This window comes from Acinetobacter sp. Brlt_5 (assembly GCF_051949055.1).
In the GTDB taxonomy this organism is placed as follows: domain Bacteria; phylum Pseudomonadota; class Gammaproteobacteria; order Pseudomonadales; family Moraxellaceae; genus Acinetobacter; species Acinetobacter indicus.
The window spans coordinates 1-57,671 of sequence record NZ_JAYJLP010000006.1 but is presented as its reverse complement, the minus strand read 5'-3'; the positions used below and the strand labels follow the sequence as shown (position 1 = coordinate 57,671).

The 57,671-nt window shown below is 48.6% G+C and carries 52 protein-coding genes (1 of these 52 running past the window's edge); 21 read left to right on the top strand and 31 right to left on the bottom strand.

Annotation, left to right across the window (positions count from 1 at the left end):
• From ftsW to VF685_RS05690, 5 genes are all read right to left on the bottom strand, one after another.
• On the bottom strand, window positions 1–327 hold the 5' portion of the coding sequence (gene ftsW, locus VF685_RS05710) for a putative lipid II flippase FtsW (protein WP_440203586.1). The gene continues 870 nt to the left of window position 1, outside the view; the window shows 327 of its 1,197 coding nt (coding positions 1–327); its start codon is at window positions 325–327; its stop codon lies beyond the left edge, outside the window.
• Between the two features lie 14 nt (window positions 328–341).
• Entirely contained in the window at window positions 342–1,694 is a 1,353-nt protein-coding gene (gene murD / locus VF685_RS05705) for a UDP-N-acetylmuramoyl-L-alanine--D-glutamate ligase (RefSeq protein ID WP_127801563.1), read from the bottom strand.
• A gap of 154 nt (window positions 1,695–1,848) precedes the next feature.
• Window positions 1,849–2,097 (bottom strand): DUF6587 family protein, encoded by a 249-nt coding sequence (locus tag VF685_RS05700; RefSeq protein WP_016659699.1) that lies wholly within the window; start codon window positions 2,095–2,097, stop codon window positions 1,849–1,851.
• A 25-nt stretch (window positions 2,098–2,122) separates the two neighbouring features.
• A complete protein-coding gene (gene feoB, locus VF685_RS05695) occupies window positions 2,123–3,976 on the bottom strand; it encodes a ferrous iron transporter B (protein WP_104487721.1) in 1,854 nt (617 codons plus the stop codon).
• Complete coding sequence (locus VF685_RS05690) at window positions 3,973–4,233, bottom strand: FeoA family protein (protein ID WP_005181588.1); 261 nt, start codon at window positions 4,231–4,233, stop codon at window positions 3,973–3,975. Before VF685_RS05690 ends, feoB begins: the two co-directional genes overlap by 4 nt.
• Before the next feature lie 168 nt (window positions 4,234–4,401).
• Between VF685_RS05690 and xerD the strand changes: the two genes are divergently transcribed.
• The 4 genes from xerD (at window position 4,402) to thrC (ending at window position 8,859) form a co-directional block, all read left to right on the top strand.
• Window positions 4,402–5,319, top strand: coding sequence for a site-specific tyrosine recombinase XerD (xerD, locus tag VF685_RS05685; protein WP_005181586.1), 918 nt, complete (start codon window positions 4,402–4,404; stop codon window positions 5,317–5,319).
• A 97-nt stretch (window positions 5,320–5,416) separates the two neighbouring features.
• A complete protein-coding gene (locus VF685_RS05680) occupies window positions 5,417–6,229 on the top strand; it encodes a DsbC family protein (RefSeq protein WP_127801562.1) in 813 nt (270 codons plus the stop codon).
• A gap of 122 nt (window positions 6,230–6,351) precedes the next feature.
• Entirely contained in the window at window positions 6,352–7,656 is a 1,305-nt protein-coding gene (locus tag VF685_RS05675) for a homoserine dehydrogenase (RefSeq protein ID WP_016659702.1), read from the top strand.
• Between the two features lie 57 nt (window positions 7,657–7,713).
• Window positions 7,714–8,859 (top strand): threonine synthase, encoded by a 1,146-nt coding sequence (gene thrC / locus VF685_RS05670; protein WP_005181581.1) that lies wholly within the window; start codon window positions 7,714–7,716, stop codon window positions 8,857–8,859.
• 92 nt (window positions 8,860–8,951) lie between these two features.
• Here thrC and VF685_RS05665 read toward each other — a convergent pair whose 3' ends face one another.
• Complete coding sequence (locus VF685_RS05665; RefSeq protein ID WP_127799456.1) at window positions 8,952–10,034, bottom strand: serine hydrolase; 1,083 nt, start codon at window positions 10,032–10,034, stop codon at window positions 8,952–8,954.
• 217 nt (window positions 10,035–10,251) lie between these two features.
• On the opposite strand from VF685_RS05665, the gene gacA reads away from it, so the two are divergent.
• From gacA to VF685_RS05650, 3 genes are all read left to right on the top strand, one after another.
• The gene (gene gacA / locus VF685_RS05660; RefSeq protein ID WP_005181577.1) at window positions 10,252–10,887 is read left to right on the top strand and encodes a response regulator transcription factor GacA; all 636 of its coding nucleotides are present in this window, start codon (window positions 10,252–10,254) and stop codon (window positions 10,885–10,887) included.
• 14 nt (window positions 10,888–10,901) lie between these two features.
• Window positions 10,902–12,470, top strand: coding sequence for a sensor histidine kinase (locus VF685_RS05655; RefSeq protein ID WP_286385190.1), 1,569 nt, complete (start codon window positions 10,902–10,904; stop codon window positions 12,468–12,470).
• Between the two features lie 71 nt (window positions 12,471–12,541).
• Window positions 12,542–13,897 (top strand): sigma-54-dependent transcriptional regulator, encoded by a 1,356-nt coding sequence (locus tag VF685_RS05650; RefSeq protein WP_042119426.1) that lies wholly within the window; start codon window positions 12,542–12,544, stop codon window positions 13,895–13,897.
• An 18-nt stretch (window positions 13,898–13,915) separates the two neighbouring features.
• On the opposite strand, the gene VF685_RS05645 is transcribed toward VF685_RS05650, so the two are convergent.
• The 4 genes from VF685_RS05645 to lptF form a co-directional block, all read right to left on the bottom strand.
• Window positions 13,916–15,085, bottom strand: a complete 1,170-nt coding sequence (locus VF685_RS05645; RefSeq protein ID WP_104489941.1) for a S41 family peptidase — start codon at window positions 15,083–15,085, stop codon at window positions 13,916–13,918.
• A gap of 23 nt (window positions 15,086–15,108) precedes the next feature.
• Window positions 15,109–16,656 carry a 2,3-bisphosphoglycerate-independent phosphoglycerate mutase gene (gene gpmI, locus VF685_RS05640; RefSeq protein ID WP_005181570.1) on the bottom strand — a complete coding sequence of 516 codons (1,548 nt, stop codon included), beginning with the start codon at window positions 16,654–16,656 and terminating at the stop codon, window positions 15,109–15,111.
• Between the two features lie 118 nt (window positions 16,657–16,774).
• Window positions 16,775–17,845, bottom strand: coding sequence for an LPS export ABC transporter permease LptG (lptG, locus tag VF685_RS05635; protein WP_005181568.1), 1,071 nt, complete (start codon window positions 17,843–17,845; stop codon window positions 16,775–16,777).
• A gap of 1 nt (window position 17,846) precedes the next feature.
• Complete coding sequence (gene lptF, locus VF685_RS05630; protein ID WP_005181567.1) at window positions 17,847–18,947, bottom strand: LPS export ABC transporter permease LptF; 1,101 nt, start codon at window positions 18,945–18,947, stop codon at window positions 17,847–17,849.
• A gap of 158 nt (window positions 18,948–19,105) precedes the next feature.
• Here lptF and VF685_RS05625 point away from each other — a divergent pair, with 158 nt between their 5' ends.
• The 4 genes from VF685_RS05625 (at window position 19,106) to VF685_RS05610 (ending at window position 22,025) form a co-directional block, all read left to right on the top strand.
• Window positions 19,106–20,554, top strand: coding sequence for a leucyl aminopeptidase (locus tag VF685_RS05625; RefSeq protein ID WP_152342161.1), 1,449 nt, complete (start codon window positions 19,106–19,108; stop codon window positions 20,552–20,554).
• On the top strand, window positions 20,547–20,954 hold the full coding sequence (locus tag VF685_RS05620; protein ID WP_005181563.1) for a DNA polymerase III subunit chi: 408 nt from the start codon (window positions 20,547–20,549) through the stop codon (window positions 20,952–20,954). The genes VF685_RS05625 and VF685_RS05620 overlap by 8 nt, the downstream gene beginning before the upstream one ends.
• A gap of 23 nt (window positions 20,955–20,977) precedes the next feature.
• A complete protein-coding gene (blhA, locus tag VF685_RS05615; protein WP_127801555.1) occupies window positions 20,978–21,598 on the top strand; it encodes a cell division protein BlhA in 621 nt (206 codons plus the stop codon).
• Window positions 21,599–21,806: 208 nt separating this feature from the next.
• Window positions 21,807–22,025 (top strand): hypothetical protein, encoded by a 219-nt coding sequence (locus VF685_RS05610; protein ID WP_005181560.1) that lies wholly within the window; start codon window positions 21,807–21,809, stop codon window positions 22,023–22,025.
• Between the two features lie 81 nt (window positions 22,026–22,106).
• Here the strand turns inward: VF685_RS05610 and VF685_RS05605 are convergent, their stop codons facing one another.
• The 7 genes from VF685_RS05605 to glnK all read right to left on the bottom strand — a co-directional run bounded on the left by VF685_RS05605 (window position 22,107) and on the right by glnK (window position 28,252).
• Window positions 22,107–22,652, bottom strand: coding sequence for a VTT domain-containing protein (locus tag VF685_RS05605; RefSeq protein WP_127801554.1), 546 nt, complete (start codon window positions 22,650–22,652; stop codon window positions 22,107–22,109).
• 112 nt (window positions 22,653–22,764) lie between these two features.
• On the bottom strand, window positions 22,765–23,424 hold the full coding sequence (locus VF685_RS05600; protein WP_005181557.1) for a riboflavin synthase: 660 nt from the start codon (window positions 23,422–23,424) through the stop codon (window positions 22,765–22,767).
• 27 nt (window positions 23,425–23,451) lie between these two features.
• The gene (locus VF685_RS05595) at window positions 23,452–24,741 is read right to left on the bottom strand and encodes a DNA adenine methylase (protein WP_005181555.1); all 1,290 of its coding nucleotides are present in this window, start codon (window positions 24,739–24,741) and stop codon (window positions 23,452–23,454) included.
• Window positions 24,738–25,826: a bifunctional diaminohydroxyphosphoribosylaminopyrimidine deaminase/5-amino-6-(5-phosphoribosylamino)uracil reductase RibD gene (gene ribD / locus VF685_RS05590; RefSeq protein ID WP_075167832.1), complete on the bottom strand. Its 1,089-nt coding sequence runs from the start codon at window positions 25,824–25,826 to the stop codon at window positions 24,738–24,740. The genes VF685_RS05595 and ribD overlap by 4 nt, the downstream gene beginning before the upstream one ends.
• A 23-nt stretch (window positions 25,827–25,849) precedes the next feature.
• A complete protein-coding gene (gene nrdR, locus VF685_RS05585) occupies window positions 25,850–26,308 on the bottom strand; it encodes a transcriptional regulator NrdR (RefSeq protein ID WP_005181550.1) in 459 nt (152 codons plus the stop codon).
• A gap of 139 nt (window positions 26,309–26,447) precedes the next feature.
• Window positions 26,448–27,851 (bottom strand): ammonium transporter, encoded by a 1,404-nt coding sequence (locus tag VF685_RS05580; RefSeq protein WP_005181548.1) that lies wholly within the window; start codon window positions 27,849–27,851, stop codon window positions 26,448–26,450.
• Window positions 27,852–27,913: 62 nt separating this feature from the next.
• Window positions 27,914–28,252 (bottom strand): P-II family nitrogen regulator, encoded by a 339-nt coding sequence (glnK, locus tag VF685_RS05575; protein ID WP_004650081.1) that lies wholly within the window; start codon window positions 28,250–28,252, stop codon window positions 27,914–27,916.
• Window positions 28,253–28,528: 276 nt separating this feature from the next.
• Between glnK and VF685_RS05570 the strand changes: the two genes are divergently transcribed.
• On the top strand, window positions 28,529–28,753 hold the full coding sequence (locus VF685_RS05570) for an accessory factor UbiK family protein (RefSeq protein ID WP_440203585.1): 225 nt from the start codon (window positions 28,529–28,531) through the stop codon (window positions 28,751–28,753).
• Between the two features lie 72 nt (window positions 28,754–28,825).
• Complete coding sequence (locus VF685_RS05565) at window positions 28,826–30,316, top strand: YifB family Mg chelatase-like AAA ATPase (protein ID WP_440203584.1); 1,491 nt, start codon at window positions 28,826–28,828, stop codon at window positions 30,314–30,316.
• 73 nt (window positions 30,317–30,389) lie between these two features.
• Here VF685_RS05565 and VF685_RS05560 read toward each other — a convergent pair whose 3' ends face one another.
• Window positions 30,390–31,151: a TorF family putative porin gene (locus tag VF685_RS05560; protein ID WP_045795372.1), complete on the bottom strand. Its 762-nt coding sequence runs from the start codon at window positions 31,149–31,151 to the stop codon at window positions 30,390–30,392.
• 759 nt (window positions 31,152–31,910) lie between these two features.
• On the opposite strand from VF685_RS05560, the gene VF685_RS05555 reads away from it, so the two are divergent.
• Window positions 31,911–33,272, top strand: a complete 1,362-nt coding sequence (locus VF685_RS05555) for an OprD family outer membrane porin (protein ID WP_440203583.1) — start codon at window positions 31,911–31,913, stop codon at window positions 33,270–33,272.
• Window positions 33,273–33,376: 104 nt separating this feature from the next.
• Here VF685_RS05555 and ppa read toward each other — a convergent pair whose 3' ends face one another.
• Both ppa and VF685_RS05545 read right to left on the bottom strand, forming a co-directional pair.
• Window positions 33,377–33,901: an inorganic diphosphatase gene (ppa, locus tag VF685_RS05550; RefSeq protein WP_016659718.1), complete on the bottom strand. Its 525-nt coding sequence runs from the start codon at window positions 33,899–33,901 to the stop codon at window positions 33,377–33,379.
• A gap of 117 nt (window positions 33,902–34,018) precedes the next feature.
• On the bottom strand, window positions 34,019–34,420 hold the full coding sequence (locus VF685_RS05545; protein ID WP_005181530.1) for an MAPEG family protein: 402 nt from the start codon (window positions 34,418–34,420) through the stop codon (window positions 34,019–34,021).
• Between the two features lie 103 nt (window positions 34,421–34,523).
• On the opposite strand from VF685_RS05545, the gene VF685_RS05540 reads away from it, so the two are divergent.
• The gene (locus VF685_RS05540; RefSeq protein WP_016659719.1) at window positions 34,524–34,910 is read left to right on the top strand and encodes a hypothetical protein; all 387 of its coding nucleotides are present in this window, start codon (window positions 34,524–34,526) and stop codon (window positions 34,908–34,910) included.
• A gap of 36 nt (window positions 34,911–34,946) precedes the next feature.
• Here VF685_RS05540 and VF685_RS05535 read toward each other — a convergent pair whose 3' ends face one another.
• The 6 genes from VF685_RS05535 to VF685_RS05510 form a co-directional block, all read right to left on the bottom strand.
• The gene (locus VF685_RS05535; RefSeq protein WP_104473383.1) at window positions 34,947–36,623 is read right to left on the bottom strand and encodes an AMP-binding protein; all 1,677 of its coding nucleotides are present in this window, start codon (window positions 36,621–36,623) and stop codon (window positions 34,947–34,949) included.
• 149 nt (window positions 36,624–36,772) lie between these two features.
• Window positions 36,773–38,992: a DNA topoisomerase IV subunit A gene (parC, locus tag VF685_RS05530; protein WP_075174924.1), complete on the bottom strand. Its 2,220-nt coding sequence runs from the start codon at window positions 38,990–38,992 to the stop codon at window positions 36,773–36,775.
• A 257-nt stretch (window positions 38,993–39,249) separates the two neighbouring features.
• On the bottom strand, window positions 39,250–40,569 hold the full coding sequence (gene niaP, locus VF685_RS05525) for a niacin transporter NiaP (protein ID WP_005181520.1): 1,320 nt from the start codon (window positions 40,567–40,569) through the stop codon (window positions 39,250–39,252).
• A 144-nt stretch (window positions 40,570–40,713) separates the two neighbouring features.
• Window positions 40,714–41,358 carry a trimeric intracellular cation channel family protein gene (locus tag VF685_RS05520; RefSeq protein WP_005181518.1) on the bottom strand — a complete coding sequence of 215 codons (645 nt, stop codon included), beginning with the start codon at window positions 41,356–41,358 and terminating at the stop codon, window positions 40,714–40,716.
• A gap of 63 nt (window positions 41,359–41,421) precedes the next feature.
• Window positions 41,422–41,889 (bottom strand): YchJ family protein, encoded by a 468-nt coding sequence (locus VF685_RS05515; RefSeq protein ID WP_005181516.1) that lies wholly within the window; start codon window positions 41,887–41,889, stop codon window positions 41,422–41,424.
• A 79-nt stretch (window positions 41,890–41,968) separates the two neighbouring features.
• Window positions 41,969–43,546: a TerC family protein gene (locus tag VF685_RS05510; RefSeq protein WP_075167841.1), complete on the bottom strand. Its 1,578-nt coding sequence runs from the start codon at window positions 43,544–43,546 to the stop codon at window positions 41,969–41,971.
• A 336-nt stretch (window positions 43,547–43,882) separates the two neighbouring features.
• On the opposite strand from VF685_RS05510, the gene VF685_RS05505 reads away from it, so the two are divergent.
• Complete coding sequence (locus VF685_RS05505) at window positions 43,883–44,503, top strand: TIGR00730 family Rossman fold protein (RefSeq protein ID WP_005181508.1); 621 nt, start codon at window positions 43,883–43,885, stop codon at window positions 44,501–44,503.
• A gap of 78 nt (window positions 44,504–44,581) precedes the next feature.
• Here VF685_RS05505 and VF685_RS05500 read toward each other — a convergent pair whose 3' ends face one another.
• Window positions 44,582–45,547, bottom strand: a complete 966-nt coding sequence (locus VF685_RS05500; protein WP_127800452.1) for a hypothetical protein — start codon at window positions 45,545–45,547, stop codon at window positions 44,582–44,584.
• A 160-nt stretch (window positions 45,548–45,707) separates the two neighbouring features.
• Window positions 45,708–47,522: a choice-of-anchor I family protein gene (locus VF685_RS05495; protein WP_374855266.1), complete on the bottom strand. Its 1,815-nt coding sequence runs from the start codon at window positions 47,520–47,522 to the stop codon at window positions 45,708–45,710.
• A gap of 176 nt (window positions 47,523–47,698) precedes the next feature.
• On the opposite strand from VF685_RS05495, the gene mdtD reads away from it, so the two are divergent.
• From mdtD to VF685_RS05470, 5 genes are all read left to right on the top strand, one after another.
• Complete coding sequence (gene mdtD / locus VF685_RS05490) at window positions 47,699–49,090, top strand: multidrug transporter subunit MdtD (protein WP_005181486.1); 1,392 nt, start codon at window positions 47,699–47,701, stop codon at window positions 49,088–49,090.
• Window positions 49,091–49,165: 75 nt separating this feature from the next.
• On the top strand, window positions 49,166–49,951 hold the full coding sequence (locus tag VF685_RS05485) for a glycoside hydrolase family 25 protein (protein WP_168400138.1): 786 nt from the start codon (window positions 49,166–49,168) through the stop codon (window positions 49,949–49,951).
• A gap of 49 nt (window positions 49,952–50,000) precedes the next feature.
• Window positions 50,001–51,014: an MBL fold metallo-hydrolase gene (locus tag VF685_RS05480; protein WP_286385467.1), complete on the top strand. Its 1,014-nt coding sequence runs from the start codon at window positions 50,001–50,003 to the stop codon at window positions 51,012–51,014.
• A gap of 9 nt (window positions 51,015–51,023) precedes the next feature.
• The gene (gene dinB / locus VF685_RS05475; RefSeq protein WP_016659727.1) at window positions 51,024–52,079 is read left to right on the top strand and encodes a DNA polymerase IV; all 1,056 of its coding nucleotides are present in this window, start codon (window positions 51,024–51,026) and stop codon (window positions 52,077–52,079) included.
• Window positions 52,080–52,547: 468 nt separating this feature from the next.
• The gene (locus tag VF685_RS05470) at window positions 52,548–52,901 is read left to right on the top strand and encodes a RidA family protein (protein ID WP_005181474.1); all 354 of its coding nucleotides are present in this window, start codon (window positions 52,548–52,550) and stop codon (window positions 52,899–52,901) included.
• A 38-nt stretch (window positions 52,902–52,939) separates the two neighbouring features.
• Here the strand turns inward: VF685_RS05470 and VF685_RS05465 are convergent, their stop codons facing one another.
• The 3 genes from VF685_RS05465 to VF685_RS05455 form a co-directional block, all read right to left on the bottom strand.
• Window positions 52,940–53,473: a DUF2726 domain-containing protein gene (locus VF685_RS05465; RefSeq protein ID WP_242911892.1), complete on the bottom strand. Its 534-nt coding sequence runs from the start codon at window positions 53,471–53,473 to the stop codon at window positions 52,940–52,942.
• Window positions 53,474–53,786: 313 nt separating this feature from the next.
• Window positions 53,787–56,186, bottom strand: a complete 2,400-nt coding sequence (locus VF685_RS05460) for a YgiQ family radical SAM protein (RefSeq protein ID WP_286385468.1) — start codon at window positions 56,184–56,186, stop codon at window positions 53,787–53,789.
• A 118-nt stretch (window positions 56,187–56,304) separates the two neighbouring features.
• Complete coding sequence (locus VF685_RS05455) at window positions 56,305–57,534, bottom strand: MFS transporter (protein WP_180088870.1); 1,230 nt, start codon at window positions 57,532–57,534, stop codon at window positions 56,305–56,307.
• Window positions 57,535–57,671: the final 137 nt, after the last annotated feature.

Sequence of the window (57,671 nt, the reverse complement as noted above, 5' to 3'; positions counted from 1 at the left end):
CGCAATCAGCAAGGCAATGGTAATAATCCATAAAAAGAAGGTGTTATTGAACCAGAGGTTTAAGGGAACTTTATACACGGTATAGGCGGCAATTAGCGCTACCGCAATTGAAATACCATGCCGCAGTACATAATGGAAGGCATTTTCATGCATACGCTCGGCATAGGGCATTGAGGCAGACGCCACCATAATCGAGCCGATACAGAGCAAGGCCAATACGCTAAAAATGAGCACATTGCGTACATTCACTTCGGCCGGTAACCGCGGTAACCAGCGCTCATAGACCTGAGTGATTTTATTGATCGTTGTCTGAGCAAAGCCAGCCATATCCCAAATCCTTATTATTCTTGACCAAGTTCGTTGACATAAGTCACGAACTGACGACCACGTTCCGGATAGCCCGAGAACATATCAAAACTTGCACATGCAGGTGACAATAACACGACATCCTGCGGCTGGGTATGCTGCTGGCACAGTGTGACCGCCTGTTGCAGACTGTCGGCATGGAGCAGCGTGGTAGTGCCCTGTACCGCCGCTTCAATCAGCGCGGCATCTTCACCAATCAACACTGCCAGTTTGGCATATTGACTGAGCGCCTGACGCAGTGCCTTAAAGTCCTGGCCTTTGCCCTGCCCACCTAAAATAATGGCCACCTGACCGCCATGCGGCTGAATTGCTGCACCCAAACCTTCTAGTGCCGCGAGGGTAGCGCCAATATTGGTGCCTTTGGAGTCATTATAATAACGCACGCCTGCGACCTCTTTGACGAATTCACAGCGATGCTCCAGACCTTTAAAGCTTTTTAAAGTGTTCAGCATACTGTCCATCGGCAGGCCAATCGCTTCACCCAGCGCCAGACAGGCCAAGGCATTGGCAATATTATGCGTACCCTGAATATACATGTCGCTGCTTTTCAGCAGACGTTCACGGCCACGCGCCAGCCAAATGGTGCCATCTGTTTCTTTTAAAATACCGAACTGGTTGATATCTGGTGCGTTCAGGCCAAAGCTCTGCATAGGGGTGGTATCTGGCACCAGCGGACGGGTCAGTGCATCATCACGGTTATATACCACCTGTTTCACGCCCTGAAAAATACGATGTTTGGCGGTGTGATAACCGAGCATGTCACCATGACGGTCCAGATGGTCTTCACTCATGTTCAGCACCACCGCCACTTCAGCATTCAGGTTTGAGGTGGTTTCTAACTGAAAGCTGGAAAGTTCCAGAATATACAGCTCCGGATCATCTTTGGTTAAATCCAGCGCCGGACGGCCCAGATTACCCCCAACCGCGACCTTCTTGCCAGCATCGGCAGCCATCAGGCCAATTAGTGTGGTTACAGTACTTTTGGCATTGGAACCGGTAATGGCCACAATTGGCTTGTCAGTGGCACGGCGCAAAATCTGGATTTCACTGACCACCGGAATGCCCTGCGCTATTGCCGTCTGAATTTCTGGCAGTTTTGGATCAAGCCCCGGACTGATGATAATTTCTTCAGCAGACAACAGCAGTTCCTGGTCAAACTGGCCAAAACTGGTCTGAACCTCGGCCGGAATCTGGTCATAACCGGGGGGTGTCGCTCGAGAGTCTGTTACGGCAACGCGGTAGCCCTGATCATGCAAGAAGTTGACTGCTGCAACACCTGAAATGCCAAGACCTGCCACAACTTTTAATCCACCGCGTTGTATTAACATTTGAGCTCCATCAATGATTTGGATTTTAAACTGCGGAAATGTTAGCACTTTGGGGTTTTGAATGCTTTTTCTGTTTGCAGTTTCTGGAAAAAATTTTGTGTCAGTGCGTAAAAAAGCCGTCATAGAGATGACGGCTTTTTTGATACTCAAGGGCTTACTTCCACTTGACCCCTTGTACTTCAGTTTTCTTGCTGGCCTGCTCCGACACCGGACAATCACAGCCACCACCACAACCGGCAGCCATTTTCGGTCTGAACCATTTGCCCAGCGTGTGCCAGCCTTTTGCCGTACAGGCATCCGACAACTTCAGAAAGACTGAATTTGAAGTCTTCGGGAATACCTTTTTGAAGACCACCAGCGTGCTCCACATCACCAATACCGCCACAATCAATACTTCAATCATTTCAGTCTCCTTTTTTTGTTTCGGCTTAAGCCAATAGGTTGGATGCAATCTGATAGGTCAGGAATGACATCAAATAGGCCAGACCAAACAGATACACGGTCATAAAGCCCACTGTTTTCCACGATGCCGTTTCACGGCGTACCGTGGCCAGCGTCGCCAGACAGTGCGGCGCATAAATAAACCAGACCAGTAGCGATAAACCGGTCGCCAATGACCAGCCCAAGTCACCACCGCTGCTGATGATGCTGGCCAGACCATCGGCCATGGCATCTTCATCCCCTGACAGGGCGTAAATGGTACCCAGTGCTGCCACCACCACTTCACGGGCTGCCATTGCTGGAATCAAGGCAATACAGATCTGCCAGTTAAAGCCCAGTGGGGCAAAAATTGGCTGCATGATATGGCCCAGCATCCCGGCAAAGGTATAATCAATCGCCGGCATGGTCGCGCCTTCTGGCGGCTGCGGGAAGGTACACAGGAACCAGAGCAGAATCGACAGGGCAAAGATGATGCCACCAACCCGTTTCAGGAAGATTCGGGCGCGGTCCAGTAAACCAATCCAGACGTTTTTGATATCCGGGAAACGGTAACTTGGCAGTTCCATCAACAGCATGTGATCGGACTTGTCTTTCTGGAAAAACTTCAATACAAAAGACACGCCCAGCGCACTTAAAATACCAGCCATATACAGCGCAAACAGCACCAGACCCTGCAGGTTAAACAGGCCCCATACCGTTTGTTCCGGAATAAAGGCAGCAATTAATAGCGCATACACCGGTAAACGCGCGGAACAGGTCATCAGCGGTGCCACAAAAATAGTGGTTAAACGGTCACGCGGGTCGCTGATACTGCGCGTTGCCATAATCCCCGGAATCGCGCAGGCAAAGCTGGACAGTAACGGAATAAAGGCACGGCCACTTAAACCGGCTTTAAACATCAGTTTATCCAGCAAGAATGCAGCGCGCGGTAAATAACCGGATTCTTCCAGCACCAAAATAAAGAAGAACAGAATCAGAATTTGCGGCAGGAACACCACCACACCACCGGCGCCGGCAATAATCCCGTCCACCACCAGACTGTTCAGTAAAGGATGGGCAATACTGCCACCAATTACTTCACCCAGCCAGCCAAAGAAGGTTTCAATCCCGTCCATAAATGGGGCTGCCCAGGCAAAGACCGCCTGGAAAATGATAAACATCATGACCGCCAGACTGACCAGACCCAGCACCGGATGCAGGAACACCTTATCGAGGAAATCGGAACGTTTATCTTCCTGATCGACGTATTGCACCACATCATTCAGCAGGGTTTCGACCTTCTGATGGGCATCGCCTTTCAGACCGGTCAATTCGGTATGTGGCAGCGCATATTTACCCTGATCCAGCGCATTCATCAGGTTTTCAATCCCGGAACGGCGTACGGCCACGGTTTCTACCACCGGCACACCCAAACGCTCAGACAGTTTCTGGGTGTTGATCTGCATGCCACGACGACGCGCTTCGTCCATCATGTTCAGCACCAGCAACATTGGACGCCCCAGTTCAATCATTTCCAGTACCAGACCCAGATGCAGCTTCAGATTGGTGGCATCAACCACACACAGGAAAGCATCCTGCTGGCCTTCTTCTGCCAGTTTGCCCTGTACCACATCACGGGTAATGGCTTCGTCCGGGCTGGCAGCATTCAAGCTATAAGTGCCAGGTAAATCCAGCACCCGTACCGGCTTGCCTGAAGGTAAATTAAAATGACCGACTTTACGTTCGACCGTTACGCCGGCATAGTTGGCAACTTTCTGGCGTGTACCGGTTAAATGGTTGAATAATGAGGTTTTACCGCAGTTAGGATTCCCTACAAGGGCAATACGTAAAGCATCACTCATGTAGTGACTCCATCTTCAATTTCAATTTTCTCTGCTTCATTTTTGCGTAAGGCAAAACGGGTAAAACCGACCTGAATCAGAATCGGGTCCCCGCCAAAAACACCTTTGGTAATGACCTGAACGCGCGTGCCCGGCACAAACCCCAATGTTTCCAGACGGCTGGCCACCAAGTCATTGTGTGACTCGCCCCCCTCATCCTGCCGGATAATCTGGCGGATAATGGCCGTCTGCTTTACCTTTAACTCTGATAAACGCACTGTGAAATTCCTAAGCTCTTTTAAATAGTATACAAACAAATGAGAATAATTAACAAATAAGGATTGATTACGTTTCCGTTCTTATATCACATCGACAGCCCGGAAAAATTACTCTACATTGGAGAATTCCAATGATCTTGATCGAATTCTTAAATTAAAGTGATCCACATGCTCAATAAAAAGCCCCGCATTCCTGCACCTGTCACCATTCCGGAACATTTAAGCTATTTGCAGGGCTTTCGCGATCATCTAGTAGCACAAACCGTCAGTCCACATACCCGCAATGCCTATCTGTCCGACTTAATGTTATGCAGTGCCTGCGTGCCCAGTTCGATGCTGGACTGGAGTCATGATGATATTTCCGATGTCCTGATTGAATTGACCAAACAGCAAAAAAGCCCACGTTCGATTGCCCGCTGCCTATCGGCCTTAAGGGCTTTTTATAAATTTCTGCGTGAACAGAAACTGCGCGCCGACAATCCGGTCGCCGCACATAAAACCCCAAAACTGGGCCGGGCCTTGCCCAAAGATCTGTCCGAAGCCGATGTTGAAGCGCTAATTCAGGCACCGGATGTCAATACAGCGCTGGGCCTGCGTGACCGGGCCATGTTTGAAGTGCTGTATGCCTGTGGGTTACGGGTGTCTGAATTGCTGAATTTACGTCTGGAGCTGATTAACCTGAAACAGGGTTATTTGCGCATTGTCGGCAAAGGCAATAAAGAACGTCTGGTGCCTTTAGGCCAGGTCGCCTGTGAATGGGTAGAACACTATCTGCAAGAGGCACGGCCGCAGCTATATAAAACCAGCACCGATTATTTATTTCTGACCCAGCATGGCGGCATCATGAGCCGGCAGAACTTCTGGTATGCGATTAAACGCTATGCACTACAGGCCGGGATTCAGGCCGAATTATCGCCGCATACCTTACGCCATGCCTTTGCCACGCATCTGCTCAATCATGGCGCGGACCTGCGCGTGGTGCAAATGCTGCTGGGGCATAGCGACCTGTCGACCACACAAATTTATACCCATGTCGCGCAGATTCGCATGCAGCAGCTGCACGCGACCCATCATCCTCGCGCTTAACCGCACTGCCGAAATACGACCAAGAAGTTTTCGATCGGTCATTTTTTTTTGTTATGCTAGCCTCCTTGTTTTTATATCGATAAGAAAAGGGTTAGCAATGACATTTACCCGCGCGAAAATTGTAATGGCCATGACACTTGCTGCAGGCCTGGGCCTGACGGCATGCTCGAGCAATAATGATGAGAAAAAACAAACCACGCTTACGGCCAGTGCACCGGCAACCGGGGAAGCCTCTACCCTTTCTGAACGTAATGCCCAGCAGCGTCTGGTCAAAACCCTGGAACAGCATTTTAAAACTGCTGGCATTCAGGCCAAAATCACGGAAGTTAAAACCACGGAAGTCCCGAATCTATACTGGGTCAGCCTGGAAGGCATGTCTGCGGTCTATGCCACCAGCGATGGCAAATACATTTTCCAGGGTGATGTGATCCGTTTAGGCGACAAACAGCTACATAACGTCGGTGAGAGCCTGCAAGCCGGCACCAATAAACAGATTTTTGCCAGCCTGAAAGAGCAGGACCTGCTGATCTATAAAGCCAAGGGTGAAACCAAACACATCATTTATGTGTTTACCGATGTCAGCTGTCCATACTGCCACAAGCTGCATGAACATATGGATGAGCTGAACAGCAAAGGCATTGAAGTACGCTATATTGCCTGGCCACGTGGCGAACAGTTTATTCCGGCCATGGAAAGCGTCTGGTGTAGCCAAGACCGCCATGCGGCCTTTGATCAGGCCATTGCCGGTGCTGAACTGCCTGCCGCCAGCTGCAAAACGCCAGTACGTGAACACTATCAGCTGGGTCTGAATATTGGGGTGAACGGTACCCCGGCAATCTATAGTGCAGACGGGGTTTACCTTGGTGGTTATCTGTCGCCAAGCGAATTGCTGAAGCGTTTAAATAACTAATTTTAATGGGTTAAATTACTGTTTTTTATAGATCAAGAGAAAGTGATTTCTACGCTAGAGTCTTCAGCTTTTTTTAGCTATGATCTAAGCTCGCTTAAAATTGATTAAATATGGAGTGTGACGTGAAACCAGTTCGTCTGGCAATCCTCGGTCTTGGTACTGTGGGTGGTGGTGCCCTTAAACTATTAAAAGAAAATGCTGCTGAGATTAAACGTCGCACCGGTCGTGAAATTGAAATTACCTATGTCGGCACCCGTCGTCCGCGTCCAGACCTGAACCTGCCAGAAACGGTCAAACAAAGCTCGGACCTGCTGGATATCGTGCGTCAACCGGATGTAGATGTCGTGGTTGAAGTCATGGGTGGGATTCATCCTGCATATGAAGTCATTATGGAAGCGATGAAACACGGCAAACATATTGTCACCGCGAACAAAGCCTTGCTGGCTGAACACGGCAACGAACTGTTTAAAGCCGCGGATGATCATGCCGTTCAGATCGCTTATGAAGCTGCGGTGGCCGGTGGTATTCCAATCATCAAGGTGATTCGTGAAGGTCTGGCCGCGAACAAGATTGAATGGCTGGCGGGTATCATTAACGGTACCGGTAACTTCATCTTAAGCGAAATGCGTGAAAAAGGCCGTGCCTTTGCCGATGTGCTGAAAGAAGCGCAAGAACTGGGTTATGCCGAAGCCGATCCAACCTTCGACGTTGAAGGTATTGATGCAGCACACAAGCTGACTATCTTAGCCTCATGTGCATTTGGTATTCCGCTGCAATTTGACAAGGTGTATACCGAAGGCATTAGCAAAATTACCGCGCAAGATGTCAAATATGCCGAAGATTTAGGTTTCCGCATCAAGCATTTAGGGATTGCACGCCGTACCGATGCCGGTATTGAATTGCGTGTGCATCCAACCTTAATTCCTGAAGAAGAACTGATTGCCAATGTAAATGGCGTGAAAAATGCGGTGCTGGTGCAGGCCAATGCAGTCGGTCCAACCCTGTATTATGGCGCCGGTGCCGGTGCAGGCCCAACCGCTTCAGCAGTGGTTGCTGACGTGGTCGATATTGTCCGTGACATCTCCTATACCGAAGACGGTGCAGGAACAATTCCGCAACTGGCCTTCGAAGCCTTAACCGACTTGCCAATTTTAAGCCGTGAACAGATGACCACGGGTTACTATATTCGCATTAATGCCGAAGACCAGACCGGTGTACTGGCCGATGTCACCACTATTTTAAGCCGTGCCGGTATCAGTATTGATGCCATCATGCAGCAATCTCGCTTAAAAGACCTTATTCCTATCGTGATTCTAACTGACCCAGTTCAGGAATCAAAAATGGATGAAGCGTTACAACAAATTCAAGCTTTGCCTGTGATTCATGGCGAAATTGTACGAATTCGTTTAGAATCGCTTGATAATTAATCGGGTCAAGGGGAATATTTCCCCTTGCCAAGCTCTACACACAATTGGAACATCATCATGTCGAATGCCAATCGTTATACTGGTTTAGTTGACCGTTATCGTGACCGTTTACCAGTGTCTGCAACTACACGTGCAATCTCTCTCGGTGAAGGGAATACCCCGCTAATCAAGCTTGAGAACATTCCACGTATTATTGGCAAGAACGTTGAAATTTATGTGAAGTATGAAGGCTTAAACCCGACAGGTTCATTTAAAGACCGTGGTATGACCATGGCCGTAACCAAAGCGGTTGAAGAAGGTTCAAAAGCCATTATCTGTGCCTCCACCGGTAACACTTCTGCAGCGGCAGCAGCCTATGCAGCGCGTGCTGGTATCAAAGCGTTTGTCTTGATTCCTGAAGGCAAAATTGCCATGGGTAAAATGGCACAGGCCATGATGTACGGTGCCATCACCATGCAGATTCGCGGTAACTTTGACGATGGTATGCGTCTGGTGAAAGAAGTGGCCGATCAGGCTCCGGTAACCATCGTAAACTCGATCAACCCGTACCGTCTGCAAGGTCAAAAGACCATTGCCTACGAAATCGTGGATGAACTCGGCCGTGCCCCAGACTACCACTGCCTGCCAGTTGGTAACGCGGGCAATATTACTGCACACTGGATGGGTTATACCGAAGCTGTGGCTAACCAGCCTGCAGACCAGTTTGAACAAGTGGTGTATGATGCGGCAACGGATGCCTTTACTGGTCCAAAACCGGAAGGTTTACCAGTTATGGTCGGTTATCAAGCCTCTGGCGCTGCGCCATTCTTACGTGGTGCGCCAGTTGAAAACCCGGAAACTGTAGCCACTGCAATCCGTATTGGTAACCCGCAAAGCTGGAACCATGCTAAAGCTGTAGTTCGTGATTCACAAGGCTGGTTCGATGAACTGACCGATGCGGAAATTCTGGAAGCTCAGCGCATGCTGTCCATGTACGAAGGCGTATTTGTTGAGCCTGCATCTGCAGCATCCATTGGCGGCGCGATGCGTGACATTAAAGCCGGTAAAATTGCAGAAGGTTCAGTAATTGTATGTACTGTTACTGGTAACGGTCTGAAAGACCCAGACACTGCAATGAAACAGTGCCAGGATGCGGTGATGCTGTCGATTGACGCTACCATGGATCAGGTTCGTGATTCTATCCTTTCAAACATGGATCAATAATTCCGGTTTGAAACAAAAATCCCTGCTCATGCAGGGATTTTTTTATGGCTGAGGTTTTAAGTTCTGCACGATTTCGTACAGAACAATTCAGCTTAAATCCGTTTTGGTAACTGGCTGGTCCAGGACATTAAACGAGTGGCATCGTTATTACGCGCCTGGGTATTGCTGGCCCCTAAAATAATCACCACCGCCGGACGTGAATTTAAAGTGGTGTGCATCACCAGACAACGCCCTGCTTCATTAATAAAGCCGGTTTTGGACAGGTTGATATTCCAGCCGCCATTACGCACCAGCGAATTGGTATTGTTCGATTTCAGCACCCGATAGCCCAGGTTAAAGTCATAGCTTGGTGTGGTCGAAAACTGGCGGATCAGACCATACTGAGAGGCGGTACTGACCAGAATGCCTAAATCACGTGCCGATGATACATTGCGCGGGTCCAAACCGGTCGATTCGGTAAAGCGGGTCGAATGCATACCCAGTTCACGCGCTTTGTTGTTCATTGCGGCTACAAATGCACTGCGTCCACCTGGATAGGTACGCGCCAGTGCTGCTGCGGCCGGGTTTTCTGATTTCATTAAGGCAAATAATAAGGCTTCAGCACGGTTCATCTTGTCGCCCACGCGCAGGGTCGAACTCGAGTTCTTGCCTGCGGCACCGGCAAAATCAATCTGCTGCAAGGTAATTTGCTCGGACATATTTAAACGCGCATCTGCCGTCACTACCGCAGTCATGACTTTGGTAATTGAAGCAATCGGCAACGCGGTATTGGTATTTTTACTGTACAGCACTTCACCAGTATTGGCATCCATCACCAGTGCGGCACGTGCATTCACAGTGGGCTGGTTGCTATAGGATGCGGTATCCAGAATCGGGCTGGTTCTGCTAACCGTGCTGGCGGGCGCCGGTGTACTGGAACTGCGGACCGTGGTGGTAATTTTGGTTGAGCCTTGTGGTGATGGTTCCACCACCTGCTCGGTCACAGAAGTCGTGGCGGTGGTCATCACATCGCCATTCAGCAGCTGATTGGCCTCTTCAGATGACCAGCTTAGCGTTGCCTGGGCGTTACTCCCCGAGGAAGGGTTCATGACGATTTCAGCAGTACTGACTGAACTCATGCCGAGCAGAACCGATGCTCCCAGCACATGCATTAATAACTTCTTAGAATTTTTCACTATTGCTTACTCAACTCAGGGAGGTAAGATACATTTGCGTATTACCTCAAATATGCCTTACATTTACAACACAGCACGGAACCAATTTTAGCCTCCGACATTGTGCAGAATTTTTCACTTTAGGTTAAGAATAGGATGGCCAATTTTGTCGGTTGATTGCAAGCTAATTTTGCTATATGTAACAAAAAAGATGATTTTAGTGAGAGGGAGAGTCTAGGTGATCACAGTTTTAGTGGTAGATGATCATGAATTGGTTCGTACCGGCATCTGCCGTATGCTCGAAGACCACACCGATGTTCAGGTCATTGGACAAGCTGAATCTGGGGAAGAAGCCATTAATCTGGTGCGCCAGCATCATCCCAATGTGGTCCTGCTTGACGTGAACATGCCGGGCATTGGCGGGGTGGAAACCACGCGCCGTTTATTACAGACTGCCCCGGAAACCAAGGTATTGGCGGTCAGTGGTCTGGCCGAAGAACCCTATCCTTCTTTATTACTCAAAGCCGGTGCCAAAGGCTATATCACCAAAGGTGCACCTGTCTCGGAAATGGTGCGTGCCATTAAAAAAGTCATGCAGGGCGGTAAATATTTTAGTGCCGATATTGCCGAGCAACTGGCCAGTTCCTACCTGTCAGACACCCAGCAATCACCGTTCGACAGCCTGTCGGAACGTGAAATGCAGGTGGCAATGATGGTGGTGAACTGTATTAGCGCGCAGGAAATTGCTGACAAGCTGTTCGTCAGCGTGAAAACCGTAAACACCTATCGCTACCGTATTTTTGAAAAACTGAATATCGACAGTGATGTCAAACTGACCCATCTGGCCATTCGCTACGGATTAATTAAACCTTAAGCGGTTTAAGCCTCATGAATATCCGCCGTACGCAAGCTGAACTGAACCAGTACCATCTCGGGCTATGGTACGGGGCGTATCGGCTGATAATTGCCTTCTGTTTGCTGCTGATTTATTTACTCACCACTCAAACTCTCAATCATGATTATCAGCATCCACGGCTGTATGCCGCCAGTCTGGTGCTGTATTTTATTTTTAGCTGTGCCCAGCTGCTGTATTTTCGCTATGTCCGGCACAGGATTCCGCTACAACTCACGCTGATTTTCAGTGTTGATGTACTGGTGCTCAGCAGCCTGACCTTTGCGCTGGATGGACCGAGCCTGCATTTAAGCCTGCTGTTTGTGATTGCGATTTTCGCCGCGACGTTATTGCTGGAAAAAAGCAAGGCGCTGTTCATTACCCTGGTGGCAATGATTTGTGTCACCTATCAGCATTTTGTTGGCACATTACTGGATTTTTCCTCTCTGGATCGCATCGGGCAAAGTGCCCTGCTCTCGTTCCTGTTTTTTATTATTTACCGTTTTGGCCAGATTGCCGTCCGCCGTTTCCAGATTCTGGAGCACCTGAACTTTTCCCAATCACTGGAACTGAACCGGCTAAAGAATATTAACCGCTATATTCTGGAACAGACCGATATGGGCTATCTGGTGCTGGATGAAAACTGCCATATTATGGTCAGTAATCCGGCCGCCTGCCATTTGCTGGGTATTAATCCGCTGTATGCTTTCGACAAATATCCACTGTATAAAGTACAGCCCGACCTGTTTCAATTATTGCAGTTTGACCAGCTCTCTAACGGCGAAAAATTCCAGTTTGAATCGCAGCTCAGTCATTTCCTGATCCAGATTCAGGTACAAAAGCTGGTGGTGCCGCAGCAGACCTTAACCTTGCTGGTGCTGCAGGATGCACGGCAAATCAACCAGCGTGTGCAGCAACTGAAACTGGCAGCACTGGGCCAGCTTTCGGCCAGTATTGCCCATGAAATCCGTAATCCGCTGGCGGCCATTGTCCAGGCCAATCGCTTGCTGGCCGGCAGCGCCCCCGATCAGCAGCAGATGCTGAGCCAGATGATTGACAAGCAGTCGCAGCGCATTGACAAGATCATTGATGACACCCTGAGCATGGTGAAAAATAAGGAAACCACACCGGTGCAGATTGATCTGGCGCGTTTTATTCCGCAGCTGATCCAGGATGATCTGGCCGATCTGGCCAGCCAGATTCAGGTCAGCCAGCCCGAACCTCTGCAGATTCTGTTTGATGAATCCCAGCTGCGTCAGGTGCTGATTAACCTGATCCGTAATGCCCAGCGCCACAATGCGCCGGATCATCCGATTGAACTGCAACTTTATCGCCAGCAGGACACGGTCTATATGGATGTCAAAGATTATGGCAGCGGCGTGGCTTCACATGATATTCGCTACCTGTTTCAACCATTTTTTAGTACCGAAATTAGCGGAACTGGTTTAGGATTATACTTATCACATAGTTTCTGCGAGGCCAATCGGGCCAAGCTGCGCTATGTAGAACAAAAACAAGGAGCATGTTTCAGGATTGAATGCTCACCTGTTGACGTAAATAAATAGTTTTTTGGGGAAGTTTAGTGGAACAACCACTCGTTCTCTTCGTCGATGACGAGGAAGATTTATGCACGCTCATGCAAATGACATTGGCGCGCATGGGGATTCAAACACACGTGGCACACCGGCTGGAGCAGGCACGGCAGTTGCTGTCCAGTCATCACTATGATGCTTGCATCACCGATCTGAATTTGCCTGATGGAAATGGCCTGCAACTGGTCGAGCTGATTGCCCAGCATTTTCCGCAGCTGCCGGTTGCGGTGCTGACGGCCTATGGCAATATGGAAATTGCCATTGCCGCGCTCAAAGCCGGGGCCTTTGATTTTGTCAGCAAACCGATTAACCAGAAACACCTCGAACAATTGCTGGAAAAAGCACTGAATCAGCCGCTGTTTAAAGCACATAGCCAGGAAGCGGACCAGCTGGAACAGCGGATGCTGATCGGGCAATCTCTGCCAATTCAGCAACTACGCACCACCCTGAAAAAAATTGCCCGCTCGCAGGCACCGGTGTTTATTAGCGGTGAATCAGGCACCGGGAAAGAAGTGGTGGCCAATCTGGTGCATCGCCTCAGCAACCGCAGTGACGGGCCTTTTATTGCCATCAACTGTGGTGCCATTCCGGGCGATTTGATGGAAAGCGAATTCTTCGGCCATAAAAAAGGCAGCTTTACCGGTGCAGCGCAGGACAAACAGGGCCTGATCCAGTCAGCACACGGCGGTAGCCTGTTCCTGGATGAAATTGCCGAACTGCCGCTCAATATGCAGGTGAAACTGCTGCGCGCGGTGCAGGAAAAACGGATTCGTCCGGTCGGTTCCGATACGGAAATTGATGTTGATTTCCGGATTATCAGCGCCAGCCATCAGGACCTGGAAGCATTAGTCCAGCAAGGCCGGTTCCGTCAGGATCTGTTCTTCCGGATTCATGTGATGGATATTGTGCTGCCGCCACTGCGTGAGCGCGGTCAGGATATTTTATTGCTGGCCCAGCATTTTATTCAGAAAATTGCCCAGGAATGGGATATACACAGCAAAACCCTGTCGGAACGTGCCCAGCAGTTTTTGCTGGAACAGTATTATCCGGGTAATGTGCGTGAGCTGCGCAATATCATTGAACGTGCCATGACCTTGAGTGATGATGATGTGATTGATCTGCCGCATCTGCAGACCGCACCGTTACGCAAGATGGCGCCACTGGCCGAGCCAGAAACCGACACTGCAACACCGGTTACAGCCGATGCCCTGCCCGCTGCTCCGCGTAAACTGCCGGAAGAAGGACTGGAGCTGTTTCTGGAGAAAATCGAAAAAGAGATTTTGCTGAATGCGCTGAATCTGACCCATTGGAACCGGACTTTGGCTGCGAAAAAACTGGGGATGTCGTTTCGTTCCCTGCGTTATCGGCTGAAGAAATTCGGACTGGATACCGATGAATAAGGCGCGCTAACCCTGCGCCTATTTATGACTTAACAGCAGCTCTGCAACATGGTCCAGATAATTGTCTTCTTTCATATCCTGTTGCAGTGCATAACGCTGGTTCGGTTCAATCCCGACCCCTTCAATCATTTTGCCTTGCGGGGTGTAATAGTGGGAAACTGTCATTTGTAAGGCGGTGCCATCTGACAGCGGAAACAGCTTCTGCACCACCCCTTTGCCATAACTTTTTTCACCAATCACCCAGGCACGGCCATGATCTTTTAAGGCGGCAGTAAACACTTCTGCAGCCGAGGCCGAACGCTGGTTAATCAGCACACCGACTTTCAGGTTCTGAGATTCAAAACTCGGTAAAGCCTGAAATTGCTGGTCGCCTTCAGCGCGGCTTTTGGTAGAAACAATTACGCCCTGATTCAAGAACAGATCGGCTGATTCAACCGCCGAGGACAGTAAACCACCCGGATTATTGCGCAGATCAAACAGCACTGCCTTTAACCGCGGTGTACTGTACTGCTCGATCAGTTCCTTGATTTCATTGGCAGTATCTTGCTGGAAGACTTTGACTTTAATCAGTAACACCTGATTACTCAGCATCTGCGCCTGAATATCGGTTTCGACTTTTCTGTTGCGTACCAGACGAATCGGCTGCGCGCTTGCGGTCAGTTGCAAGGTGATATTAGAGCCAACCGCGCCCATCAACAAGGCATTGACCTGATCCTGATTGAGCTTTTGCAGTTCCTGATTGTCGATTTTAAAAACCGAAATACCATTACGCAGGCCTTGTTTGGCCGAGTCGGCATCGGGTCTTAAATTATGAATCTGCCATTGATGCTGCTGGGCATCGTAACGTAAATTAAAATCGACCGAGGCCAGATCGCCTTCGGTATATTGCACCAAGGCACGGTAATCTTCGGCATTCAGATAACGCGAATACTGGTCCAGTCCGGAAACCAGACCTTGAATGGCTTGAGCAAACAAAGCTTCGTCACTTTTTTCCGTGACATAATTGGCTTTGACCAGCCCATAAATTTTGACAAACTGCTGGATCGATTCGACCGGCACTTCCACATAGTCCTGCTCAGTGGTTTCTTCTAGTGCCAGCGGATCTTGATCTTCTGCCGCCCAGACAGGCAGGTTCACACACATCATCAATGTTGTTGCAACAAGCATGCGTTTCCAGTGTGGAACCATCCTTTCACCTATCTGTTGGCAGTTTATGGAGTCAGGGTAATTAAATTACGCCCTTGCATTTCTGCAGGAATTGGCAGTTGCATCAGACTTAATAAAGTCGGTGCTACATCGGCCAGAACACCACCTTCTGCAATCACCGCCTGGGTCGGGCCAGCATAAATAAACGGCACCAGCTCGGTGGTATGCTGGGTATGAACCTGACCACTGTCATAGTCCTGCATCTGCTCGACATTACCATGATCAGCAGTAATCAGCATATGACCCTGCTTGGCCATTACAGCTTCATACACACGGCCCAGACAGGTATCCACTGCTTCTACCGCTTTCACCGCTGCATCAAACACACCGGTATGACCCACCATATCGCCATTGGCATAGTTGACCACCAACAAGTCATATTCACCTGAATTGATCGCTGCCACCAGCTCATCTGTCACTTCATACGCGCTCATTTCTGGCTTGAGATCATAAGTTGCTACATTTGGTGATGGAATCAGAATGCGCTTTTCGCCCGGATATTCATCTTCACGGCCGCCACTAAAGAAGAAGGTCACGTGTGCATATTTTTCGGTTTCGGCAATACGCAGCTGGGTTTTACCCAGGTCTGACAGGTATTCACCGAGCGAGTTTTTTAATGCTTCTGGCATATAAGCCACAGGTGCATCAATGGTGGCCTGGTAACGGGTCAGCATCACAAACTTGGCCAGCTGCGGCACCACTTTACGCTCAAAACCGGCAAAGTCGGTTTCCACAAAGGCTTTGGTCAGTTCACGGGCACGGTCTGCACGGAAGTTCATGAACACCACGCTGTCGCCATCCTGAATTGCCGCAACCTCACCAATACGGGTAGCTTTAACAAATTCATCGCTTTCATCGGCTGCATAAGCTGCGTCCAGACCAGCTACGGCGGTTGCTGCAGTACGGACTGCTTCACCTTCTGTTAACAGACGATAAGCCTGTTCTACACGATCCCAACGATTGTCGCGGTCCATGGCAAAATAACGGCCGATCATGCTGGCAATCCGGCCTTGGCCTGGATATTGGGCAAACAGGGCATCCAGTTTTTGCAAAGAGGGCTGCGCACTTTTTGGCGGAGTATCACGGCCATCCAGAAATGCGTGTAAATAAACAGTTGCACCACGTTTCAGCGCCAGCTCCGCCATTGCCACAATATGGTCTTCATGTGAGTGCACGCCACCTTCCGACAGCAGGCCCATTAAGTGCACGGCACCGCCCGCAGCTTTGGCTTTCTCGACTGCATCGACCAGCACTTCATGTTCAAAGAAAGCACCGGTACGGATATCTTTGGTAATGCGGGTAAAGTCCTGATATAGCACACGGCCGGCACCCAGGTTCATATGGCCCACTTCGGAGTTACCCATCTGACCATCTGGCAGGCCCACATCTTCACCTGAACCTGAAATCAACCCATGCGGATGCTTTTCCTGCATAGCGGTCAAATTTGGACGTTGTGCCGCCAGGAACGCATTGTCCTCAACAGCTTCACGATGCCCAATACCATCCATAATGACCAGTACGTGAGGGATTTTGCCTGCAGTTGCATCCGTCATAGTTCACACTCTTTTAGTCTACAAATTAATCGCATATCTTACCGAATTTTCAGTTCGGACACCATGCACGGCTGATGGTTTCAACCGCGCCACACTATCGTTTTGTTCAATTGCCGGCTTATCGGGCGCGTTGCAGCAGATAACCACCCACCACAAACATCAGAATAATCGGGATAAACACAAACCAGGCTGGAGATGGCGCATAAATCAGGCTGGCATAACCGAGGAAATCCTGTAAATAGAAAAAGCCCAGGCCGACAAACAAGGCAATCACCAGACGGAAACCCATCGACTGCTGGCGCAGCGGTCCAAAAATAAAGGAACAGGCAATCAGCACCAGCGCAATCAGGGCAAATGGAGAACCAACTTTTTGCCAGAAAGCCAACTGATAGCTTTTCGGCACCTGACTGTACTCATGCATATAGCTCATGAAGCTGACCAGCTGGCTGGGTGATAAATCTTCCGGGTCGATGGTGACCATGTGTACATATTTCGGTTGCAAAGCCAGCGATAAAGGCTGCGTGGCCTGCTGATCAGCAATAGCATTGCCCTCTGGCAGAATGTCCATTTGGCGGCTGTTTTGCAGTGACCAGGCGCCATCTTCGACAAACTGGCCCTGTTCGGCATTTAAGGTACCGCGTAAGCGGAAGTTATCATCGAAGTCGATGACCTGAATATTCTTCAGTGTGCCCTGCGAGTTGGCATAGTCAATATAAATAAAGCGCTGCCCTTCGCGGGTCCAGTAGCCTTTGACTTCACCGAGTTCAGCCACGCTGCGATGTTTCTTGACGCTTTCTGCGCGCTCGTTGGTATAGGGAATCACCCATTCACTTAAGGCAAAAGACAGCACCACCAGAATAAGCGCCGAACGCACCACCCAGCCGACAATCCGCCACAGGCTGATACCAGCGGCACGCATCACAATCAACTCACTGTTTGAAGCCAGCGTGCCCAGGCCCAGCACCGCGCCAATTAATGCGGCAATCGGGAGAATTTCATACAGATAACCGGGCGCACCCCAGAGCACATGCCATAAGGCATCCAGCGCGCCATAGCCTTCTTTTAGGGAACCGAGTTCACCCAGATAGGTAAATAATACCTGTAAGCCGGACAACACCGCGGTTGCCCCCAACATCGCCAGTGCGGTCGTTTTGGTCACATGCTTGGCCACTATACGACGTGCGAACATATTAAGACCTCACTCGCTGAATCTGTTTCTTGATTTTGGGTGCCAGTTTCTGTTTACGCGAGAACAGCGCCGCCGCAATGGCATAGACCATCAGCACCAGCGGATAGGCCCAGATACCCATTTCTTCTTTACTGATCCGGGTTTTGACCGCCATTAGCGCCACAATCAGGCTGGCAAAAATCAGCAGGGCCGGAAACAGTTTTAAATAACGTCCCTGACGCGGACTGACTTCTGATAAAGCCACCGCCAGCAGCAGCGCCACCAGAATTGAAAACGGTACGAAGATGCGCCAGCCCAGCTCACTGGCCACCACCGGGTCCTGACGGTTATCCCACAATTGCCCGATTGGCAGGGCTTCCACTTCGGTGCTCTGGAATTTGGCTTCCTGATCACTTTCCAGACGCAAACGATAGCTGGCAAATTCAGCCTGAGAATACTGCGGACGATCCGGATAAATTTCATAACGGCGCCCTTCGACCAGATCGACCACATTGGCCGGATCATTGGACAGTTCAATCCGGGTCGCCTCTTTGGCCAGAATCATGATATCCGGTTTGCCCGGACGGTCAGCACGCTGGTAGAAGAAAATATCTTTCAGATTACGCCGGTCTTCTGACAGGTCGCCGGCATAAATGGTATATGGCCCCGAAGAAATAAACTCTTTTGGCCGCACCAGATCGAAACCGGTACGGACCGCCTGATTGGTGGTCAATTCTTCAAACTGGCGAATCCCCCACGGTGCTGCCCAAACCATCAGCATGGCCTGCACCGCCAGAAATACCACCGTCATCGGGACTAATAAACGTGCCAGTTGGTTACGACTGACACCGCTGCCATTTAACACTGCCATTTCATGATCGACATAAAGCCGGCCAAACACCAGCATCAGGCCAATAAAAAAGCCCAGTGGCAAAATCAGGGTTAAAAATTCCGGCAGACGGTAGCCAATAATGCTAAACAGAATCCCCGCATCCAGACGCCCCTGCGCGGCGACGCCAAAATACTTGATCAGCCGGCCACCCATCATGATCAAGGTCAATAAGGCAATCACAACCAAGGATGTCGACACAACTTGCTTGACCAGATAACGCCGAATAATCAAATTAATGCTTCCAGAAAACGAGGGAATAAAACTAGCGATAGTTTACCCGAATGTTGAAAATATAAAACCTATACTGTTGTTTCACATTGAAACTCTATTCATGAAAATGTTTCAATGGTTTAATGGTTTTAAAATTTTAAAAGGCCTATATAACGCATATGAAACTGACGATTCATCCGACATACCAAGACAATGTCACCGCAGCTGCTTTATTTATTCTGGTCGATGCCGATACCCTTCGTACAACCGCAGATCGCTATAAAATCAAAAATTTAGATAGCATCACCCAGGCCGTACAATTTAAATCTGGCTTTAATGAAAGCTTAAGCCTGACAGCACAGGACAGCTTGCCGGCATTCAGCCAGCTGCTTGGCCTGGGTTCAAGCAGCGAATTACAGCCGGCTAAACTGGCCAAACTGGCGCAAACCATTGTAAAAACTGCACAGAAGAAATTTAGCAGTATTGCGGTAGATCTATCAGTCCTGCCACAAGAACTGCATTATATTTTTGCCTTGAGCCTGACCCAGGCCGCCTACGGTTTTGATGAATTTAAAACCAAAAAAAATGAATTTGTATTAGAGCAGATTCAATTGATTGCCACACAAAGCCCGTTAACTGCCCATCAGCTGAAATTTATTGAAGCGGTACATACTGGTCAGAATTTTGCCCGCGATTTAGGCAACCGTCCGGGGAACATCTGCTTCCCGGAATATCTGGCTGATCAGGCACTGGCACTGGCAGAAGAATTCCCGGATTTACTCAAAGTAACCGTGCTGAATGAACAGCATATGGCTGACCTGGGCATGGGTGCGTTCCTTGCGGTCAGCAAGGGTTCCGAGCGTCCGGGCCGCATGATTACCCTGGAATACAAGGCCAATCTTGAGCAGGCACCTATTGTACTGGTCGGTAAGGGTATTACCTTTGATACCGGCGGTATTTCCCTGAAACCGGGTGCTGGCATGGACGAAATGAAATTCGATATGTGCGGTGCAGCCTCAGTCTTGGGGACCGTACGTGCGCTGTGTGAATCACGCTTGCCGATTCATGTGGTGGCAGCCATTGCCGCAGCGGAAAATATGCCATCGGGCAAAGCCACCCGTCCGGGCGATATTGTCACCACCATGAGCGGTCAGACTGTCGAAATCCTGAACACCGATGCCGAAGGCCGTCTGGTGCTGTGTGATGCCCTGACCTATATCCAGCGTTTTAACCCGGCACTGGTCATTGACGTGGCGACCTTAACCGGTGCCTGTGTGATTGCGCTCGGTTCGGTGTTAACCGGTCTGTTCACACCAGATGATGAACTGGCACAGGAACTGACCCAGGCCGGCCAGCAGAGTTTTGACCGCGTATGGCGTATGCCGGTGATTGATGACTATCAGGAACAATTAGATTCACCTTTTGCCGATATTGGCAATATTGGTGGTCCAAAAGCCGGTTCTGTGACTGCAGCCTGCTTCCTGCAACGCTTTACTCGTGACTATCGCTGGGCGCATCTGGATATTGCCGGCACTGCCTGGAATTCAGGAACCCATAAAGGTGCAACAGGCCGTCCGGTACCGCTACTGATGCAATTCCTGGCCAACCGTGCAGAGCAGCATGGCTAAAGTCAGCTTTTATCTGTTTGAAAAAAGTCCTGAACGGCAAGTGGACAGCACTTGCCGTTTATGCCGGAAAATCCTGCGTGAACCACAGCGCATCTGGCTGTATAGCGCAGACCCGGCATTGCAACGGGCGCTGGATGAACGGCTGTGGAGCTTTGATGCCGGCAGTTTTATTCCGCATGGTATTGATGAGCCTACGGCACAGGTCTGTATTTCAGCGCAGTTGCCAACTGAAAATGATTGGATTGTGTTTAATTTTAACGAACAGGCTCTTGAACAGTTCGCCAAATTTAGTCACATTATCGAAATCATTGAAAATCATGAAACCGCCAAACAGCTTGGCCGGGAAAAATATAAACAATATCGTCGTTTAGGCATTGAGCCGCAAACCCACAAATTATAGAACCACCCCAAAGGAGATGCAGCGTGGCATTAAATGTTGGTCCAGATTTTAAACAGCGCTGGTTAACTGCGCCTGAAGCTGTGCGTCAGACCTTTATTGATGACCTGCATCGGATTAGTGAGGTACTGCAACCGGACAGCGACCTAAAACGCTGGGTAGAGTACGATCAGCAGCAACAGCAACAGTCCTTTCAGAAAATTGATCAGGCCTATGCCGAACTGAAAATCCAGTTAATTGAAGAAGCGCGTATTCGCCGCCAGCAGATGCTGGAGCAACGTCTGGCCCAACAACGCGCCGATCAGGCCGCGTATGCGCAGGCTCTGTATCAGGATGAACTGCAGCAGTTTGCTGCACAGACCGAAACTCTGGCCAGTTTACGCACCCAGCTGGACCAGGAGATTCTGGATTACACTGCACGTTATCAAAAAAATCCGGAAAATGGCAGTTTCAATTTTGCCAAAGGCGTAGGTATAACCGACGAGCAGCTTCTGTCGGAACTCGACAGTGTCCGATTACGTCTGGAACTGGAAGCCGAAACCCGGATTGAAGAAGCAGTACAACAGTTCCGCAGCCAGTTACAGGCCGCTGCCCAGGAAGAAATTGAATATATTTTAAAACATTCCCAATTTTCCAAAGAGACCTAAATGTCGGCCTTCTGGCGTGAAAAACCCGGCACGGTGTCAGTAAATGCAGATTTAAACCGGCCCATCTGAAGGATAAATCGGGCTGTGGGGCAGAATTTCTCGCCAAATGTCATGAAAGTGAAATATTTTTGTCACAAGATAGTCATACTTTGAATAGCAGTACTGCTGCCTTTTAAAGTAAAAATTATTTTTATAATTAGGGTTTAAAATGGGTATCTTGACACAAATATCGAGCAAAATTGACCATCTGCATAGTGGTGAACAATGGCATATTACTGCTCAGGATTTATTAATCAGCCGTGCAGATTTCCAGTCGCTTTATATTTACCTGACCAAAGAAGCTGAAAAGGGTACATTTTCTTTGGCACCGGTCGCCGAAGCCAGTCCACGTTTAGGTGGCACTTCCGTCACAGTGATCAAGCACTAAGGTTCGGAATTTCTCCCCGCAAGATAAAAGTCCACCCCGCGTGGGCTTTTTTGTGCATGCGGTTTCTCTGCACTGTTGCTATTAAAAAATATGACCCAGCCACGACAGGATATTGCCCAGCCCGTAACCGATGGCCAATAAAGACACAATCCAGATGATGCCACCGGCAATGTTATAGGCCATAAAGCTGGCGATGGGCATATGTCCGGAACCGGCGGCAAACGGCGCGAAAGAACGGACAAAAGGAATAAACCGCGCAATAAGAATGGTTTTACCGCCATGCTTCATAAAATAGCGGTTGGTTTTGACGATATATTCCGGTTTGAAATAGCGCGAATGGTCGTTAAAAAACTTCAGCCCCAAGACCTTGCCGGTATAGTAATTCACGCTATAGCCAAGAATAGAGGCCAGGCACAGTAAAATCGCCATATAGTGTAAATGCACCACGTCAGTGGTTGAACATAAGGCGCCAATGGCAATCAGCAGGCTGTCTCCCGGCAGGAAAAACATAAACACTGAACCGGTTTCCGCAAAGATAATCAAAAATAAAATTGCATAAATCCAGCCCCCATAGTTGTTGAGCAACACAGGTAGCCACTGTTCAAAATTTAGCAAAAAATCAATCATCTACACTTAACCAACGTAAGTTACTCTGTTTCGCGCAGCCTGAATTATCGCTAAAAATAAAAAAACAGTCTAATTTTTTCAATCAGACTGCTCTGTACAGCAGCGTCAGGACTTATTTTAAGAAGCCATTTTCGGCCAGAAAGTCCATGCTGATTTTCGATTGTGCCGTGGTTTCTGCGGCTTTTTCGCCCAGCAGTAAACGCTCGATATAACGCGCCAAAACATCCACTTCCAGATTGACTTTGCTGCCCGTTTTCCAGGTACCAATATTGGTACGCTCTGCGGTATGCGGAATCAGGTTCAAGCTGATCACACTACCACGCAAATGGTTAATGGTCAGACTAATGCCATCTACCGTCACCGAACCTTTTTCGGCCAGATATTTGGCAATTTCAGCCGGTGCAGTGACTTCAAAATATAAAGAACGCGCATCTTCACGCACCAAAGTAATTTCACCCACGGCATCGACATGGCCACTGACAATATGTCCGCCAAAACGGGTGGTCGGCAACATGGCTTTTTCCACATTCACTGGCTGGCCAACTTTCCAGTTACCCAAGGTAGTCCGGTTTAAACTTTCTCGTGACACATCGGCCGCGTACCAGTTATCGCCCCACTCAATCACGGTCAGGCAGATGCCGTTGGTGGCAATCGAATCCCCCAGATGGACATCGGACATATCCAGATCGGTCTGAATACGCAGGCGGACATCACCACCGACACTTTGCAGGCTGTCCACTTTGCCCACGCTTTCAATAATTCCTGTAAACATAGTCTTTTCTCTTATTGTCTCTAGTGCTTACCACAAGGCCAGTTGGGTGCTGACACCGCTGGTATCAACCCCGCCCAGCTCGGCAAAGTGATGCAACTGCCCCAGCAACTGCCGGATTGGCGGGCCAGATTTGGCGTGGGTATCGGTAATCACAATAAATTCCAGTACCCGTGCGCGTTCAGACTGACGCTGCTTGCTGACCCGGTAACGCGGTACATCCTGGGTTAACAGGCTGACCCGGCCACGTTTTAAATTGGCCTGCAACAAATCCACTGCACTGATATTGCCATCGGTGGAGTAACTGGTCAGGATATACCGTGCATTAATGGTCTCTAACAGTTTCTCATACGCTTCTTTGGCGTGCTTGGACGAGTTATACGGACTCGGACGCTCTTTGCGCCAGGCACGGTCAATGCCGCTCTTAAAGCCTTTGGTATCCGGGGTTGGTAAATCGACCTGATCCCACAAGGTTAAGGCATTTAACACATGATAGTTGCTGCTATAGGCATGCTGGTTATACGGCGGATCTAAATACGCCACATCCACTTCAAAACCGCTCATCTGGTTGGCCAGATGCTGGGCATCAACACACCACATTTCGGCAGCCGGACGTTTCGGATCACCAATTTCACAGAAGCGGCTTGGGGTTAACCACAGTAAAGACTCAATCCGTTCCAGTGCAGTCTGGGTTTTACCGCCCCAGCCATGATGGAAACTTTTAAAGACCCCGGAGGTGTTGCTGACAAAACTGGCCGAATACAGCAAAGGCGCCAGCAGCGCGCTCATCTCGACATCATCAATCGCGCCTTGCGCCTGCCAGGTGGCAATCTGCTGGCGGATGGCATCAATACGCATTCCGTTACGGCGTTTAAAGAATAAACGGTCACGGGTCGGATCATAAATTTCATCATTGCGTGGGCACAGGTTATGCGTGACCCAGCCTTTGACTTCCGGCAAACGGTTTAAATAATCAATTGCTTTCTGATAACCGCCCAGCTCTTTAAATGCCGGCGCTTCTACACAGGCCAAAATCGCATGATTCAGCGCATGGCTATACGGTTCCCAGTCATTGGCAATTACCCGATAGCCATTTTGACGGGCCAAGCGCGAAACCACGCCTGAACCGGCGAAAAAGTCAGCGAAGATCGGGGCGCGGCCGCCTTTGTTCAGGGTGCCAGTCTGCTCCAGCGCTTCCAGAATCAGATGTAACAGACGACGTTTATTCCCCAGATAAGGAACCAGCTGATGGAAAAGATATTCATCTGTCGTACGTGCGGCGTGACGACGTTTGTGATAAACCGTAGACTCTGAATTCATAACGTCTCTTGAGAAGGGGTTAACCTTAAGCGCACATCATCACCGAATTGAGTGACGTCGCAAAGTTTAAATCGAAGTTGTTGTGCCATACGCTCAAATTCTGCCTGAAACATGGCACGTGCAGACCGGCCTAACAGGGTCGGAGCCACATAACTGATCACTTCGTCGACCAATTGCTGCTGTAAAAAGGCGGTCGATAATGTTGCACCGGCTTCAATCAGCACATCATACAGCTGATACTGCTGCACCAAAGTTCGAAGTAATTGATCCAAAGGCTGAACCTCGAGCTGGATCACGCCCAGCGCTTCCAGCTCGGCCCGATACGGACCCATCACCATCACACTGTCCGGCTGCTCGAGCAGTTTGGCGGTTAAGGGTAAGCGTCCCTGACGGTCCAGCACCAGCCGTTTCGGCTGGGCAATGCTGCTGATGTCCTGATGTATCGCCAGCTGGCGGACATTGAGCTGACAGTCATCGGCCAGTACGGTTTCAATCCCGGTAATCACCACTGCTGAAATTGCGCGCCAGTGCTGCACATCCAGACGGGCCGGATTGCCGGTAATCCATTTCGATTCACCGGAGGCCATGGCAGTACGGCCATCCAGACTTGACGCCACTTTTAAGCGGACATAAGGCTGACCCGTGGCCATGGCTTTTAAAAAGCCCAGATTCAGCTGATGCGCCTGCTGTTCCAGCACGCCTACCTCCACCTGAATTCCGGCATCGCGCAGAATCTGCACGCCTTTACCAGCCACCAGCGGATTCGGATCAGGACAGGCCACTACCACTCTGGCCACACCGGCTTCGACCAGACCTTTGGCACAAGGCGGGGTACGTCCATAATGCGCACAAGGTTCCAGAGTCACGTAAGCGGTTGCACCGCGGGCGGCATCGCCGGCATCACGTAAGGCAAATACTTCGGCATGTGGCTGTCCGGCACGCGGATGATAGCCCTCACCCACCAGCTGTCCGTCTTTAACCAGCACACAGCCCACATTCGGATTCGGTTTGGTCGAGTACTGTCCGAGTCGTGCCAGTTCAATGGCACGCTGCATCCAGATTTGGTCTTGAGTTAACTCGGACATGTCACCACTCTTGCGCGTTGAGCTTAGTATTCACGTTGCTGCATTTGTTCAATTTGACGGCGGAAGGCTTCCACATCCTGAAAGTCCTGATACACCGAAGCAAAACGCACATAGGCCACATGATCCAGCGAGAATAAAGACTGCATGACAATTTCCCCGATGGTGCGTGATTTAACATCACGTTCGCCCAGACGGCGGATTTGCAGCTGGATATCACTGAGTACCGTTTCAATCTGTTCCTGAGTCACGGGACGTTTTTGCAAGGCATGCATTAATGAACGGCGCAGTTTGGCTTCATCAAAGGGCTCATTTTTACCGTCCGATTTAATGACGCGTGGCATCACCACTTCATAACTTTCAAAGGTGGTAAAACGTTCACCACAGCTAATACATTCACGACGTCGGCGAATTTGACAGCCTTCAGCTGCCAGCCGTGAATCAATCACTTTACTGTCTGCGGCGTTGCAAAATGGACAATGCATAGTGGTTTAATTGAACAAATCCAGTTGATTTGAGAGTGTAGCAAAAAAACAGGATTTTGTAGAGTTTTACGCAATATATAGAAAAAAAACAGCCCTTTTGGGCTGTTTTACACAATATATTGATTATGCTGCTGAAAGATTATTCAACCCGTTCACCATGCTGGCTTAAATCCAGACCCATGCGTTCATCATCAGATTCAACACGGATACCAATTACCAGATCAATCACTTTCAGGATGATGAAGGTTAATACTGCAGAGTACACAATGGTGGCAATCACACCTTCCACTTGCACCCACAGCTGACCCATCAGGCTGGCAGGTGCCGCATCGCCCATAATGAATTCGCTGGCAAAGAAGGCGGTTAAAATTGCACCTACAATACCACCCACGCCATGCAGGCCAAAGGCATCTAAAGAGTCATCGGCTTTCAGGGCACGTTTCAGTGCAGTAATCCCCCAGAAGCAGACCACGCCACCAATCAGCCCCATGGCTAAGGCACCACCGACGGTGACAAAACCTGCTGCCGGGGTAATGACCACCAGACCGGCCACAGCACCTGAAGCACCGCCTAATACAGAGGCTTTACCACGGACCACTTTTTCAGTCACTAACCAGGCCAGTGCGGCTGCAGCTGCGGCAACTTGAGTCACCACTAAAGCATAACCTGCTGAACCATTGGCGCCCAGCGCAGAACCACCATTGAAACCAAACCAGCCTACCCACAGCAAGCTTGCACCCACCACAGTTAAGGTCAGGTTGTGCGGTGCCATCGATTCACGGCCCAAGCCCATACGTTTGCCCAGCATATAGGCAGCCACCAGACCAGCCACACCAGAGTTAATGTGTACCACGGTACCACCAGCGAAATCCAGCGCGCCATCATTGCCTAACCAGCCGCCACCCCAGACCCAGTGGGTAATAGGTGCATAGACCACCACCACCCAGATGGCAATGAACGCAACAAAGGCCCCAAATTTCATCCTCTCTGCAATCGAACCGCTGATAATCGCCACGGTAATAATCGCAAAGGTCATCTGGAAGATCACGAACAGGATTTCAGGAATGGTGCCACTTAAGGCATCGGTGGTAATACCGGCCAGCATGAACTTGTCCAGGCTGCCAATAAAGGCATTACCTTCACCAAAGGCCAGGGTATAGCCAATAATTACCCAGACCAGACTGACCACTGCGGCCGCAACAAAACTGTGCGCCATGGTGCTGAGGACGTTTTTCTTGCGCACCATACCGCCATAGAACAGGGCCAAGCCCGGAATGGTCATAAGTAGGACAAGTGCTGTTGAGACCAGAATCCAGGCGGTATCACCAGTGTCTAACACAGCTTCTTCTTCAGCCGCTACCACTTCAGGCAAAGCAGTTTCTGTAGTGATGATATCGCTTGATTCAATAAGCGCAGGTTCCACAGTATCATTTACTGTGATTTGTTCTGAAGGAGTTGGCGCTGTTACGGCTTCTTCAGCCCAAGTAACAGAACCACCCAAAAGCGCGCCGGACAAGCCGAGCGCAAGTAGCATTTTTTTCATTCGTATCCCCCAACCTAGTTTTTGTGAGTTATTAGGTACTCAGCAAACTTCGTGCCAATCGCTTAAACAGCATCTGCACCTGTTTCACCTGTACGAATACGGATGACCTGTTCCAGATTCGTCACAAAAATTTTACCGTCACCGATTTTGCCGGTGCTTGCTACACGGGTGATTGATTCAATCACTGAATCCACCATCTCATCACTAATGGCGATTTCGATTTTCACTTTTGGTAGAAAATCAACAACATATTCTGCGCCACGATACAGTTCAGTATGACCTTTCTGACGACCGAAGCCTTTGACTTCAGTGACAGTGATCCCTTGAACACCAATTTCTGACAGTGCTTCACGCACGTCATCTAATTTAAAGGGTTTTACAATTGCAGTTACGAGCTTCATGTGTGTTTTCCTTCGGCTTATTTCACCAGTAAGGTTTTATGTTCAAATTTCATGCCAAAACTCCTAAGGTCGGGGGAAATTAGAAGTTACGGCATGTGATTTATTTATATCTTATTTTATACCTTTCTCATGCACCAATCTTCAAAAAATAAACATTTTTCTGTAGAGATTTACGATCTCCGGCATCGAATAAAACCATATTTCATCTGAAACACTATAGTCTGGGCCAGAGCAATGCTACACTGCGCTTTTCAGTCCACTGGAATGGAATTTATTATGATAGAAACCTTATTACAGGCCATCTTAGAACAGGTCGATCAACCGAAAAAAGATTTAGAACATAACCTGCGTGCCCTGCTAAACGAAGCCGTCAGCAAAATGGATCTGGTGTCCAAAGAAGAGCTGGACCGTCAGCGCACTGCACTGAATAATGCCAATCTTCGTTTAAATGAACTGCTACAGCAGGTAGAAGTACTCGAACAAAAGATTTTGAACAAATAATAAGCACCTTCTTAGTGCAACAAAAGACGCATAACGACCAAAAATAACGCACCAAAACGGAACATAACAACAATGTCTTTTGCCAAAATTTATACGCGGGGTCTGCTTGGACTGAATGCCCCGTCCATTGAAGTTGAAGTCCATTTAAGTCAGGGTCTGCCCTCCTTAACCATTGTCGGTCTGGCCGAAGCCGCGGTCCGTGAAAGTAAAGACCGGGTTCGCTCGGCCATTATTAACAGTGGTTTTCAGTTTCCCACCAAACGTTTGACCATTAATCTGGCCCCGGCCGATTTACCCAAAGATGGCTCACGTCTGGATTTACCGATTGCCTTAGGCATTTTGATTGCTTCCGGACAATTGCCCGAACAGGCCGCAGAAAACCTGGAATTTATTGGTGAACTGGCGCTGGATGGCCAGTTACGTCCGGTCACCGGGACTTTAAGTATTGCCATTGCCTGTAAGGCGGCTGGCCATCAACTGGTATTACCGGAACTCAATGCGCAGGAAGCCGCACAACTGCCTGACTTTCAGGTGTTTGCAGCCAGTCATCTGAAACAGGTCTGTGAGCATCTGGCGCAGGCTGCGCCCCTACAGCCATTTGCAGCAAGCTCGGAAACCCGCTTGGAGCGCTATGCTTTTGACCTGGCGGATGTCAAAGGACAGCTGCGACCTCGGCGTGCCCTGGAAATTGCCGCTGCCGGTGGCCATTCCTTGCTCTTTAAAGGTCCACCCGGTACAGGCAAGACTCTCTTGGCCTCACGTCTGGCCAGTATTTTGCCGCCCCTGAATATGCAGGAAAATCTTGAAGTTGCCAGTATTTATTCAATTGCCAATACCCCGCATCGCTTTGGACAGCGGCCATTTCGCGCCCCGCATCATACCGCTTCAGCGATTGCGCTGGTCGGTGGTGGCTCACATCCAAAACCGGGCGAAATTACCCTGGCCCATTTAGGTGTGCTGTTTTTAGATGAACTGCCGGAGTTTGACCGTAAAGTGCTGGAAGTATTGCGGCAGCCCTTGGAATCCAAGGAAATTGTAATTTCCCGGGCATTGCGGCAGATTACCTTTCCGGCCAGTTTCCAGCTGATTGCCGCGATGAACCCCTGCCCGTGTGGCTATGCGTTTAATCAGGATATTCGCTGCCAATGTTCCGCAGAAAGTATTAAACGCTACCAGAACCGGATTTCTGGCCCACTCCTGGACCGGATTGATTTGCATATTGATGTACCACCATTACAGGCCCATGAGTTACATGATAAAACTGCGGTGGAAAACTCAGATACGGTTCGCCAGCGGGTGATTCAGGCCTATGAACGGCAAATGCAACGCCAAGGTATGCTGAATATGAACTTAAGTCCAAAACAGCTGGAACAGTTTGCTGCCTTAGCCACACCAGCACAGAACATAATGGATCTGGCCCAGCAGCGCTTAAACCTGTCGGCTCGCGCCTATCATCGGGTCTTAAGAGTGGCGCGCAGTATTGCCGATTTGGCCGAAAGTAGCGAGATTCAAACTGCTCATTTATCGGAAGCGCTGTCTTATCGGGCGCAGTCCAGCCCATAAAACGCATCATTAAAAACAAGCTAAAAAAATAGCCCATTTCAAATGGGCTATTTTTTCAATGTGAAGCCTTAAATTAGAATGCCTTGGTCAATGTCACGACTGCACCTGTTTCTACGCCACGCTCAACCGCATCGGGTGTTCCTGGACCATAGTCAATATCTGAACCCACTGCAGCCAGTTCTGCAGTTAAGCCTTCAACACCGGCAAAGGCATAAGTTACGCCCAATTTCCAGTCCACATAGCTGTCATCATCACCAAAAATCTCTTCATCTGCCACGGTATAGCCTAAAGCCGCCACTCCACCAAAACCGGTCGCACCAAAAGGCACGCTATAGGTAGCATTGAAATACCAGGCATCTAAATCTGCGCCTAAAAAGTCATTGCTGTAGTTCACTGCGGTGAGCAAGCTGGCATCTTTGACCAGCACATCATTAAAGCCAAGTTTTGCATAGGCTTCTAACCAGTTTAAATCACTTTCACTTGGATAAGCGTAGTACCATAAGCCCACATCCAGTAATGGCTTGCTCGCAAATCCATCTAAGGTTGTGGCATAACCGATATATGGGTCCAGCTCTAAATGGGCCGTACCGCCGAAATCGACATTCGAGCCCCACACCCCGGCATATACACCAGATGCATGTGACAGCGCGAAACCGGCCTGTACTGCAGGATCATTAAAGGTTTGGGTCAGACCACGATAACGGTAATCTGAAGTCAGCGCTGCAGTACCGCTAAACGATAAAGCAGATGCCGAAGTGTCTTCTGCTGCAGCCACGCTGAAGCTGGCAGTTACGGCAACAAGCGCCAGTGAAAGTGTTTTGATAGAAAATTTCATTGTTTGATCCCCTGCTGCATATTTCAATGCTTTTGTGTATTTGTTTCACTCACACAGGAGATAGCAATCCCTATGCCAACACTGGCATCTGTTCAAAAAAAATAATTTCAATTTTCTTTTAACTAGTTTCAACCTATTATTTTATATAAACTTTTAATATCAGATAAAAACTTAAGAACAGCATGATACTTTTTCAATCCCACTGATGTGCTGATCCTTTCGCTGCGTTGGGAGATAAACCAGATCATTTATATTTGCTTACATCATGCGCTATTTTGAGTCGCTTAATCATGCAAAAGCCTTTTTACTGCTTAAAAAAAGTGCAATCTTGTATTCTACTAGAATGCACTGATTCACGAGGATGTTCTGATCATAGCTTCAACGAAATGCATAAAAAATTCAGCGAGATAAATCTTGTATGTACGTTTTACTCCCTGTAAAGTGCCAAATTTTCCACATCTTCACACTATCTAAAACCGCATAATCACAAATTATTTTTTGAATAAAAAGTATAAACACAGTACATTAAAGCGCGAAAATTGCCTTCCTGTTTTGAGAAGCAAATTTTCTGCAATATGACCCAGGAAGGGTGTTTTACAAGAGCAAGGATTGAAACTGTATACGCTAGCGTTTGCATTTTTCTCAAAGAAAAATGGATAAAACGGTATCTTTTTTACAAATTCCCTATAAAATTCTTCCGGTTTCTGGGTTCTTTTTAAACAAATTGAAACATAACATTCTGGATGAGGCTCTCTCCCAATGCTAAACGCGAAAAAATTAACATTAGCAGTCCTGGTACAAGCTGCTTTAATTTCTACAGCTGTTGCTAGCGAGCAAAGCGAAGCTAAAGGCTTTGTAGAAGACGCAAACGGTTCGGTTTTATTCCGTACAGGTTTTTTACATCGTGATAAAAAAGATGGTCTCACTAATGACACCAGTTCTGCTGCCCAAACAGCAATTGTCAATTTAGATTCAGGCTTTACTAAAGGTGTAATTGGTTTTGGTGCAGGGATTATTGGGGATGCTTCATTTAAACTCGGTAAAAATGGGCATACTGGTAACCAAATGATCCCAACTCATAGTCAAGATAATGCCGATGGAACTAAAGATGCCTATGATCATTGGGCACGTGGCGGCGCTTATGTAAAAGCACGTATTTCCAATACTGAAGTACGTTATGGTACCCAAGTTCTAGACCTGCCGGTATTGGCCAGCAACACGGCGCGTTTAGTTCCAGAATATTTCACTGGTGTTTTAGCCACGAGCCGTGAAATTGATGGCCTGGAATTAACTGCCGGTAAATTTACCAAAAACCAGTTCTCTGACCAGATTGCTACCGATCAAAATGATTTAGATCGTGCCATTGTGTGGGGTGCACGTTATCAGGTGAATGATCAGCTGAATACAGCGTATTTTGGTGTAGACAATAAAGACCGTTTAGAGCGTCACTATGCCAATGTTAACTATAAGCTTCCATTGGCAAACCAAAGCAGCCTGACCTTTGATTTTAGCGGTTACCACACTGATTGGGATCGTGAAGCAAATGGCAGCCTGTATTCTTATATTGGCTCGGCTGATGATAAATTCCAGAACTCGATCTGGGCGATTTCAACCGCTTATAACACTGGTCCACACAACATCATGTTGGCATACCAGCAAAATACAGGTAATGCAGGTTATGACTATAACCTGGGTGCGGGTGTTGCAGATGGTGGCCAAACCATTTATATGCCAAACTCCTACCTGTCTGATTTCATTGGTAACGATGAGAAATCTGTACAGCTTCAATATTCTTTAAACTTTGATCAATACGGTGTTCCTGGCCTGAACTGGACCAGCGCATTTGTGTATGGTTGGGATATTGATGCAAACCGTGCAGTACGTGCAAATCCAGCTGATCCAAACTCAGCTATTGTTGCTCGTGAACTCGTAGTGGATAACGCGATTGAACGTGAATTCTTTAACCAGGTGAAATACACCGTTCAATCTGGTTTTGCTAAAGATGCCAGCTTACGTGTACGTCATTCTTACTACCGTGCGAGTGATGAATACCAAGGAAGCTACATTGGTGACACCAATGAATGGCGTTTATTCCTAGACATCCCAGTGAAATTATTCTAATTTCCTAGCGAAGGTCTAAATCAAAAAAACCTGCACAGTGTGCAGGTTTTTTTATGGCGTCCTCACTAAACAAGACAGATCAGTGAGGGGGGGGAAAAGCCGTATTATTTTGCAGCTTCAATCGCTTTTAATACTTCAGCTTTGGCAACCTCTGCGCCTTCCCAACCGGTCAATTTCACCCATTTGCCTGGCTCTAAATCTTTATAGTGGGCAAAGAAGTGTTCAACCTGTTGAATCAGTAACGGTGGAAGATCGGTATATTCTTTCACGTCTTTGTAAATTGGAGTCAATTTGTCGTGCGGTACCGCGATCAGTTTCGCATCAATACCACCGTCATCTTCCATGTTCAATTTACCGACCGGGCGGCAACGAATTACTGAACCTGGTTCAACCGGATGTGGTGTTACCACCAATACGTCTAATGGGTCACCATCTTCAGACAAAGTATTTGGTACATAACCGTAGTTTGCTGGGTAGAACATTGCAGTACCCATGAAACGGTCTACAAATAACGCATCAGAATCTTTATCAATTTCGTATTTGATTGGCGCTGCATTGGCAGGAATTTCAATGATTACATAGATATCATTTGGCGCATCTTTACCCGCTGGGATATTGCTGTAGCTCATGGCATCACTCTTTCACAAATTAAATTTTTTAAACCGCGTCAATTATAACGGGTTTCGGCTATTAATGACTTCGCGATTATACATTCATGACATAAAAATAGATATTTTGCTGTGCAATCACGCGGTCAGTTTAATCACCAGCAGCAATAAACAGATCGGGCAAAGTAACGATAATAACCAGATAATCGAGCGCAACGTCGCCCAGTTGGCCAGATAACACAGCCCGTACAGCAGACGAAACACCAGATAGGCAATGCCAAAGGTCATAATAATAAACTGCGGAATCACCATATATTCGGCCAGTAAAATGGCGGCAATAAACAGCGGCAAACTTTCAAAGCTGTTTTGCTGGGCAGCATTGGCACGCGCCGCCAGACCGGTGGTATTGGCTAAAAAAGAACGTGGATTTTGATTATCTTCAGATTTAAAGCCGCCAGCCATTTTTGCAATTACTGCAAATAAATAAGGCAACAGGCAGGCGATTAGAATCAGATAGACGATTCCACTAATACTTTGCATCTATTTTTTCTCGTCGGAATTCTTCAAAACTTTATCATAGCATGGTGTTTTAAGCATAAATTTTGTTAAATAGGGTGTTTTTATTCATTGTGTAGGATTCATGATGGTCAATCCTGATCAAAAAGAAATGTTCGATGTACTTGAAAAACAGCGCCAGCATCAGCTGCAAGTCGATCGGGCCTTAAAAATTGTGATTCCCATTGTGGCCTTTTTATTAACGGTCATCTGTTCCAACCTGAACATCTGGTCAACCCTGTTTACCTTTGTGGTGCTGTGGGTGGCCCTGTATGCGGTGGGAATTAAACGTCTGCCTTTATGGCACTGGGTGACCGTAATTCTGGTGTATTGCCTGATTGATAATATTTTAAGTTATGGCAGCTTCCATTCCTCCGGTTTTAGCCGTCAGTTTGGCTCGATGTTTATTTTCCTCGGGGTGATGGGGGTTGGACGTCCTTACTTCGACCGCTGGCTAATGAAAAAAGAGAATTAAAAAAAGCGCCCTTAGGCGCTTTTTTTATTGCAGAATTTATGCAGTCTTACGTAGGTCTTTACGCAGGATTTTACCTACGTTAGATTTCGGTAATTCATCCATAAATTCAACATAACGTGGGCGTTTATAACCGGTCAGGTTTTCTTTGGCAAAGGCCAGAACTTCTTCAGTCGTCAATGAAGGATCTTTCTTCACAACGAACAGTTTTGGCACTTCACCTGATTTTTCATCTGGTACACCAATTGCAGCCACTTCCAGTACTTTTGGATGTTTCGCCACGACTTCTTCAATTTCAGAAGGATAAACGTTAAAGCCAGATACCAGAATCATGTCTTTCTTACGGTCAACAATCTTCACATAGCCTCGTGAATCCATAACACCAATGTCACCTGTACGGAAGAAACCATTAATCATCACTTTGTCGGTTTCATCTGGACGGTTCCAATAGCCTTTCATGACTTGTGGACCACGGATTGAAATTTCACCCTGCTCGCCCAATGCTACTTCATTGCCGGCATCATCCAGAATTGCCACTTCAGTTAATGGCAATGGAATACCAATCGTACCGCTGAATTCTTCAGACGCTGGCGGGTTCGCGGTAGCCACCGGTGAAGTTTCAGATAAACCGTAACCCTCAATGATGTTGGTGCCAGTCACTTTTTTCCAGGCTTCCGCTGTAGATGGTAATACAGCCATACCGCCGCCCATCGCCATTTTCAATCGGCTGTGATCAAGCTGTTTAAACTCTTCATTGTTCACAAGTGCATTGAATAAGGTGTTCACCGCAGGGAAGAAAGTTGGTTGATATTTGCGTAATTCTTTCATTACCGCAGGTAAGTCACGCGGGTTTGGAATCAATACGTTTGCCTGACCTTTATACATCCCGTAAAGCGCGCACACCATAAATGCAAAAATGTGATACAGCGGCAATGCACAGAAAATACGGTCATCTGGCTGACCATCTTGCGCACCAAATTTACTTTGGAAAATACCATCGCATTGCAGCATGTTTGCCACAAGGTTGCGATGCGTTAATTCTGCACCTTTAGATACCCCTGTCGTACCACCAGTATATTGCAGTACTGCCGTATCGCTTAGGGTCAGGTTTGGACGCTTGTAGTTGCTGACATTGGCTTTCGACATGGCCGCATTGAACTTGACATGGCCCGGAAGATCCCACGCCGGAATCTGTTTACGCACTGAGCGTAAGACAAAGTTCACCAACGTACCTTTTAGGGTGCCCAGCATGTCACCTACAGAGGCAACCACGACGTGCTTGACTGGGGTTTTACCTAGAATCGCCTGATATACAGAAGCGAAGTTTTCAATAATCACCAGCACTTCTGCGCCAGAGTCATTTAACTGATGCTCAAGTTCACGTGAGGTATACAGCGGGTTTACATTCACCAGCACCAGACCGGCACGGAATACACCCAACGCCACCACTGGATATTGAAGAACGTTTGGCATCATCACTGCAACACGTGTGCCTTTGGCCAAGCCCAGACCTTGCAAATAGCTTGCAAATTTGCGGCTTGCTTCTTCCAGTTCAGCAAAGGTCAGCACTTTATCCATAAAGATAAAGGCATCACGTGAACCAAACTTCTGGAAATTACGTTCAAAGATATCAACCAGTGACGTATTCTCCGGTGGCAACTCTACAGTTTCTGGAATCCCTGTCTTTCGGTATTCTTCAAACCAAATTTTTTCCATAATGCCAATCTCTCCAATCAGTAATCCTTAGTATTCAACTGTTTTATACACTGCCGCACTTCATTTTTTGGCTTGTTTATGTACAGCAGTGGATCCATTTTCACGAATTCGATTCATATATAACGTATTTTATGTAAACAACGCTAGTCTTATCTCTGAATCAACAGTTTATTTGCTTTTTGATATCCCCGTGGTAAAAGCTGTCCCTTAGTTCCTCTCTTACCGATATACTTCTGCAAGTCATCACCTTTTAATTTTAACTGCTGCTGTCCTGCAAACACTTGAATTATTTCATCTAAATTTAGCATTGTCATGGATACAATCTGATCTTTCGGTTCAAGTTGTATCAATTTATTACCTTTACCTTTGTTCAGCACCGGTAATTCTGCCAGATCAACAATCAGTAAACGGCCGGCAGAACTGAGTAGCGCAACATGACTGAACTGCTCAATAGTTTGCAGATTCATCACGCTGGCACCTTCAGACAGGCTCAGGAAAGCCTTACCGGCTTTGGCATTGGTATCCAGCTGTTTGGCTTGGGTTTTAAAGCCATAACCTTTGCTGCTCATGACCAGAATTTCAGCCTGATCTTCTGCCACAAACACCTGTTTAAAGCCGACCCCGCTGGCCGGTGATAAACGTGAACTGAGCGGTTCACCCAAACCACGCGCCGATGGCAGGCTGTTAATGGCCACACCATAACTGCGTCCAGTGTCATCCAGCACATAGGCACGCTGGTTGGATTTGCCTTGGGCGTGACTTAAATACTGGTCACCAGCGCGGAAATTCAGGTTTTCGGCATCGACATCATGGCCTTTGGCACAGCGAATCCAGCCAGCTTCAGACAGCACCACGGTTACCGGATCAGCCGGCAGCATGTCCTGTTCATTAATGGCAGTGGCTTCAGCGCGCTGCACGATTGGTGAACGGCGGTCATCACCAAACTTTTTGGCGTCGTCTTTTAACTCCGTAATAATCAGGTTTTTTAATGATTCCGGATTGGCCAACTGTTCACGAATTGTGGCAGCTTTGGCCTCGAGTTCTTCCTGTTCGCGACGGATTTCCATTTCTTCCAGTCGGGCCAGATGGCGCAACTTGAGTTCCAAAATGGCTTCAGCCTGAATCTCATCAATACCAAAGTGCGCCATCAGCTCTGCTTTGGGATGATCTTCTTCGCGGATAATGCGGATCACGGTATCAATGTCTAAATAGGCAATCAGCAAGCCGGCCAGAATATGCAGGCGTTTTTCAATCTTGTTCAGATGATATTGCAGGCGGCGTGTGACGGTATGTTTACGAATCTCGATCCATTCCAATAAAATCTGGCGAATCGATTTCACCTGTGGACGACCATCGGCACCAATCATGTTCATGTTGACCCGATAGCTTGATTCCAGATCGGTGGTTGCAAACAGATGGCTCATCACTGCATCGGCATCAATCCGGTTGGAACGCAGCACAATCACCAGACGGGTCGGATTTTTATGGTCCGACTCATCCCGTACATCGGTCACCAGTGGTAGCTTTTTGGCCTGCATCTGGTCAGCAATCTGGGTAATGACTTTTGAGCCAGAGACCTGATACGGTAAATCACTGATAACAATTTCATTTTTTTCAATGGTATACACCGCACGCATGCGATAACTGCCGCGTCCAGTGGTCTGAATCTTTAACAGTTCATCTGGCGGGGTAATTACTTCAGCCCGGGTCGGTAAATCCGGGCCAGGAATATATTCTGCAACCTTGCTATCGCTTAAATTCGGATTACGGATCAGGGCGATGGTGCCTTTAATGATTTCACGCAAGTTGTGCGGCGGAATATCGGTGGCCATACCCACGGCAATGCCGGTGGTGCCATTGAGCAGGATATTTGGAACCCGTGCCGGCAAGGTCACTGGCTCTTTTAGGGAACCATCAAAGTTGTCCTGCCAGTCGCAGGTGCCCTGACCGAGTTCAGACAGTAACAGGTCACTATATGCGGATAATTTGGCTTCGGTATAACGCATTGCGGCAAAGGATTTTGGATCATCCGGTGAACCCCAGTTGCCCTGCCCTTCAATAAATGGATAACGATAGCTAAACGGCTGCGCCATTAACACCATGGCTTCATAACAGGCCAAGTCACCATGCGGATGGTACTTACCCAGCACATCACCGACCGTACGTGCAGATTTTTTTGGTTTACTGCTTGGCTTGAGACCCAGCTCGCTCATGGCATAGACGATACGGCGCTGTACCGGTTTCAGGCCATCGCTGATATGAGGCAATGCACGGTCCATAATCACGTACATGGCATAGCTGAGATATGCTTGTTCAGTAAATTCTGCTACGGAACGGTTTTCTGTCGCATGATGCGCGAGGCTTGTCATAACAACCTGTAATCCTAAATTAATGCGTTATAGTTTTGACGTTCTTATGCTATGCCGCAGCCGCGGCCAGCACAAGGGTAGCCGATCACACTCTGCGACAATTTATGTCTTATGGCGTAAAAATATCCATTTTAGGCGCGTCAATCAACTGAAAAATACACAAGTCTGACTGCACGTTGAAAAACATATTCCAGAAATAAAAAAGATGCGCCGGCACAATAGCCAGCGCATCTTGCATTGTCTGTATGAGCGGCTGCTTATAAACCAATCGACTCCAGGGTCTTGCCGCGGGTTTCCTCACCCAGCAGCACAATCACCAGTGCCACGGCCAGCAGCACCGCGGTAAACATCATAAATACATAGCTAAAGCCGTTGTGCATCACCATCATCTGGGTCACCACCAAAGGCGCAACAATACCGCCCATACGGCCCACCGCCGAAGCCCAGCCGGAACCAAAGGCACGGATATTGGTTGGATACTGTTCCGGCGTATAGGTATACAGCACACCCCAGGCGCCTAAATTAAAAAACGACATCAGGCATCCCCAGAACACAATCATGCCGACGCTGCTGGCCTGTCCAAAGAAGTAGGCTGATACCGCACACAGCCCAATAAAGCCGGCCAGTGTGGCTTTGCGGCCAAGTTTTTCTACCAGCCAGGCCGCCGCAATATAACCCGGCAACTGCGCCAGAATCATGATCAGCACATATTCAAAGGACTGCACAATAGTATAGCCTTCCTTGACCAGCAGACTTGGCAGCCAGGTAAAAATGCCATAATAGGAATAGACAATGCCGAACCAGATCAGCCACAGCATGAGGGTACGACGCGCAAATGGCCCCGACCACAGCTGGGCAAAAGAAATATTCTGTTTGGCGGCCACCGGTTTCACTTCCAGCTGTTCAATCACCTCGACACCGCAGCGGCGTTCCAGACTTTGTACTAGTTTGTGCGCTTCTTCGACCCGGCCGCGGTTAATCAAATACGGCACCGATTCCGGTACTTTTTTCCAGATGACCCAGGCATAGAGCGCCGGTAAGCCACCAATTAAAAAGGCCATATGCCAGTCAAAGGTCGGAATCACAAAATAAGACACCAGCGCCGCACAGAGCCAGCCCAGCCCCCAGAAGCTTTCCAGCAGCACAATAAAACGGCCCCGCACATGCGCCGGAATATATTCACTGACCAAAGTCACCGCAACCGGCAACTGCCCGCCCAGCCCTAAACCGACAATAAAGCGGAAAAACAGTAACCAGCTTAAATTTGGGGCAAAGGCACAGGCCGCTGTGGCCAGGCTATAAATCACCAGGGTCGTGGCAAATACGGTTTTACGCCCAATCCGGTCGGCCAACCCGCCGGAGAACACCGCACCAATGGCCATGCCAACAAAACCAATTGACACCACCCAGCCTTTTTCTGCCGGGCTCATTTGCCAGTCTTCCGCCATTTTGGCCAGAATAAAGGAGATTAAACCGGTATCCATGGCATCAAACATCCAGCCCAGTCCGATGACCCATAGCAAGGTATAGTGGAACTTACCAATCGGTAAGCGTTGTACACGAGAAACTAGATCCATAATAAACGCTCTGACAGGGTGGAGAGGAAAACGCGGATGGCGCGCCTGGTTATTGTTATGACAACAGCAATCAGCTTTGATTTTAAAGACAATGACCGCTATCTGGATAGCGGTCATGCCGTTTAATTTATAGGAGATTTGTGGCTAGGAGGCATCTTTGGATGAGGCCGACTGCTCATCATCATCCTTATAAATGAATTTTGGCATTTCCAGACCAAAATAGATCGCAATTAAACGTAAGGTAAAACCAAAAATCAGCGTGGCGATAACGGTTAGTTCTAGCGACAGGCCAATTTCAATACAGACCCAATAGCAGATCACCGACACAAAAGAGATACTGGCATACAGCTCACGGCGGAACACCAGCGGCACATCATTACACAGAATATCACGCAGAATCCCGCCCGAGACGCCGGTCAGCACACCAGCCACTGCCGACACCACAAAACCGTGGCCCATTTCCAGCGCAATCTGGCAGCCAATAATGGTAAAGCCAATCAGACCCAAAGCATCCAGCACCAGGAAGATGGAACGCAGATGGCGCATCCATTTGGCAATTAAAATGGTGACAAAGGCTGCCGCGCAGGTCAGGACCAGATATTCCGGATGCTTGACCCAGGTTAAAGGATAATGGCCCAGCAATACATCACGTACCGAGCCGCCGCCCAGTGCGGTGACACAGGCAATCAGGGTCACCCCGAACCAGTCCATGCTTCGCCGTCCTGCCGACAATGCACCTGTCATTGCTTCTGCAGTAATGGCAATAATATAAATGACCAACAGCAACATGAACTGCCCTTCTTTCACTAGGGGAATTGATGCGCGTTATCATAAGCGAAAATACGGCAAATGTTATAAAAATTGTGCACAACATTGCTTAAATTTCTTGCCCGAACCGCAGATACAGGGCTGTTTCATGGTGATCTGCTGATCGGTGGTCGGATCAAGAAAATACCACACACCCTGATGTTTGACGAAATGCGACACTTCATGATGTATCTGCGGCTGGTTGCCATCCTGATAATAGGCCTTGAATTCGACCTGGGCATGGCTTTTGTCCAGCTTTTCCTGAGCACTTACGATTTCCAGTTTTAACCACTGGTTGGCGCTGCTCCAGTCCCGAATAGCGGCCACATCCAGAGCCTGCTGCTGACCAAGTGCGGTGGTTTTGACAATATAATCAATCTGCTGCAAGGCAAAGGCACTATAGCGTGAACGCATTAGCTGAGCGGCAGTTTGGGCCTGCTGCTGACCTAAATGCAAAGGCTGGCAACAACTGTGATAAAACCCAGCGCCACAAGGACAAGGCTGTTCTGACATAAATATTTTCCAAAAAAATAGCCTGACAATGCAGGCTATTTTAACGGAACTGAATCGGAAAACAGGAATATTCTGAGTGCTACTCGGCTGGCGGCTGTGGCAGCACATGCACCTTCTCGATTTTATGCCCGTCCATGGTGACCACTTCAAAAATATGATCATCGGCCAGCAGACGTTGGCCATTTTCCGGCAAACGGCCGAGATGGAACAGGATATAACCCGACAGGGTCGAATATTCTTCCAGCTCGTTGACCAGATCACGACCGAGCAATAACGAGACATGGCGGATATCGGTCGAGCCATCCAGCATCAGGCTGCCATCTTCCAGGGTTTCTGCAACCGCGTCGAGGGTATCTTCATCCGGGAATTCACCGGCAATGGCTTCCAGTACATCAATCGGGGTGACCACACCTTCAATCGAGCCATATTCATTCAGTACAATTGCCATTTGCAGCGGCGCCTGACGCAGCTGTTCCATCACCATCAACACCTGTGCATTTTCATGCACAATCACCGGTTCGCGCAGATGTTTTTCAAAATTCAGTACGCCGGTTTCAATAAATTCATTCATAACCTTATGGGTCAGCACCACCCCGGCAATATTGTCCAGCTCGCCATGTACCACAATTAAACGTGAATGCGAGGTATTCATCAGCTGGGCCTGAATGCTGTCCTGGTCTTCATCTAAATCCAGCCATTCCAGTTCCGGTCGCGGGGTCATCACCGATTTTACCGGACGCTCGGCCAGACTGAGTACGCCCTGCACCATCACGGTATGGTAAACGCTGTTCTCTTCGGCAAAGACTTCATCGGCAAAAGCACGTGTCGCCAGCACTTCTTCCGGACTTGGATGCTCCGGTTCCGGCCCGTTCGGTTTGCCGCCGAGCATCCGCATCACCGCAGAAGCGGTACGATAACGCAGGTCGGTGGTGGTGACCATTTTTTCCTGATTTTTGCGCATGGCTTGGTTCAGGAACTCGATCATCACCGAGAAACCAATCGCGGCATATAAATAGCCTTTTGGAATGTGATAACCAAAACCTTCCACCACCAGCGAGAAACCGATCATCATCAGGAAGCACAGGCACAGAATAACCACAGTTGGATGTTTGTTGACAAAATCCATCAGCGGTTTAGAGGCCCAAAGCATAATACCGATGGCAATGGTCACCGCGATCATCATCACCGACAGCTCTTTGACCATGCCGACCGCGGTAATCACACTGTCGAGCGAGAACACCGCATCCAGCACCACAATCTGCACAATCACCATCCAGAAAGTGGCGTGTACCGGATTTTCTTCTTTCAGCTGCGGCTTGCCTTCAATACGCTCACGCAGCTCCATGGTGCCTTTAAACAGCAGGAACACCCCACCAAACAGCAAGATCAGATCACGACCCGAAAACGGATGATCAAAAATATGGAACAGCGGATTGGTCAGGGTGACCACCCAAGCAATTGAAGCCAGCAGAATCAGGCGCATGCCTAAAGCCAGAATCAGCCCGACCACCCGCGCGGCATTACGCTGTTCTGGCGGCAATTTTTCAGCCAGAATGGCAATAAACACCAGGTTATCAATACCCAGCACAATTTCCAGAATAATCAGGGTCAGCAAACCCACCCATGCGGCTGGATCAGACATCCATTCAAAAATCATGGGCGATGCTCCACGAGTATCGTTTTGGCTGTGCGACAGCCAAGGCCGGCTGTTTCAAAACCTGGGGAATGAAAGGGAAAAGAAAAGAGATTAAAAGCGGCTGTTGTTGTATGGTGCAATAGTGTCCACTACCCATGACGGTTCTATTGTTGTCAAACACGATTTCAGTATAGAAAAGATTGGCGCCAGAATCACTCTTTTTTTGGCCTGGTCACGGTTGTGCTGCATGCTTTAACAATTCTTTGCAATCACACTGCACGGCGCTGGCATTGTTTGTCATATTTTTTGCATAAGCTAGAGCAGACAAAAAGAACATGTTAAGGTGAAACAAGAATCATGAATAGCGTAGTAAAAATGACTGATAATTTAAAACATCCTTCTCCTAAAACAACACAACCTTTAATTGCTTTATATTGCGGCTCACGTTCTGGAAATAAACCGGTCTATCAGGAAAAGGCCGTGGCACTGGCACGCCGTCTGGCGGAAAATGGCTTTGGTCTGGTCTATGGCGGCGCCAGTATCGGTTTAATGGGTCAGGTCGCCGATGCCGTGGTTGATCACGGTGGTGAAACTGTAGGTGTGATTCCGGAATTTATGCTGGATTATGAAATTGCCCATCATCGTCTGACCGAATTGCATATTGTACACAGCATGCATGAACGTAAAGCCCTCATGGCCGAACGTGCCAGCGCCTTTGTGGCCTTGCCGGGCGGACTGGGCACCTTTGAGGAAATTCTGGAAATTGCCACCTGGGGCCAGTTGAACCAGCATCAAAAACCGATGATGCTCTATAACGTCAATGGCTTCTATAATGCGCTAATTGCCCAACTTGACCATGCCGTGACTGAAGGCTTCCTGCCGCCGCAGCACCGCGCCAAGCTGATTATCTGCAATCATGCCGATGAAATCCTGACTGCATTACATAATCTGGATGCCCCACAGCACGTTGCCATTTAAAGCGCTTGAACCCAAAAGTCCAGAAAGAAAAAAGCGAGCCGAAGCTCGCTTTTTTTGTACTTGATGTTCAGTCCATGCTTAGCCTGAAATCAGGTTATAGAACCATGGCAAAGTGGTCGCCAGGAATACCGACATGGCCAGACCAAACATCAGTTTCATCGCATCTTTGCTGACATTGCGTGAGGTACGGTATTTGCTGACCCCGTTCACAATCATTGAGATGGCAAATTCACGACCGGCCAACAGACCCAGGAATACCCAGGTGGTACTCATCGGGATATTGCTCCACTCTTTGAAAACCAGCAGGATCATTGCATAGATAAAGTCCACGATGGTCGCAGCACGTACATCGGTAACATCGGTTTTGGTATCGACAATCTTCTGGATGGCACCACCACGCTGGTACAGAATAACCCCCAGCAAGATCACAAAGACCGTAATGGCAAACATCAGGAATTCAAACGGTACCTGACGCGGCACATACACGAAGATGTTGGCCAGATCCTGAATCAGCCACTGGCTCCACAGGAAACCGGTAGATAACCATTGTAGAATCACCCATTTGGTCGAATGTTCCTGATCTTTGGTCTGGTTGAAGTACACCGTCATTTTGTTGGCCACAAAACGATAGATGATCAGCGCCGCCAGGAAGGCCACGGCATAGCCCATCATGGATTTGACCATCATCGAGCCCAAGCTCGCAGGAGAGAAGATGGTCAACACCAAGAAGGTGGTACTGACCGGAATACCATATTTGGTCAGTAGCAACAGTAAAACCGGCGGCACAATATACAGCCAGGTAATTCCGCCTTCAGGGAACGGAATGGTTTCCAGTCGCCCATAAGAGGCATCACCGACGCCCGATGCATACCAGCCATAGACCAAGACCACAACCAGGATACTGCTGATATACACCCACAGTACCCACCAAGGACGATGGGAGTTAGAAGAAATAAAAGTCCCTAAGGTTTGAGGTACATCATTTCCGACAATAGAATAGGCCGCCAAACAGAAGCCGATTACCATTAAAAGTTCAATTGTCATAAGAACAAAGCCTATGTTCAAAAAGGGAACACCACCCCCTATCGGGCTGGCATTAGCTTAAAATGATGACAATACTATTTCAGTTCTATGACATTTTAGTGACAATAAAAATTTAAAATAAAAAAAGAGCACCGTAGTGCCCTTTCTCTTTTTTGCTCACTTATTTCAGGTTCAGCTGATATACCGCGGTGCTGCCGCTGACTTCATTGCCCACCACCAGTAATGGCTGGCCATTAGGCGAGTCCTTTGCCTCAATAAAGACCAGACCTTCCGGGCCTAAATCACCGGCCTGCCCCAGCTCAATTTGTTCAGTGCTCGCGTTCATCTCACGGCTATTCAGATACTGCACAAAACTTGGTGCAGATGGAGTCGATACATCATAGACCATCACCCCGCCAGCACGTTCCAGACCAATAAAGGCAAAGGTTTTGCTGCCAATCTGGCCCAGCGTCACGCCTTCAGGTTCAGGGCCTTTGTTGTCACTGCGGTTATCCATGCCTGCTTCTTCATGGTTGGCATTGAAAATTTCCGGATGATTCTCGGCAATGTACTGCTCAAAATCATCCCCTGAATCCCAGACCCGTTCCAGACCGTTTTGCGCGCTATTTTCTGTCCAGATACTGACCGAGCGTGCACCAAAACTATAAAGATGGTCATATACCAGATTGCCGCGTTCATTCAGCTTTGGCGTACCATCGGCATTTTTCTGGTAGCCTTCAGTCCAGGTAATATTCAGACGACCCAGCAGATGATCTTTACGGCAGTCACCGGCATTGCCTGCCGTGGCACCGCAGTAACCAAAATTGTCCGGATTCAGCTCGGCACCTTTGGCCAGCTGGCTTAAGTGTGCCGGTAAATCATCGCCTAAACGGCGGGCAAAGCCATCGGCATGTACCAGATGTTTCACTCGCCATTCTTCTACAAAACCTTTGCTGGTGTCGTTATTAAAATATTCTGGTGTGTCTTCGCCCCAGGCGCGCGCATCGCCTTCATTGGCGGTCACAATATAGGTTTTGCCGGCCACATCAAAGCTGGCAATTGCATCTGGCATATACAGACCGCGCACATTGGCCCAGGTCTGGATCTTAATACTGCCCGTTCCATCAACACCATCGGCATCGCTGACATCCATGCCATTGCCGTCCAGACCATGGTCTTTAAAGCCCAATGGATACACCGCCAGTACTTTGGCATTGACCACATCAATTTTGGCCAGCGCATTGTTTTCCTGCAATGCAGCCCAAGCCGTTTTGCCATCTTGCGATACCGTAATATATTCCGGTTCAAAATCCTGCGCCGCGGTCGCATTTGGCCCGAAAATACGCACGCCCTGGGCACGCAGCGCCGCTTCCTGTCCATTAAAGGCTTTAAAGTCTGCAGTGCGGACCACAGGCGCTGTTAAATTACTCAGCTGAATCACGGAAATTGAACCTTCCGGATCAACCTGATAATCATCAGATGGCTCACCTTCATTGGCCACCAGCAGGGTTTGACCATCCGGGCTAAAAGTCAGCATATCCGGTAAGGCACCGACCTGCACATGCGCCAGTTTGCTCAGATCTTTGGCCTGATACAGCGCCACATAACCCGGATCGGTTTTGACGGCAGCCTGAATCGCAATTGCCACAATACCGTTATGCACCGCGACACTATTTACTTCTGCACCTTCGGCAATATCATGGACCTGAATCTCGGCAATTTTAACCGGCTGATTTGGCTGGCTTAAATCGAGTACATCCAGCACCCCGGCCTGCGCATTGACCACAAACAGACGTTTGCTGGCGGCATCATAGGCCGGAATTTCTGCGGCACTTTCTGCAAAAATGCCGGACTGATAGGCCCCGATTTTGCTCAGTTCAATGGTATTGGGGGTTGGATCGACCGGTGTGGGGCTGACCTGATCATCATCACTGTTACACGCTGCCATTCCCACGGCCAACATGGCCACCCAAAGTGATTTCAATTGTAATTTCATAGGTTTAATTTGATAGTGTTTAGAATATGAACAATTTATAAACATCCGGTTGCAGTGCCATGACGTTTTGATTGCAGTTTTCTGACAGGGTCAGGCCGTCACGCGGCAACGCTTTAGATACGACATCCGCGCCAGATTGTTTTACACTAGGCAAAATTCCACCATGCCCGCTAATTATGACTGCCACGCCAACCCATCAAGCCCTGCAACCCGAATTCAGATTGTTGGTGCTGCTGGTGTCGATTGGCTTTTTTATGCAGGGCCTGGATACCACCATCATCAACACCGCGTTGCCGGCCATTGCCGAGAATTTGCAGGAAGATCCACTGCGAATGCACAGCGTGGTGGTGGCTTATGTGTTGTCAGTGGCGGCCTGCATTCCCTTGAGTGGCTGGCTGGCCGACCGTTTTGGCGTGCGCAACACCTATTTTTCCGCCATTGTGATTTTCACCCTGGCCTCTATTGGCTGTGCCTATGCCAGCAGCCTGAATGAACTGCTGTTTTACCGGGTACTGCAAGGCATTGGCGGCGCGTTCTTATTGCCAGTTGGTCGTCTGGCGATGCTAAAAATCATTCCCCGCACCCAGTTTTTATCGGCCATGAGCCTGATGAGTCTGGCCGGTCTGATCGGCCCCTTAATTGGACCTACTTTGGGCGGCTGGCTGGTGGAAGTCGCCTCATGGCACTGGATTTTTCTAATCAATCTGCCGATTGGCATTTTAGGGGTCTTGATTACTTTTAAAGCCATGCCAAATATTACCGAGCCGAGCGTGCCGCAATTTGATTTCTGGGGATTTATCCTGTTATTGATTGCCATGGTCGGGCTGTCACTGGGTATTGAAAATGTGGCTAGTCCGCTGTACTCGCTGTGGTGGAGCATTGCGCTGGTTCTGCTCGGTCTGCTGAGTGCCGGCCTGTATGCCTATCATGCGCATACCCATCAGAATGCCCTGTTTCGCAGCAAGCTGTTCCGGCACCGGATTTATGCAATCGGGATTCTCGGTAACTCGATTGCCCGGCTGGCCGGCAATTCAATTCCCTTTTTACTGCCGCTGATGCTGCAACTGGCCTTTGGCTTTGAGCCCTTTGTGACCGGCCTGATGATGATTCCGACTGTACTCGGTTCGCTGGCCTCAAAACCGATTATCCGCCAGCTGATTCAGCGCTTTGGTTATCGTCAGGTACTTATCACCAATACCTTGCTGGTCGGGGCCTGTATCGCCAGTTTTGCCCTGACCACGGCCGACACACCCATCTGGCTACGTGCGCTGCATTTCTTTATTTTTGGTCTGCTTAATTCACTGCAGTTTGTGTCCATGAACACCCTGACCCTAAAAGATTTGCCGCAGCAGGATGCCAGCAGCGGCAACAGCTTCCTGTCGATGATCATGATGCTGTCCATGAGTATTGGCGTGGCCTTGGCCGGAACGCTGGTCAACCTGTTTAGTGCCTATTGGGGACCGGAACAGGTGGTCGCAGCCTTTCATGCCAGCCTGATCTGTCTGGGCAGTATCAACCTGCTGGCTGCAATGATTTTCTGGAAAATTCCGAAAAACACCCCGGTCTAAAGCCGCGTGGAATGCTAGCCGCCGTGCAGGCTTCGCGTTATGATCAAAATTGAATCCTGAAGATCTACCTTGCCTATGTCTGCACACCCTGCCCGCCGTTCTGTCCAGCCCCTGACCTATGCTGCGGTTGCCATCTGCGGCGTGGTGCTGATGGCGGCCTTGCTGTATTGGGGCGTGCTGCATACCCGGCCAGCCACCGCACAGGACTATCCGATTCAGGGCTTTGATGTTTCGCATCATCAGCAGCAGATTGACTGGCACAGGATTTCGCCGGAAAAATACCGTTTCGTCTATTTAAAAGCCACTGAAGGCGGCGATTTTAAAGACCGTAAATTTCAGGACAACTGGCTGGCCGCGCATGAACAGGGCTTTCTGGTCGGCGCCTATCATTTTTATCGGCTGTGTCGTGATGGTCAGGTGCAGGCACAGAATTTTATCGACAGCGTTCCGAAACAGGCCAACAGCTTGCCACCGGTGATTGATCTGGAATACGACAGCAACTGCATCAACACCTATACCCGGGAACAGTTGCTGCATGAAATTGGGGTGATGCATGACGCGCTGCAACAGCACTATGGCAAACAGCCGATTTTTTACATTTCCAGGAATTTTTATAATATTGTACTGGTCAATCAGTTCCCGCAGGTGCCGCTGTGGGTACGCGAATATCAAGGCAAACCGGCCTTAAGTGGCAATCCCGACTGGCTGTTCTGGCAATATAGCAATCGTGGCCAGATTCCCGGCATTGCCACTCCGGTCGATCTGAATGCCTTTTATGGCGATGAACAGGACTGGCAACAGTTTCTTAAGGCCAACCAGATTGTGGAACCATCTAAAAATAGCGTGGATACAATCCCTTAATACTCATACCAACAAGATAAAAATAAAAGCTGACAGGAATATTGTGCGAATGACACTGAAATACAAGATTTTGTCAGGTCTGCTTGGCCTGATGTTACTGCTGATTGCACCCATCATCTATATACTGCAGCCCTCCGGAAAAGTGCAGGATTTCCAGCCGTGGCTGTATCAGCCGGCAGCAACCGCACCAGCGGGCTACACGGTCAAATTCTTTGGCGTATCGACCTTACTGTTTGATGATGGCCAGCAACAGCTGTTGATTGATGGCTTCTTTAGCCGGCCGAGTCTGAGTCAGCTGATGTTTGGTCAAATTAACAGCCAGCCAATCGTAATTGAACATGCGATTGAGCTCCATCAATTGCAACGAACGCAAGCCATTCTGGTGACACACTCGCATTATGACCATGCGCTGGATGTCCCTCTACTTGGCCAATTGCTGCCGCAGGCTAAAATTATTGGTTCCCGAAGCACGCTGAATATTGCCCGTGGTGCTCACTTGCCCGAAAGCCAGTTACAGCAGCTGGTACCTTTACAACCGATGCAGATTGGCAACTTTACTGTCACCGCTTTCCCGTCCCAGCATACTCCGCCAACTGCAGTGAATAATGATCTGGGTGAGGAAATCCAGCAGCCACTGAGCCTGCCGGCACGGTTTTCGGAGTTTAAAGAAGGCCATAGCTTTGACTATCTGATTGAATATGAAGGTCATAAAAGTCTGGTCAAGGCCAGCACCGGTTTTATTCCCGAACAGCTCAAACAGCTACAGGTCGATCATCTGTTTCTGGGCATTGCCCAGCTGTCCAGGCAACCGGAACAGTATCAGCAGCAGTATCTGGCAGAAACCTTGCAGCACCTAAAACCCAAGGTGCTGATTCCCATCCATTGGGATGATTTTTTCCAGCCGCCAGAACAGCCGCTACAGTTTTTACCACATCTGGCCGATAATACCCCGAAGAGTCTGAATACCGTGATCAAGGCCGCAGCACAACAACAGACCCAAGTGCTGCTGCTCGATCAACCGTATGCTTATCCGCTAATGACAGCCACGGATGTCGCGCGTTAAGATGGTGCCATGAGAAAAATCATTCATATTGATATGGATGCGTTCTATGCCTCGGTCGAGCTAAAAGAGCGTCCAGAGTTACAACATCTGCCGGTGGTGGTGGCATCACATCATCCGCGTGCAGTGATTGTGGCCGCGTCCTACCCGGCGCGGGTGTTTGGGCTGCGCTCGGCCATGTCAATGAGTCAGGGCCGGAAACTGTGCCCGCAGGTGATTGTACTGGAACCGAATTTCCAGAAGTACCGGGAAGTGTCGGCACAAATCCATCAAATTTTTCAAAAATATACTGCAATCATTGAACCGCTGTCGCTCGATGAAGCCTATCTGGATGTTAGCGAAAACCTGCAGCAACTCCCCAGCGCCACAGAAGTGGCAATGCGCATCCGCGAAGATATTTTTCAGACCACCGGCCTGACTGCATCTGCCGGCGTGGCACCCAATAAATTTCTGGCCAAAATTGCCTCGGACTGGCATAAACCGAATGGCCTCTGCGTGATCAAGCCTTCGCAGGTGCAGACCTTTATTCAGGATTTACCCTTAAAGAAAATTCCGGGCGTGGGCAAGGTCATGCAGGAAAAGCTGAAGGCCTTGGGTCTGGAAACCTTGGGCGATCTGCAACAGGTCGAAGAAGGCCTGCTGATTCAACGTTTTGGTAAATATGGCAAACGCCTGTTTTTATATGCACAAGGCATTGATGAGCGCCCCGTTCAGGCCGAACGCAAACGCCAGCAGATTTCCAAAGAAATCACCTTTGATGATGATTATGTCCTCAGCCAATGCACGCCCTACTGGCCACAGCTGCTGCAACAGGTCTGGGCCAGTCTGGAAAAAAAGCAGCTCTGTGCCCGCGGCGTGTCAGTCAAACTGAAACTGAAAAACTTTCAGGTGTTACAGCACAGCAAAAGCTTTCAGCATATTTTTACTCATCCGCAGCAGCTGGCACAGGCGTTACAGCTATTAATTGAGGAAATGCATATTTCGCCCCAAGAAAAGTTCCGGTTAATTGGCGTGGGAGTTTATCAACTGTCCTCACCAGCCCAGCAGCCACAGCTCAGCCTACTTTAGGCTTAAAATTGTGCAGGAATTGATCAAAAGAATAAAAATGATACAAAATGCGCTTCACAATGGGCAAAATTAGAGTAATCTATCTGCGCAATACATTTATCCATGTATGTGCTGAGATGCTGAAAATCACCTTTACTTTCAGCATGCTGTCCTGTGATTGGCGTGATGATCTATCCGAATATTACAGGACAACTCTGACGTTCCCATGGATGGCTGTATCGTCTCCCGCCTTGCTGTAACCTGCTTCTTTTTATCTGATTTTCTATCGCATTATCCCGATCTATTCCCTTCAGATCACCGGCTTTTTGCGTCCTAAAATTCCCATTTTTCAAATCAAAATCGCCACAAGATTGATGGATTTCCGTACCAACTCCGGCAGCGCTGGTGTTCTGTACTGGCGCTTCATGGCAATATAGTCACATTGCCAGAGCAGCCGAGGTGCTGCTTGCCCATCTACAGGATTTTGTTATGACCGTACAACGTTTACATGTCGCACAGCGCTATTCAGAAATTGCCATTTCAGGCCATCTGGTGCATTTGGCCGGCCAGCTGGCAGAAGACACCAGCCTGGATATTCGCGGTCAGACCCGCCAGACCCTTGAGATAATTGACCGTTTACTGGCTGAAGCCGGCACCGATAAAAGTCATATCATGTCGGTCATGATTTTCTTAAAAGATATCGAGCAGGACTATGCTGCCATGAATGAAATCTGGGATGCCTGGGTCGCCGATATTGAAGCGCTGCCCCGCACCTGTGTGGAAGCCAAGCTGTATCAGCCCGAAGTCCTGGTTGAAATGACTGTGGTCGCGGTTAAACCATAAAAATTTGAGATAAAAAGCATCTGTTTAGATGCTTTTTTTCAACCCAACGCGCCCATTCTGCGCGCTGAGGCCGGATAGAACGCCAATTTCTTTTTTGGCAGATCAAGCGCCTCCAGATTTTCAGCGCCCTCCAGTAACCCAAATTCTTCACGCAACTGCTTATATTCCGGCACCTGATCAAAGCTGATTACGGTATAACCGGCCATCCGCAGCAATTCATTCTGATACTGAATATGCTGACGTTTTAAGGTCAGGGTATCATCCAGGGTAATCACGGCCAGTACCTGATAAGCATCATCCAGCACCACAAAGTCCGCCACCATATTGCGGTATTTATTGCGGGTACGCGGCAGTTTGGTGGTCAGTAGCGCATCAAAAGACACATGGGTCAGCACGGTATGGGTCGGTAAAATTTCTTTCAGCCGGGTATAGGTCAGCTGCTCATTCAAACTGAAAATAGCGCGGCGTTTCAGGGTACTGTCGGTCTGGCGTTTGGCCTGAATGGCATGCCTGGCTGCCATGATCAGCAACCCTGCCAGAATAAGACTTGCGAGAATAATATAAACAGTCATGAGGTTAATCCTTTAATACTCTATTCTTATAATTTATTCGGTATCTCACCGATTATTTTTCAAATACAAGTATAACGTTTTGCTTATTATAAATAGGTTAAATTTAAGAAACTTAAAGCAATGCTGACGAAAGATGCATAAACACTGACAGTCTGTTGCAGAGCAAGTTTCCAGGAAAAACCATCTCCTTGTTTTTCCTCAAGCTAATGTATACCAACTTTTATGAGCTTCACAATTCTTTTCAAACCGATTGTCTGACAAATCCGACAAAATGTGAACCAGAAAAAGGACGCACTTGGCGTCCTTTCCTGATTTAAGCACGAGATTTTGGCTTAGACTTACCTTTGGCCTTTGCACCGCCAAATGGACGTTTTTCGCCGGTTTCACGTGGAGGCAAACCGGTATGCTGGGTCAACATCTGGCCTTTTTTCGGACGATTCGACTGACCCTGATTTTGCCCTTGGCCACGGTTGCCATGCTGACCGGTACGTTTCTGTGAATCTCCGGCCTGGGTCGAGTTTTTCTTACGCGCTGACTGGTACTGCCCTTCCATACCTTGCGGCTGATAGGTTGGAATCAGATGCTGCTTGGAATTGCCAATCAAATCGGCACGGCCCATCTCTTTTAAAGCCTCACGTAACAATGGCCAGTTGTTTGGATCATGGTAACGCAAGAAGGCTTTGTGCAGACGACGACGTTTCTCTCCTTTCACAATATCGACATCTTCGGTATAACGCGCCACTTTGGCCAGCGGGTTTTTACCGGTGTAATACATGGTGGTGGCGGTGGCCATTGGCGATGGATAGAAGGTCTGTACCTGATCGGCACGGAAACCATTCTTTTTCAGCCAGATCGCCAGGTTCATCATGTCGTAGTCGGTGGTGCCCGGATGCGCCGCGATGAAATACGGAATCAGATACTGTTCCTTGCCGGCTTCCTTGCTGAAACGATCAAACATTTGCTTGAAGCGGTCATAGGTACCAATACCGGGCTTCATCATCTTCGATAACGGACCTTTTTCGGTATGTTCCGGTGCAATCTTCAGATAACCCCCAACGTGGTGGGTCACCAGTTCACGCACATATTCCGGATTCAGTACCGCCAGGTCATAACGCAGACCGGAACCAATCAAAATCTTTTTAATGCCTTTAATCGCACGTGCTTTACGGTATAGCTGGGTCAGTGGTGCATGATCGGTATGCAGGTTCTGACACACGCCTGGGAATACACAGGACGGCTTACGGCAGTTCTTTTCAATTTCCGGATCTTTACAGTGCAAGCGGTACATGTTAGCGGTTGGACCACCTAAGTCCGAGATAATCCCGGTAAAGCCCGGTGCGGTATCACGGATTTTTTCCACTTCACGTAGAATCGACTCTTCCGAACGGTTCTGGATGATGCGGCCTTCATGTTCGGTAATCGAACAGAACGTACAGCCCCCAAAACAGCCACGCATGATGTTCACCGAGAACTTGATCATGTCGAACGCCGGGAAACGTGCATCGCCATAAGCTGGATGTGGCAGACGTGCATATGGCAGGTCAAACACATAATCCATTTCTTCAGTGGTCAATGGAATTGGTGGTGGATTAATCCAGACATCACGCTCGCCGTGTTTTTGCACCAAAGCACGTGCGTTGCCCGGGTTAGTTTCCAAATGCAGAATACGGTTGGCATGTGCATATAGCACCGGATCATTAGCCACGTCTTCAAAAGATGGCAAACGAATAACCGCCAGTTCACGTGGTGGCAGTTTATGCTTAATGGCTTTTGAGGCCGGTTGCAGCTGAACAATCTGCGTATCGGCATCCAGGTTGTCGCCTTCACGGACAATCGGATTGGCCACCATTTCTTTTTGGAAATTCTGGTACTGGCTTAAGCTGTTACCCTTTTCTTTTTCAACTTCACAGCCATCAATATCTTCGGTCATCACATAGGGGTTGATGATCGGATCGACACGGCCAATGGTATCGACATCATTGGAGGCGATTTCGACAAACTTGGCTTTGGCCGCACGGTTATGTTTATTGATGATAAAGGCAGTACCGCGCACATCGGTGATATCGGTAATTTTTTCGCCTTTGGCCAGACGGTGCATCACTTCAATAATGGAACGCTCGCCATTACCGTACATCAATAAATCGGCTTTTGAATCCATCAGAATTGAACGACGGACTTTATCTGACCAGTAATCATAATGCGCAATACGACGCAGTGAACCTTCGATCCCGCCAAGCAACACCGGCACATCCGGGAAGGCTTCACGACAGCGCTGGCAATACACGGTTGCAGCACGGTCTGGACGTTTGTTCGGGACATTGTCTGGTGAATAGGCATCATCCGAGCGGATTTTGCGGTCCGCGGTATAACGGTTGATCATCGAGTCCATATTGCCGGCGGTGACGCCCCAGGCAATATTCGGTTTACCTAAGGCACGAAAGGCCTCGACATTGGTCCAGTCAGGCTGCGCGATAATTCCGACCCGGAAACCTTGCGCTTCCAGCACACGGCCAATAATACCGGATACAAAAGATGGATGATCAATATAGGCATCGCCGCAGACCAGAATAAAGTCACAGCTATCCCAGCCGAGTTGGTCCATTTCCTCGCGTGACATCGGCAAAAATGGCGCGGGTTCAAAACATGACGCCCAATATTTGTCGTAATCAAACAACGCTTTCGGCGCGGTTTGAGCGGTATAAGCAGTAGACATGGCTAGCAATTCTCGGCTGGCAGATGGAAGATCAGAAAAGATCGAAAGATGAAAGCCGAATATTTTAGCATGAATTCCAAGTCGCTTGCTTGATTATAATTTATACAAAATCAAGTTTTTAATTTTTCATCTGTGCCGTGGGTGCAGTGCTGCTTAATTTTTTCAGATATAGGGTCAATATCAGGCCCAACAACAGCAGACTTGCGATAAAGATCAATAAACCAGGCCAGTCCCAGCGCTCCCAGATCAGACCGCTACCACTGCCGAGCACGCTCGAGCCCAAGTAATAGCAGAACAGATATAAAGATGAACCCACCGCCCGATACTGTAATGATTGCACGGTCACCCAGCTGCTACAAAGAGAATGCGCTGCAAAAAAAGCAAAGGTAAAAATCAGCAGCCCGACTAACACGACCGCCAGCTGATTCAGTAACATTAGCGCCAGACTGGCCCACATCACCAGCAGCATCAACGGTAACACTTTTTCCCGGCCAAACTTTTGTCCCCACTGTGCTGCCCGTGGTGAACTGTAAATTCCAGCCAGATAGGCCACAGAAATCAGCCCGATCCAGGTTTGTGGCAAAGCAAAAGGCGCATCCAGCAGATGATAGCTCATGTAGTTAAATACCGAGACAAAGCATCCCATTAGAATAAAGCCCTGAAGAAACAGAATTCTTAATTTTGGATCGGCCAGATTTTTGGCAAAGGCCTGTTTAAAGCGCGATAACTGAATTGGATAGGACTGGAAATTCCGGGAATTGGGCAACAGCCAGTAAAACAGAATCGCAATCGCCAGGTTAATCACACCAATGATTAAAGTTGCATATTGCCAGGAAATAAAATCCACCAGGACTCCGGCAATTAAACGGCCACTCATGCCGCCAATTGCGGTGCCTGAAATATATAAGCCCATGGCAAAGCCAACATCTTTGGCCGCAATTTCTTCGCCAATATAGGTCATTGCCACCGCGGCCACCCCACTGACTGCCATGCCAATCAGGACACGGGTGCTGAGAAAAAATGACCACTGTGGCAATAAAGCACTGGCTATTAACAGTAAGGCCGCAGAGAACAATGCCACGACCATAATCTGTTTACGCCCGACCCGATCTGAAATCAGTCCGGTAAATAATAGAGCGGCGGCCAAAGCAAAGGTCGAAAAAGATAAGGGAAAACTACTTTGGGTCGGACTGACCTGAAAGAACTGGGCCAGAATCGGCATCATCGGTTGAACACAGTACAAGGCAGAAAAGGAGGCAAAACCGGCCAAAAACAAAGAGAGAAGAATGGCCTTAAACTGAGGAGAATCGTGCTCAATTTGCTGAGTCTGGCTTTGGGAATCTGACATATACACTCCAATTATATTATGAGTATACGCCGGTTCCGGTTAAATTGGGGGCTTCAATTTCAACCGATTAAAAGCTGGTTTAAACGGAGAGAAGAACCCTCGATAAATTCTACTTTCTTAAGCACACAAATTTTCTG

What these genes read in the sequence shown, in the direction of transcription:
- murD (WP_127801563.1), bottom strand. Translation starts at nt 1,694, where the DNA reads ATGTTAATACAACGCGGTGGATTAAAAGTTGTGGCAGGTCTTGGCATT.
- VF685_RS05700 (WP_016659699.1), bottom strand. Translation starts at nt 2,097, where the DNA reads ATGATTGAAGTATTGATTGTGGCGGTATTGGTGATGTGGAGCACGCTG.
- feoB (WP_104487721.1), bottom strand. Translation starts at nt 3,976, where the DNA reads ATGAGTGATGCTTTACGTATTGCCCTTGTAGGGAATCCTAACTGCGGT.
- xerD (WP_005181586.1), top strand. Translation starts at nt 4,402, where the DNA reads ATGCTCAATAAAAAGCCCCGCATTCCTGCACCTGTCACCATTCCGGAA.
- VF685_RS05680 (WP_127801562.1), top strand. Translation starts at nt 5,417, where the DNA reads ATGACATTTACCCGCGCGAAAATTGTAATGGCCATGACACTTGCTGCA.
- thrC (WP_005181581.1), top strand. Translation starts at nt 7,714, where the DNA reads ATGTCGAATGCCAATCGTTATACTGGTTTAGTTGACCGTTATCGTGAC.
- VF685_RS05655 (WP_286385190.1), top strand. Translation starts at nt 10,902, where the DNA reads ATGAATATCCGCCGTACGCAAGCTGAACTGAACCAGTACCATCTCGGG.
- VF685_RS05650 (WP_042119426.1), top strand. Translation starts at nt 12,542, where the DNA reads ATGCAAATGACATTGGCGCGCATGGGGATTCAAACACACGTGGCACAC.
- VF685_RS05645 (WP_104489941.1), bottom strand. Translation starts at nt 15,085, where the DNA reads ATGGTTCCACACTGGAAACGCATGCTTGTTGCAACAACATTGATGATG.
- gpmI (WP_005181570.1), bottom strand. Translation starts at nt 16,656, where the DNA reads ATGACGGATGCAACTGCAGGCAAAATCCCTCACGTACTGGTCATTATG.
- lptG (WP_005181568.1), bottom strand. Translation starts at nt 17,845, where the DNA reads ATGTTCGCACGTCGTATAGTGGCCAAGCATGTGACCAAAACGACCGCA.
- VF685_RS05625 (WP_152342161.1), top strand. Translation starts at nt 19,106, where the DNA reads ATGAAACTGACGATTCATCCGACATACCAAGACAATGTCACCGCAGCT.
- VF685_RS05620 (WP_005181563.1), top strand. Translation starts at nt 20,547, where the DNA reads ATGGCTAAAGTCAGCTTTTATCTGTTTGAAAAAAGTCCTGAACGGCAA.
- VF685_RS05610 (WP_005181560.1), top strand. Translation starts at nt 21,807, where the DNA reads ATGGGTATCTTGACACAAATATCGAGCAAAATTGACCATCTGCATAGT.
- VF685_RS05605 (WP_127801554.1), bottom strand. Translation starts at nt 22,652, where the DNA reads ATGATTGATTTTTTGCTAAATTTTGAACAGTGGCTACCTGTGTTGCTC.
- VF685_RS05600 (WP_005181557.1), bottom strand. Translation starts at nt 23,424, where the DNA reads ATGTTTACAGGAATTATTGAAAGCGTGGGCAAAGTGGACAGCCTGCAA.
- VF685_RS05595 (WP_005181555.1), bottom strand. Translation starts at nt 24,741, where the DNA reads ATGAATTCAGAGTCTACGGTTTATCACAAACGTCGTCACGCCGCACGT.
- ribD (WP_075167832.1), bottom strand. Translation starts at nt 25,826, where the DNA reads ATGTCCGAGTTAACTCAAGACCAAATCTGGATGCAGCGTGCCATTGAA.
- nrdR (WP_005181550.1), bottom strand. Translation starts at nt 26,308, where the DNA reads ATGCATTGTCCATTTTGCAACGCCGCAGACAGTAAAGTGATTGATTCA.
- VF685_RS05580 (WP_005181548.1), bottom strand. Translation starts at nt 27,851, where the DNA reads ATGAAAAAAATGCTACTTGCGCTCGGCTTGTCCGGCGCGCTTTTGGGT.
- glnK (WP_004650081.1), bottom strand. Translation starts at nt 28,252, where the DNA reads ATGAAGCTCGTAACTGCAATTGTAAAACCCTTTAAATTAGATGACGTG.
- VF685_RS05570 (WP_440203585.1), top strand. Translation starts at nt 28,529, where the DNA reads ATGATAGAAACCTTATTACAGGCCATCTTAGAACAGGTCGATCAACCG.
- VF685_RS05565 (WP_440203584.1), top strand. Translation starts at nt 28,826, where the DNA reads ATGTCTTTTGCCAAAATTTATACGCGGGGTCTGCTTGGACTGAATGCC.
- VF685_RS05560 (WP_045795372.1), bottom strand. Translation starts at nt 31,151, where the DNA reads ATGAAATTTTCTATCAAAACACTTTCACTGGCGCTTGTTGCCGTAACT.
- VF685_RS05555 (WP_440203583.1), top strand. Translation starts at nt 31,911, where the DNA reads ATGCTAAACGCGAAAAAATTAACATTAGCAGTCCTGGTACAAGCTGCT.
- ppa (WP_016659718.1), bottom strand. Translation starts at nt 33,901, where the DNA reads ATGAGCTACAGCAATATCCCAGCGGGTAAAGATGCGCCAAATGATATC.
- VF685_RS05545 (WP_005181530.1), bottom strand. Translation starts at nt 34,420, where the DNA reads ATGCAAAGTATTAGTGGAATCGTCTATCTGATTCTAATCGCCTGCCTG.
- VF685_RS05540 (WP_016659719.1), top strand. Translation starts at nt 34,524, where the DNA reads ATGGTCAATCCTGATCAAAAAGAAATGTTCGATGTACTTGAAAAACAG.
- VF685_RS05535 (WP_104473383.1), bottom strand. Translation starts at nt 36,623, where the DNA reads ATGGAAAAAATTTGGTTTGAAGAATACCGAAAGACAGGGATTCCAGAA.
- parC (WP_075174924.1), bottom strand. Translation starts at nt 38,992, where the DNA reads ATGACAAGCCTCGCGCATCATGCGACAGAAAACCGTTCCGTAGCAGAA.
- niaP (WP_005181520.1), bottom strand. Translation starts at nt 40,569, where the DNA reads ATGGATCTAGTTTCTCGTGTACAACGCTTACCGATTGGTAAGTTCCAC.
- VF685_RS05520 (WP_005181518.1), bottom strand. Translation starts at nt 41,358, where the DNA reads ATGTTGCTGTTGGTCATTTATATTATTGCCATTACTGCAGAAGCAATG.
- VF685_RS05515 (WP_005181516.1), bottom strand. Translation starts at nt 41,889, where the DNA reads ATGTCAGAACAGCCTTGTCCTTGTGGCGCTGGGTTTTATCACAGTTGT.
- VF685_RS05510 (WP_075167841.1), bottom strand. Translation starts at nt 43,546, where the DNA reads ATGATTTTTGAATGGATGTCTGATCCAGCCGCATGGGTGGGTTTGCTG.
- VF685_RS05505 (WP_005181508.1), top strand. Translation starts at nt 43,883, where the DNA reads ATGAATAGCGTAGTAAAAATGACTGATAATTTAAAACATCCTTCTCCT.
- VF685_RS05500 (WP_127800452.1), bottom strand. Translation starts at nt 45,547, where the DNA reads ATGACAATTGAACTTTTAATGGTAATCGGCTTCTGTTTGGCGGCCTAT.
- VF685_RS05495 (WP_374855266.1), bottom strand. Translation starts at nt 47,522, where the DNA reads ATGAAATTACAATTGAAATCACTTTGGGTGGCCATGTTGGCCGTGGGA.
- mdtD (WP_005181486.1), top strand. Translation starts at nt 47,699, where the DNA reads ATGACTGCCACGCCAACCCATCAAGCCCTGCAACCCGAATTCAGATTG.
- VF685_RS05485 (WP_168400138.1), top strand. Translation starts at nt 49,166, where the DNA reads ATGTCTGCACACCCTGCCCGCCGTTCTGTCCAGCCCCTGACCTATGCT.
- VF685_RS05480 (WP_286385467.1), top strand. Translation starts at nt 50,001, where the DNA reads ATGACACTGAAATACAAGATTTTGTCAGGTCTGCTTGGCCTGATGTTA.
- dinB (WP_016659727.1), top strand. Translation starts at nt 51,024, where the DNA reads ATGAGAAAAATCATTCATATTGATATGGATGCGTTCTATGCCTCGGTC.
- VF685_RS05470 (WP_005181474.1), top strand. Translation starts at nt 52,548, where the DNA reads ATGACCGTACAACGTTTACATGTCGCACAGCGCTATTCAGAAATTGCC.
- VF685_RS05465 (WP_242911892.1), bottom strand. Translation starts at nt 53,473, where the DNA reads ATGACTGTTTATATTATTCTCGCAAGTCTTATTCTGGCAGGGTTGCTG.
- VF685_RS05460 (WP_286385468.1), bottom strand. Translation starts at nt 56,186, where the DNA reads ATGTCTACTGCTTATACCGCTCAAACCGCGCCGAAAGCGTTGTTTGAT.
- VF685_RS05455 (WP_180088870.1), bottom strand. Translation starts at nt 57,534, where the DNA reads ATGTCAGATTCCCAAAGCCAGACTCAGCAAATTGAGCACGATTCTCCT.